Annotated in this window: 53 protein-coding genes and 1 other annotated feature (2 of these 54 running past the window's edge); of the genes, 4 read left to right on the top strand and 49 right to left on the bottom strand. The window is 32.6% G+C overall.

Going from position 1 to position 57,671, the window contains the following annotated elements:
• The 39 genes from flhA to murA all read right to left on the bottom strand — a co-directional run.
• Positions 1–1,559, bottom strand: the 5' portion of a protein-coding gene (flhA, locus tag EHE19_RS08370) for a flagellar biosynthesis protein FlhA (protein WP_137696369.1). The gene continues 466 nt to the left of window position 1, outside the view; only the first 1,559 of its 2,025 coding nucleotides appear in the window; its start codon is at positions 1,557–1,559; its stop codon lies beyond the left edge, outside the window.
• 44 nt (positions 1,560–1,603) lie between these two features.
• Positions 1,604–2,740: a flagellar biosynthesis protein FlhB gene (gene flhB, locus EHE19_RS08365; protein ID WP_137696370.1), complete on the bottom strand. Its 1,137-nt coding sequence runs from the start codon at positions 2,738–2,740 to the stop codon at positions 1,604–1,606.
• 43 nt (positions 2,741–2,783) lie between these two features.
• Complete coding sequence (fliR, locus tag EHE19_RS08360) at positions 2,784–3,572, bottom strand: flagellar biosynthetic protein FliR (RefSeq protein ID WP_137696371.1); 789 nt, start codon at positions 3,570–3,572, stop codon at positions 2,784–2,786.
• 132 nt (positions 3,573–3,704) lie between these two features.
• Positions 3,705–3,974, bottom strand: a complete 270-nt coding sequence (gene fliQ / locus EHE19_RS08355) for a flagellar biosynthesis protein FliQ (protein ID WP_137696372.1) — start codon at positions 3,972–3,974, stop codon at positions 3,705–3,707.
• 118 nt (positions 3,975–4,092) lie between these two features.
• The gene (gene fliP, locus EHE19_RS08350; protein WP_137696373.1) at positions 4,093–4,896 is read right to left on the bottom strand and encodes a flagellar type III secretion system pore protein FliP; all 804 of its coding nucleotides are present in this window, start codon (positions 4,894–4,896) and stop codon (positions 4,093–4,095) included.
• Positions 4,874–5,377: a flagellar biosynthetic protein FliO gene (locus EHE19_RS08345; protein WP_137696374.1), complete on the bottom strand. Its 504-nt coding sequence runs from the start codon at positions 5,375–5,377 to the stop codon at positions 4,874–4,876. Before EHE19_RS08345 ends, fliP begins: the two co-directional genes overlap by 23 nt.
• A gap of 180 nt (positions 5,378–5,557) precedes the next feature.
• On the bottom strand, positions 5,558–5,920 hold the full coding sequence (locus EHE19_RS08340) for a response regulator (protein ID WP_004621994.1): 363 nt from the start codon (positions 5,918–5,920) through the stop codon (positions 5,558–5,560).
• A 33-nt stretch (positions 5,921–5,953) separates the two neighbouring features.
• On the bottom strand, positions 5,954–7,204 hold the full coding sequence (gene fliY / locus EHE19_RS08335) for a flagellar motor switch phosphatase FliY (RefSeq protein ID WP_137696375.1): 1,251 nt from the start codon (positions 7,202–7,204) through the stop codon (positions 5,954–5,956).
• Between the two features lie 2 nt (positions 7,205–7,206).
• Positions 7,207–8,193, bottom strand: coding sequence for a flagellar motor switch protein FliM (gene fliM / locus EHE19_RS08330; RefSeq protein WP_137696376.1), 987 nt, complete (start codon positions 8,191–8,193; stop codon positions 7,207–7,209).
• 11 nt (positions 8,194–8,204) lie between these two features.
• Positions 8,205–8,714, bottom strand: a complete 510-nt coding sequence (locus EHE19_RS08325) for a flagellar basal body-associated FliL family protein (protein ID WP_137696377.1) — start codon at positions 8,712–8,714, stop codon at positions 8,205–8,207.
• An 80-nt stretch (positions 8,715–8,794) separates the two neighbouring features.
• Entirely contained in the window at positions 8,795–9,007 is a 213-nt protein-coding gene (locus EHE19_RS08320) for a flagellar FlbD family protein (RefSeq protein WP_137696378.1), read from the bottom strand.
• Positions 9,008–9,132: 125 nt separating this feature from the next.
• On the bottom strand, positions 9,133–10,434 hold the full coding sequence (locus tag EHE19_RS08315; protein WP_137696379.1) for a flagellar hook protein FlgE: 1,302 nt from the start codon (positions 10,432–10,434) through the stop codon (positions 9,133–9,135).
• 102 nt (positions 10,435–10,536) lie between these two features.
• Entirely contained in the window at positions 10,537–10,938 is a 402-nt protein-coding gene (locus tag EHE19_RS08310; RefSeq protein WP_137696380.1) for a TIGR02530 family flagellar biosynthesis protein, read from the bottom strand.
• 16 nt (positions 10,939–10,954) lie between these two features.
• Positions 10,955–11,794 (bottom strand): flagellar hook capping FlgD N-terminal domain-containing protein, encoded by an 840-nt coding sequence (locus EHE19_RS08305; RefSeq protein ID WP_137696381.1) that lies wholly within the window; start codon positions 11,792–11,794, stop codon positions 10,955–10,957.
• A 15-nt stretch (positions 11,795–11,809) separates the two neighbouring features.
• Positions 11,810–13,381, bottom strand: coding sequence for a flagellar hook-length control protein FliK (locus EHE19_RS08300; protein ID WP_137696382.1), 1,572 nt, complete (start codon positions 13,379–13,381; stop codon positions 11,810–11,812).
• Positions 13,382–13,517: 136 nt separating this feature from the next.
• Positions 13,518–14,420 carry a MotE family protein gene (locus tag EHE19_RS08295; RefSeq protein WP_137696383.1) on the bottom strand — a complete coding sequence of 301 codons (903 nt, stop codon included), beginning with the start codon at positions 14,418–14,420 and terminating at the stop codon, positions 13,518–13,520.
• A 19-nt stretch (positions 14,421–14,439) separates the two neighbouring features.
• Positions 14,440–14,880, bottom strand: a complete 441-nt coding sequence (gene fliJ, locus EHE19_RS08290) for a flagellar export protein FliJ (RefSeq protein ID WP_137696384.1) — start codon at positions 14,878–14,880, stop codon at positions 14,440–14,442.
• 21 nt (positions 14,881–14,901) lie between these two features.
• A complete protein-coding gene (gene fliI / locus EHE19_RS08285) occupies positions 14,902–16,206 on the bottom strand; it encodes a flagellar protein export ATPase FliI (protein WP_190530505.1) in 1,305 nt (434 codons plus the stop codon).
• A 71-nt stretch (positions 16,207–16,277) separates the two neighbouring features.
• The gene (locus EHE19_RS08280; protein ID WP_244648361.1) at positions 16,278–17,048 is read right to left on the bottom strand and encodes a FliH/SctL family protein; all 771 of its coding nucleotides are present in this window, start codon (positions 17,046–17,048) and stop codon (positions 16,278–16,280) included.
• Positions 17,041–18,069, bottom strand: coding sequence for a flagellar motor switch protein FliG (gene fliG, locus EHE19_RS08275; protein ID WP_137696385.1), 1,029 nt, complete (start codon positions 18,067–18,069; stop codon positions 17,041–17,043). Before fliG ends, EHE19_RS08280 begins: the two co-directional genes overlap by 8 nt.
• Positions 18,070–18,121: 52 nt before the next feature.
• Positions 18,122–19,708, bottom strand: a complete 1,587-nt coding sequence (gene fliF / locus EHE19_RS08270) for a flagellar basal-body MS-ring/collar protein FliF (protein WP_244648360.1) — start codon at positions 19,706–19,708, stop codon at positions 18,122–18,124.
• 98 nt (positions 19,709–19,806) lie between these two features.
• Positions 19,807–20,115: a flagellar hook-basal body complex protein FliE gene (gene fliE, locus EHE19_RS08265; RefSeq protein WP_137696387.1), complete on the bottom strand. Its 309-nt coding sequence runs from the start codon at positions 20,113–20,115 to the stop codon at positions 19,807–19,809.
• A 148-nt stretch (positions 20,116–20,263) separates the two neighbouring features.
• Positions 20,264–20,701, bottom strand: a complete 438-nt coding sequence (flgC, locus tag EHE19_RS08260; protein ID WP_137696388.1) for a flagellar basal body rod protein FlgC — start codon at positions 20,699–20,701, stop codon at positions 20,264–20,266.
• A gap of 6 nt (positions 20,702–20,707) precedes the next feature.
• Positions 20,708–21,076: a flagellar basal body rod protein FlgB gene (flgB, locus tag EHE19_RS08255; RefSeq protein ID WP_137696389.1), complete on the bottom strand. Its 369-nt coding sequence runs from the start codon at positions 21,074–21,076 to the stop codon at positions 20,708–20,710.
• Positions 21,077–21,199: 123 nt separating this feature from the next.
• Positions 21,200–22,513 carry a methylenetetrahydrofolate--tRNA-(uracil(54)-C(5))-methyltransferase (FADH(2)-oxidizing) TrmFO gene (trmFO, locus tag EHE19_RS08250; protein ID WP_137696390.1) on the bottom strand — a complete coding sequence of 438 codons (1,314 nt, stop codon included), beginning with the start codon at positions 22,511–22,513 and terminating at the stop codon, positions 21,200–21,202.
• Positions 22,514–22,935: 422 nt separating this feature from the next.
• Positions 22,936–25,284, bottom strand: a complete 2,349-nt coding sequence (gene topA / locus EHE19_RS08245) for a type I DNA topoisomerase (protein WP_137696391.1) — start codon at positions 25,282–25,284, stop codon at positions 22,936–22,938.
• 288 nt (positions 25,285–25,572) lie between these two features.
• A complete protein-coding gene (locus EHE19_RS08240) occupies positions 25,573–26,553 on the bottom strand; it encodes a CBASS cGAMP-activated phospholipase (protein ID WP_137696392.1) in 981 nt (326 codons plus the stop codon).
• 501 nt (positions 26,554–27,054) lie between these two features.
• A complete protein-coding gene (gene dprA / locus EHE19_RS08235; protein ID WP_137696393.1) occupies positions 27,055–28,173 on the bottom strand; it encodes a DNA-processing protein DprA in 1,119 nt (372 codons plus the stop codon).
• 145 nt (positions 28,174–28,318) lie between these two features.
• Positions 28,319–29,848 (bottom strand): YifB family Mg chelatase-like AAA ATPase, encoded by a 1,530-nt coding sequence (locus EHE19_RS08230; protein WP_137696394.1) that lies wholly within the window; start codon positions 29,846–29,848, stop codon positions 28,319–28,321.
• 1,223 nt (positions 29,849–31,071) lie between these two features.
• Positions 31,072–32,598, bottom strand: a complete 1,527-nt coding sequence (locus tag EHE19_RS08225) for a methyl-accepting chemotaxis protein (protein WP_137696395.1) — start codon at positions 32,596–32,598, stop codon at positions 31,072–31,074.
• 201 nt (positions 32,599–32,799) lie between these two features.
• Positions 32,800–33,264: a transcriptional regulator NrdR gene (gene nrdR, locus EHE19_RS08220; RefSeq protein WP_137696396.1), complete on the bottom strand. Its 465-nt coding sequence runs from the start codon at positions 33,262–33,264 to the stop codon at positions 32,800–32,802.
• A gap of 227 nt (positions 33,265–33,491) precedes the next feature.
• Entirely contained in the window at positions 33,492–34,265 is a 774-nt protein-coding gene (gene sigG / locus EHE19_RS08215; RefSeq protein WP_137696397.1) for an RNA polymerase sporulation sigma factor SigG, read from the bottom strand.
• A gap of 134 nt (positions 34,266–34,399) precedes the next feature.
• A complete protein-coding gene (gene sigE / locus EHE19_RS08210) occupies positions 34,400–35,131 on the bottom strand; it encodes an RNA polymerase sporulation sigma factor SigE (protein WP_137696398.1) in 732 nt (243 codons plus the stop codon).
• Between the two features lie 106 nt (positions 35,132–35,237).
• Entirely contained in the window at positions 35,238–36,149 is a 912-nt protein-coding gene (gene spoIIGA, locus EHE19_RS08205; protein ID WP_244648359.1) for a sigma-E processing peptidase SpoIIGA, read from the bottom strand.
• Between the two features lie 1,227 nt (positions 36,150–37,376).
• Complete coding sequence (ftsZ, locus tag EHE19_RS08200; protein ID WP_137696399.1) at positions 37,377–38,495, bottom strand: cell division protein FtsZ; 1,119 nt, start codon at positions 38,493–38,495, stop codon at positions 37,377–37,379.
• A 143-nt stretch (positions 38,496–38,638) separates the two neighbouring features.
• Positions 38,639–39,874 carry a cell division protein FtsA gene (gene ftsA / locus EHE19_RS08195; RefSeq protein WP_137696400.1) on the bottom strand — a complete coding sequence of 412 codons (1,236 nt, stop codon included), beginning with the start codon at positions 39,872–39,874 and terminating at the stop codon, positions 38,639–38,641.
• A gap of 197 nt (positions 39,875–40,071) precedes the next feature.
• Entirely contained in the window at positions 40,072–40,431 is a 360-nt protein-coding gene (locus tag EHE19_RS08190; RefSeq protein WP_137696401.1) for a small basic family protein, read from the bottom strand.
• An 80-nt stretch (positions 40,432–40,511) separates the two neighbouring features.
• Positions 40,512–41,351 carry a cell division protein FtsQ/DivIB gene (locus EHE19_RS08185; RefSeq protein WP_137696402.1) on the bottom strand — a complete coding sequence of 280 codons (840 nt, stop codon included), beginning with the start codon at positions 41,349–41,351 and terminating at the stop codon, positions 40,512–40,514.
• A 6-nt stretch (positions 41,352–41,357) separates the two neighbouring features.
• A complete protein-coding gene (gene murA, locus EHE19_RS08180; protein ID WP_137696403.1) occupies positions 41,358–42,332 on the bottom strand; it encodes a UDP-N-acetylglucosamine 1-carboxyvinyltransferase in 975 nt (324 codons plus the stop codon).
• A 629-nt stretch (positions 42,333–42,961) separates the two neighbouring features.
• Here murA and EHE19_RS08175 point away from each other — a divergent pair.
• From EHE19_RS08175 to aroF, 3 genes are all read left to right on the top strand, one after another.
• On the top strand, positions 42,962–44,365 hold the full coding sequence (locus tag EHE19_RS08175; protein WP_137696404.1) for a Mur ligase family protein: 1,404 nt from the start codon (positions 42,962–42,964) through the stop codon (positions 44,363–44,365).
• Positions 44,365–45,111 (top strand): type 1 glutamine amidotransferase, encoded by a 747-nt coding sequence (locus EHE19_RS08170; RefSeq protein WP_137696405.1) that lies wholly within the window; start codon positions 44,365–44,367, stop codon positions 45,109–45,111. Before EHE19_RS08175 ends, EHE19_RS08170 begins: the two co-directional genes overlap by 1 nt.
• A 135-nt stretch (positions 45,112–45,246) precedes the next feature.
• Positions 45,247–45,500: a binding site (T-box leader), on the top strand.
• A gap of 217 nt (positions 45,501–45,717) precedes the next feature.
• Positions 45,718–46,731 (top strand): 3-deoxy-7-phosphoheptulonate synthase, encoded by a 1,014-nt coding sequence (gene aroF, locus EHE19_RS08165; protein WP_137696406.1) that lies wholly within the window; start codon positions 45,718–45,720, stop codon positions 46,729–46,731.
• 400 nt (positions 46,732–47,131) lie between these two features.
• Here the strand turns inward: aroF and EHE19_RS08160 are convergent, their stop codons facing one another.
• The 6 genes from EHE19_RS08160 to EHE19_RS08135 form a co-directional block, all read right to left on the bottom strand.
• Positions 47,132–47,473, bottom strand: a complete 342-nt coding sequence (locus EHE19_RS08160; protein WP_137696407.1) for a hypothetical protein — start codon at positions 47,471–47,473, stop codon at positions 47,132–47,134.
• 67 nt (positions 47,474–47,540) lie between these two features.
• Positions 47,541–48,119 carry a lytic transglycosylase domain-containing protein gene (locus tag EHE19_RS08155; protein WP_137696408.1) on the bottom strand — a complete coding sequence of 193 codons (579 nt, stop codon included), beginning with the start codon at positions 48,117–48,119 and terminating at the stop codon, positions 47,541–47,543.
• A 66-nt stretch (positions 48,120–48,185) separates the two neighbouring features.
• The gene (gene coaE / locus EHE19_RS08150; protein WP_137696409.1) at positions 48,186–48,812 is read right to left on the bottom strand and encodes a dephospho-CoA kinase; all 627 of its coding nucleotides are present in this window, start codon (positions 48,810–48,812) and stop codon (positions 48,186–48,188) included.
• Positions 48,799–51,468, bottom strand: coding sequence for a DNA polymerase I (polA, locus tag EHE19_RS08145; protein WP_137696667.1), 2,670 nt, complete (start codon positions 51,466–51,468; stop codon positions 48,799–48,801). The genes coaE and polA overlap by 14 nt, the downstream gene beginning before the upstream one ends.
• Positions 51,469–51,565: 97 nt before the next feature.
• On the bottom strand, positions 51,566–52,831 hold the full coding sequence (locus EHE19_RS08140; RefSeq protein WP_137696410.1) for an anti-sigma factor family protein: 1,266 nt from the start codon (positions 52,829–52,831) through the stop codon (positions 51,566–51,568).
• A gap of 20 nt (positions 52,832–52,851) precedes the next feature.
• The gene (locus EHE19_RS08135; RefSeq protein ID WP_137696411.1) at positions 52,852–53,448 is read right to left on the bottom strand and encodes an RNA polymerase sigma factor; all 597 of its coding nucleotides are present in this window, start codon (positions 53,446–53,448) and stop codon (positions 52,852–52,854) included.
• A 758-nt stretch (positions 53,449–54,206) separates the two neighbouring features.
• Between EHE19_RS08135 and EHE19_RS08130 the strand changes: the two genes are divergently transcribed.
• Positions 54,207–54,623, top strand: coding sequence for a response regulator (locus tag EHE19_RS08130; protein WP_137696412.1), 417 nt, complete (start codon positions 54,207–54,209; stop codon positions 54,621–54,623).
• 3 nt (positions 54,624–54,626) lie between these two features.
• On the opposite strand, the gene EHE19_RS08125 is transcribed toward EHE19_RS08130, so the two are convergent.
• From EHE19_RS08125 to tyrS, 4 genes are all read right to left on the bottom strand, one after another.
• The gene (locus EHE19_RS08125; protein ID WP_137696413.1) at positions 54,627–54,986 is read right to left on the bottom strand and encodes a UDP-N-acetylglucosamine 1-carboxyvinyltransferase; all 360 of its coding nucleotides are present in this window, start codon (positions 54,984–54,986) and stop codon (positions 54,627–54,629) included.
• A 1,038-nt stretch (positions 54,987–56,024) separates the two neighbouring features.
• Positions 56,025–56,294, bottom strand: a complete 270-nt coding sequence (locus tag EHE19_RS08120) for a spore coat protein (RefSeq protein WP_137696414.1) — start codon at positions 56,292–56,294, stop codon at positions 56,025–56,027.
• A gap of 18 nt (positions 56,295–56,312) precedes the next feature.
• Positions 56,313–56,507, bottom strand: a complete 195-nt coding sequence (locus EHE19_RS08115) for a hypothetical protein (RefSeq protein WP_137696415.1) — start codon at positions 56,505–56,507, stop codon at positions 56,313–56,315.
• A gap of 325 nt (positions 56,508–56,832) precedes the next feature.
• Positions 56,833–57,671 carry the 3' portion of a tyrosine--tRNA ligase gene (tyrS, locus tag EHE19_RS08110; RefSeq protein ID WP_137696416.1) on the bottom strand. Its footprint extends 391 nt past the window's final position, so only the last 839 of its 1,230 coding nucleotides appear in the window; its start codon lies beyond the right edge, outside the window — the gene reads right to left on this strand; the stop codon is at positions 56,833–56,835.

Genomic DNA, 57,671 nt, shown 5'->3' with positions numbered 1-57,671 from the left:
ACTTTTTGTATTTCGCCTATACTCATTAATTTTGGCACTAACTCATCAACAATAGCAGGATAGCTTTGCTTTAAATTGTCAACAAGTGTTTGAACTTCTTGTCTGCCTAACAATTCATGTGAATACTTTTTGATAACTTCTGTTAAATGAGTAGCAATTATTGATGGAGGATCAACAACTGTATACCCAAGCATCTCTGCCTTATCTCTTTGTGACTCTTGAATCCAAATAGCTGGTAGTCCAAATGCAGGTTCAGTTGTTTTTATACCTTCTAACTCCTCTTCTGCTCCACTAGAATTCATTGCCATAAAGTAATCAAATAACAATTCACCACTTGCTACCTCTGTACCTTTAATCTTTATAATATACTCATTTGGGCCTATCTGAATATTATCTCTTAACCTGATAACAGGAACAAGCATACCTAATTCAAGCGCTAATTGCCTTCTAATTAAAACAACCCTGTCTAATAAATCTCCACCCTGATTTGCATCAGCTAAAGGAATTATTCCATATCCGAACTCTAATTCTATAGGGTCTACCTGTAAAAGGCTTACCACGTTTTCTGGCTTTCTAATTTCATCAACTTCACTTTCCTGTATCTGTACCTCTTCTTCTATAACAGCTTCCTTCTGTAGCTGCTTTTGCTTAGTAGCTATAAAAAACAAGGCTATTGAAAGAATAATAAATGGTATTGGTGTAAAGAAGGGTGCCATAGCTAAACTAATCACTGCTGCAATATATAGAACCTTTGGGTTATAAAATAATTGCTTAACAAAATCAGTACTTAGTTCTGAATCAGCTCCTGCTCTAGTCACAATAAAGCTGGTTGCAACTGACAGCATAAGAGCAGGTATCTGGCTAACAAGACCATCTCCAATTGTTAAAATGGTATAGTTTGAAAGAGCTTCTCCAATAGGTTCGCCCCTCATTACTACACCAATTATCAAACCACCTGCAATATTAATAATAGTAATAATAATTCCAGCAATCGCATCGTTTTTTACGAATTTACTAGCACCATCCATTGAGCCATAAAAATCTGCTTCTCTTTGAACTTTTTTTCTACGTTCCTTAGCTTCGGCCTCACTTATTAATCCAGTATTTAAGTCTGCATCAATTGCCATCTGCTTACCAGGCATAGCATCCAAAGTAAATCTTGCAGCAACTTCTGCAACTCTTTCAGAACCTTTTGTAATTACAAGGAAATTAACAAGCATAATTATAATATATACAACAAAGCCAACAACCAAATTGTTTCTGCCCACCATATATCCAAAGCCTCTGATAACGTCTCCAGCATGTCCTTCCGCTAAAATAAGCTTTGTTGCAGTTACATTTAATGAAAGCCTGTATATTGTTGTAATTACAAGTAGCGTTGGAAAAATTGATAAATCAAGTGCTGTTTTGAGATATATAGTATTCAACATTATAACAGCAGCAAGAACTATATTAAATGCTAACAGTAAGTCTAGCAGAAATGCCGGAATTGGCAAAATAAGATTTAAAATAGAAAGTATTACAACAAGTGGTATAAATAAAGTATTTATTTTCGCCATTTTTCGGCCCCCCTTCATATTAATAATTCACATCTCAAACAGCATTATCTTCCATTTTTGAGTTTATATACAAATGCTAGTATTTCAGCAACTGCCTGATATAATTCAGGTGGTATAGTCTCTCCAATATCAACAGTACTGTATAGTGTTCTAGCCAAAGGCTTATTTTCAACAATCTGCACTTTATTATCAGTTGCAATCTGTTTGATTCTAAGTGCTATATAGTCCTGCCCCTTTGCTACAACATATGGAGCACTTGCTTTTTCTAAATCATATTTAATAGCTACAGCAAAATGTGTAGGATTTGTTATTACCACATCTGCCTTTGGTACATCCTGCATCATTCGCTTCATAGACATTTGACGCTGTTTCTGCTTAATTTTCCCTTTAATTTCAGGATTACCTTCAGTCTGCTTAAATTCATCCTTAACTTCCTGTTTTGTCATTCTTAAACTTTTTTCATAGTCATATTTCTGATAAAGAAAATCTGCAAACCCCAGAATGACCATTGCAAAGGATATTTTTATTCCAACATTAAATGTAGCGTCTCCTATAAAAGCTAATATACCATGTAAATCTACATCCATTAGAGCTATAATTTCATTTGTCTTTGACTTTAAATAAGAATAAGCAACCCAAACAACTATAGCTATTTTAATTATAGCTTTCAGTAATTCTACTAATGAACGTACTGAAAATATTCTCTTAAAACCACTTAATGGATTTATCCTATTACCTTTAATCTTTAATGTCTCAAAAGTAAACAGATAACCAACCTGAGCATACCCAACTATTACAGCTGATAATGCAGCTACTAAAAGTAAAGGTAGTACTGTTTTAGCTAAAACTATTAATGCCTCTATATAAAGCCTCATTACCAAGTTAAGATCAAATTGACCAGTTAATTTTACATATTCAGAAAAAGCACCTTTCATATACAAAGTAATCTGACTATATAAATTTGATCCTAAAGCTTTCAATGTAACAATCATTACAATTAGAATGAGTGCGGCAGACATTTCTCTGCTTTGAAATACCTGTCCTTTTTTTCTGGCATCACTCTTTTTTTTAGGAGTTGCTTTTTCTGTTTTGTCATCTCCTCCTGCTGCAAAGAGTTGATAATTTAGCTGTAGTTCACTATAATCCTTTTTCAACAGACTTTCATCAATGGTTCTTCTCATCCCAACCTCCAAATTAGCATCTCATTTGTCCATTGAGCGTCCTTTAAGGATTACTACCCATGTCCTTCAAAAATTTGAATATCCCAATATTCATTTTATCTGATATCATAGTTACGATATATATAAAAGCTGGTATTGTAATCATTATTAAAATTAATCCAACAAGTATTTTCAATGGCATACCTAAAACAAATACATTCATTTGTGGTATAGTTTTTGAAATTATACCTAATACTACATCTGCAATCAAAATAGCAGCTAGAATTGGAGCAGCTATTTTAAATCCTATTGAAAACATTTGCTGAAAAACTTCCAAAACATTATCCTTCATATTAGGTCCAATACCTGCACTTGTAATTGGTACCAGTTTAAAACTCTGATAAAGTGCTTTAATTAATATGTGATGACCATTTGTTGCTAGAAATATAAGCATAGCTACCATATAATAAAGATTAGCAGTTATTGGAACCTGAATGTTAGTAATAGGGTCAAAAACGTTAACCATACCAAATCCAATCTGCATATCAATTATCTGTCCAGCAACATAAATACTTGTAAAAAGTGCATAAGCAACAAAACCAATCACAACGCCAACGATAAATTCTTTAATTATATAAAATGCATAAAGCAGATATCCATTTATCTCAACAACATGATCTACCTTTACAACACTTGCCATTAAAATAGATGTACCCAAGGCAATTCCAATTTTAACATAAGTAGGCATATTACGGCCAAAAATTGGAGCAATAACAAATAGACCTGTCATTCTAACAAATATAAGGAGAAAAAGCTCCACGCTATTCAGCAACATACCTAATGGTATCTGCACAATCTCAACTCCTAAATTATATTTAAATCAAAATATATACTTATTTATTAAATAATTTTTGTAGTATTCTAACCAACAATTAATCATATTTGCTATGAAACATCAATTACAGCTATGTTTGCTGAACATATATTACTTAATAAACTGATTTATATTAATCAATATATTTTGCATATACTCCATTAACGTTCTTAACATCCATGAACCAAAAATAGCAATAGCGGCAACTACAGAAAGTATTTTGGGAACAAAGGATAATGTTTGTTCCTGAATTTGAGTAGTAGCCTGAAAAATACTTACTATTAAGCCAACAGCCATACTAATAATCAATATCGGGGCAGCTACATATAATAATACTTTCAAAGCATCCTGCGCAATATATATAATGCCACTTTCATCCACTAAATGTTCACCCCCATACACTATAAAGCTACTGTTATTTTATATCTTTTTATGACATTACTTCAATTATAAATAATGGTAATAATGGCGATATTAAACTGAAAAAAATAAAATATTGTCACCCTGAAAAACTAATAATTATAGATTGTGTTATCATACCCCACCCATCTACTAAAATAAACAATAATACCTTAAACGGTAGTGATATCATTGATGGTGGAAGCATCATCATACCCATAGACATTAGAGTACTAGAGACAACCATATCAATAATTAAAAATGGTAGAAATATTAAGAAACCAAATTTGAACGCAACTGTAAGCTCGCTAATTAAAAAGGCAGGAACTACAATTGTAAGCGAGAGGTTTGGTGCTTCCTCTACTTTAATTGGTTCTGTTTGCCCAGCGAGCGTCATAAACAATGCTAAATCTTTTTCTCTACCATTACTAAATATTTGCTTTACCATCCATGTCTTAATAGTCTTAGAGCTACTATCAATTGCTTGTTTTTGAGTTATAGTTCCATTAGTATAAGGTTGGAATGCATTTTCATTTATATCAGTTAAAACAGGACTCATTACAAAGAAAGTTATAAAAAGCGCTAAACCAATCATGACTTGATTTGGTGGCATTTGTTGTGTTCCAAGAGCATTTCTTAGAAAAGACAAAATAATAATTATTCTTGTAAAGCCTGTCATCATTATCAAGATTGAAGGCGCAATTGCTAAAACCGTTAATAATATCAATATCTGTATACTAGAAGATACATCCTCCGGGTTATCTGATGTACCGATATTTATTCCGTCAGTTGTTACAGATATATTTGGCGCTGCTAATACGCTTTTAACTCCTATAAAACAAAAGACCAGAATTAATATGCTTACTATTAACATTATTCTTTTAATGTTCTTTTTTTTGCTCATCTTCGCTCCGTTGTCCATTAATAGTATTTGTTAAGTTTTTTAATTTCTTTAAGTTATTTTTGAATATTAAGTCACTTTCTTGATTTTCTCCAGAACTTCTGATATCCTGCTTAAAAATATCCTGTGACTCATTTTCCTTTTTGGAACTAAAGTTAAAATTAGTATATTTTTTTAGTACAGATTTAAAATCAGCAATCTCTGTAATAGGATTTTTTATCTCCTCTTCCTTAAAAGCACCAATATTTACCTTAGTAAGAAACTCAACATTTTTATTTGTAGCTGAAATAAGAAAAAACTCATTATCTATTTTTATCAAATGAAGTCTATTATTCACACCGAGGCTTAATGATTCTATAACTTGCATATATTTCCCATTAAGTACTTTTTTTGATTTATACGATAAAAATCTTGTTGAAAAAATAAGCAATCCAAAAACAATTATAAATGCAAAAATTGCATAAATATAATCTAAAATACCCATCCTTTACCTCAATGTCCAAAATATAATGTCTTAATACAATAATACTAAAAATAACACTTAAAAAAGCTTACTACAAAATATCCTGCTGTTATCTAACCAAATTAATATGATGCTCTAAAAAAGAACCATATAAATTCATAGCAACCAGCAGGATATCATAGTGAGTAGATAATTTCAAAATCATCCAATAACCTTTTTTACGGCTTCCACTACACGGTCTGCCTGAAATGGCTTTACAATAAAATCTCTAGCACCTGCTTGGATTGATTCAATAACCATAGCCTGTTGTCCCATAGCAGAACACATTATTATCTTTGCATCACTATGAATTTTCTTAATCTCTCTAACAGCTGTAACTCCATCCATTTCTGGCATTGTAATATCCATTATAACCAAGTCAGGAGTAAGTTCCTTATATTTTTCTATTGCTTTTAACCCGTTGTCAACATCAGCTGCAATTTCATAACCGTTTTTTGATAATATATCCTTAATCATCATTCTCATAAATGCTGCATCATCAACAATTAAAATACTTTTACCCATAACTTTCTCTCTCCTTAATTATTCGTTGATTTTCTATAGTCGTTTTGATGGATGTATTATATCGGTGATTCTAACACCAAAACTTTCATCAATAACAACAACTTCTCCTTTAGCAATAGCTTTTCCATTAACCAGAATATCAACTGGTTCACCTGCAAGCTTATCTAATTCAATTACTGAGCCTGACCCAAATTCTAAAATATCTTTAATAAGTTTTTGGGTTCTTCCCAATTCTACTGTAACTTGCAGAGGTAAATCCATTATAAGTCCAATATTCTTTTTCTCAGAAGCAGATAGCCCATCATCAAAAGCTTGGAACTGTGCAGGTTGAACACTGACAGGATTTCTTCCCATATGAGGTTCTTGATATCCTCCATTAAATCCATACCCTTGCATTGGCTGTTGCATCACTGGCTGTTGCATCATAGGTTGTTGCATTACTGGCTGCTGCATCACTGGTTGTTGCATCATAGGCTGCTGAACAGGTTGCTGCTGCACTGGAGGCGGCTGCATAACTGGTTGTTCAACCGGTGGCTGCAATTGTGGTTCAGGTTCCTTTTTAGCGCTTGCATTATTTGATGAATTATACAATTGACTAACCAAATCCTTAGCAAATTTCATAGGAAGCAATTGCATTATTTCACTGTCTATTATATCACCAACCACCATCTTAAATGCAACCCTAACTAATTGCTCACCAACTTCAAAATCACCATAGGGATCGCCACTTTCAAAACTAACCATGTATGCTTTTGGAGGTGATATATCTATTCTTTTAGCAAACATTGAGGACATCGAGGTGGCTGACGAACCAATCATTTGATTCATGGCCTCACTTATTGCACTCAAGTGAAGATCAGTTAATTCACCTTCAGCTATTGTACCTTCTCCACCCATCATCAAATCAGTAATTATTTTAACATCATCTTGTTTAAGTATTAATAAGTTGCTTCCAATTAATCCATCAGTGTATTCTACTTTAACAGCTACATATTGTGAAGAATAGCTCTTTGACAGTTCCTCCCAAGTTGTTACAGTAACATTTGGTGTTGTAATTGTTACCTTCTGTGATAAAAGAGTAAACAATGTTGTTGCAGAAGTACCCATGCTTATATTACCAATTTCGCCTAATGCATCAATTTCCTGTGATGATAACCCACCTCCAGAACTATGACTTTTTCCCATTTCATCAGAAGCTATATCATTAACATCGTTCTCATCATCTGAAGAGGAAGTGCCATTCAGCAACGCATCAATCTCTGCTTGTGTAAGCATATCTCCCATTTCTAATCTTCCTCCCTTCCTATCACATCAATTATTTTAACTGCAATTTTGTTTTTCTTAACTCCTGGCTTAGCATGAAATTTAGGTATATTACCTACCATTACCTCTAAGCTTGCATTTATATTAGTTTCAAGTGGTACAACATCACCAACTTGTAAATCTAAAAATTCACTAATATTGATTGTAGTATTCCCTAAAATTGCTCTAACAGGCACTAAAGTATTTTCTATCCTCAACTCTATATCTTGTTGGTGATTTTCAACTTTTTCAGATTCATTGCTTGTAAACCAGAGTTTAGTACTCAGTTTTGGCATTATAGGTTCTACAACCATATGAGGTATACATATATTAATCATACCCTTCACATCACCCACTACAACATTCAATGTAATCAGAGCAACCATTTCATTTGGATGAATAAGCTGAGCAAATTGAGCGTTGGTTTCTATTTTTTCCAATCTTGGCTTTATAGAAACTATACTCTCCCATGGTTCGCGCATGAGATTCAGTATTTGAACAATAATTCTTTCTAATATCGCCAACTCAATCTCAGTAAATGATCTGACTCTATCCATTGCAGATCCTCTTCCTCCAAGGATTCTATCAATAAGAGCATATGCAATGCTTGGATCCATTTCAAATATTATTGATCCACTTAATGGACTAAAATCAACAACTGCAAGCACTACAGGATTTGCTAATGAATTACTGAATTCACTGTACTGCAGAGCATCTACTGATAGAACATCAACTTGTACCAAGGTTCGCAAATACCCAGATAAAAATGATTGAATCAATCTAGCATAGTTTTCATAAATGAATTGAAGTGTACGCTTATGATCATTTGCAAATTTAGGTGGTTTCTTAAAATCATGAAGTTTTATTTTCTTTTCTGTTTTAGTGGTCTGAATCTGCTGTACATCTATATCTCCGGTAGTAAGAGCTTTTAGCAGTTCATCAATCTCATTCTGAGATAATATATCTCCCACAAGCCCACCTCCTATTGATAAAACCAGTAGTCAAAAGTTATTGAATAAACTAGAGGACTTGCCTTTTTATCATTTTTGGTTAATATTTCATTTATTATATTCTTTAAGTCTTCTTCTGCTTTAGTCCTGGTACTTTTCTTAGCAACATCTTCTAGTGTTAAGTCCTGAAAATATGAACCGATAGCAGAATTTATTTCTGTACTATAAAAATCAATTTTTGCAGTAACTTCTTCTTCTTTTTTTAATTCTTCTACAGTCTTAAAATGCTTCATACTTGCACTAAGTGAAATAACTGCAATTTGTTTAGAATCAGTCTTCTTCAAATTAAAATTCTTGTTCTGAAAAATAACTTTGTTTGAAAGTTCATCTTCTCCTGGAATTACTTCACTAATTACAATGACTTCTTTTTCCGTGCTTGAACCACTGGCAAAAAAGAAATAGCCAATTGCAAGGAAAGCAAGTGTAATTGATAAACATGCTACTATAACAAGTAAGACAAAATAGCTGCTTTTTCCCTCCAAAGCCTTTTCCTCCTCATAGTTAAATATCTAGCTAAATAAAACTCAAACAAAAGCATTAATAACAAATCTATACAATAAACTCATTCTTCACTTGTCAAATCATTATATTTGTTAGCGAATATTCGTTTTTTGTATTCTATTACCCTTTCTACAACTTCATCAACACTTTCAGCAACAACATATTTTTTACCGTTGTTTAATGTTATTACCGTATCAGGGGTACTCTCTATTGTCTCTATTAACTCACAATTAATTACAAAGAATGAGTTGTTTAATTTAGTTAATCTTATCATAATATTATTACTCCAAAAAAACAATAGATAATTTAAAACAATTTACAAAAACAGGTTAATTTCGAGTTATACTACCAAAGACACAGAAAATAATGTCTTTGGTAGTAATTATATTCTACTTAAGTTTATCGCTTAAGATTAACTAACTCTTGAAGCATTTCATCTGAAGTAGTAATAATTCTGCTATTAGCTTGGAAGCCTCTTTGAGTAATTATCATATTTGTAAATTCACTTGAAAGGTCAACATTTGACATTTCTAATGTACCTGGAGTTAATGTCCCGGTTCCACCTGTTCCAGCTGCCAATCCCTTAGTGAAATTTCCTGAATTTGTTGTAGGAATAAATAAATTATCTCCAACCTTCTGAAGACCTGCCGGATTAGAGAAATTAGCCAAAGCTACACAGCCTAATGCTTGCTGTTCACCATTGCTATATATACCAGTAATAATTCCATCAGAACCTATGCTAAAGGTTGTAAGAGTACCTGTGGAATATCCGTTTATATCTGAAGGAATAACTGAACTGTCTGCAGCAAACATTGTCAAATTAGCAAAATTCAAGTTTATAGGAAAATCAGCTGCTCCAGTAGTTGTTTCATCTAAATCAACAGTAAAAGTATCTGTAATTCCGCTTATGATTCTTCCTTCTGTATTAAATTTAACCGTTCCAGTGTGATAGGTATCAGGTGTGGCTGTACCATTGTCATGAGTAATTGTATATTCCCAATTTGTCCCGTCTACATCTATTGTACTTTTTCTGAAATTAACAGAAAGTTCATAGCTGTTTCCTAATGCATCATATACAGTAAATGGAACTGCAAACTGAACATCAGTTGCACCAGCTCCAAGTGCTGGCCTAGCAGCATCTAAGTTCCCTGAAAAGGTTGCACTTGTAGTTGCTCTAGCTGCAATTATCCTTTTATTACCATTATGAATATCACTATACAGATTTATTGGTTCAACTGGACTCTCTGTATCAAATGTGCCATCGTCATTTCTTTTCTGCCAACCATAGACACAATATCCACTTCCTGAAACAAGATTTCCTAACTTGTCCAAACCAAAGTTACCAGCTCTGGTAAATTTGAACGTATCGGCACTTGAGCCTCTTACTATGAAGAAACCGTCACCTGAAATTGACAAGTCTGTTGCATTATCAGTTCTCTCTGAACTGCCTGTACTCATAAGTGTATCTATAGAGCCTACACTTGTACCAAGACCTACCTGCATAGGGTTAGTACCTCCTCTGCTTGTTGCAGAATCAGGAGCTGAAGCACCACTAAGTGTCTGATTAAAAACTTCTTGGAAGGTTACTCTACTTGACTTAAAACCGACTGTATTTACGTTTGCAACATTATTACCTATAACATCCATTCTTTGCTGGTGTGCTCTTAATCCAGAAACACCAGAAAACATTGATCTCATCATAACTTTTTTGACCCCCTCAATTATTATAAGGTATTTTTTCGTTCCATCCGTCGTTCAGGAACGTTATTCAGCCTCCCAATAGGGTCCAGCTGACTTTCACAACTATGCAAATATTGCACCGTCAATGTTTGTAAAAACATTATCCTTTAACTCATTGTTGTTAACTGCAGTAATTACTGTCTTACTATTTATATTTACAACAAAAGCCATATCATCCAGAATAACCAAAGAGTCCTTTACGCCCTTTTTTTGAGCCATAGAAACTGCATTGTTAATCTTATCCTTCTGAGTCTGGGTTAAATCAATATTTCGTGCCTGCATCCTTAATTCTGCATGCTTTGAAAATTTGACTTCAGTGTTCTTATCTATTGCTTGTTGAAGAAAATTTTCAAATCCAACTCCTGCAGGAGCATTATTAGCACTTCTGACATTATTGGTTCTGACTTTCCCAGTATTTAAAGGCGAATTTATTATTCTGTTTGAATAATTATTATTTATAACCATAACTCACCTTCTCTCATTATTCAGTTGTTGTTTGCGGTGACGCTTTCTGAATATTTGCTACACTGTCAACAGATACATATACATCATCAAGTATACCAGTTATATTGCCTTTATCATCGATGTTATAACTCTGTAATGTAGCAATAACAGGAACCTTCTTTCCATTTTTATCCTTTATTGTTACTTTGACTTCTTTACCAACATTTTCTTCTAAATACTTTGTAGTATAATCAGCACTTGTGCTTTTAGAGCCTGTTATCTCTGCAATATTGACGCTTACATTATTCAGTACTGCATAGTCCTCAGTAGCTCCTTTTTGAATCTGTGTTACATCACCATTTAAATAAATCAAGTTACCATTAGATGAATCATATACAGCGCCCTTAACCCTATACCCTATTAAATTAGCATAATCAGATATATTTGAATTAGCAAAGCGAATATCAACAACCTCAGTTACACTGTCAATATTAACATCATGACCGTCTACCTCTAAGAACACCTTGCCATTCATCATTTTAACTGTAGATACTTGTCCTAGAATAGTTTTAACTTCTAAAGTACTTTCATCAGTGGTATTTGCTGTTACATATTTGCCAATTAAACTGAAGGCTTGTGAATTAGTTAAAACCTTATTCATATTCTGCATTTGCTCCAAGGAACTAAACTGTGCCATTTGAGCAATAAATTCCTTGTCATCAGTAGGCTCTAATGGATCCTGATATCTTAGCTGTGTCACTAAAAGATTTAGAAAATCATCCTTACCTAAGTCACCGCCATTTTTTCTTGTTTTAGCACTTGTTTGTGTCCTTGCAATAATTTCATCAATTGAACCGGTTACTCCACTTGTTGCCATATCTTTCACCTCCTGTTAAGCTATAAAATTAACGGTATTTGTCTCATTGCCATATTGTGCAAGTCTTTCAGGCAAAGTTTCTAAAACATTGTATCCAACTTTGTCAGTATTTAATTCACTACCTCCAAATTTGATACCGTTATTCTTATTATTGCTTTGGTGCGCATTTTGCTGATTGTAATTACTTTGCTTCTCTTGTCCAACTTGAACGCTTACATTGTCAATAGCCAATCCCTGTTTTTCCAGAGAATCCTTTAGTAATTGCATATTTGTTTCGATAATTTCTTTAACCTGATGGCTCTCTGCAATAAACTTAGCTGCAACTATGCCTTGCTCTGTCACAACTTTCAATTCAAGTTTACCTAAGTGATCTGGCTTTAGATGAATAATCATCTCTGATTTATCCTGACCAATAATAACCTTTGCCTGTTCCACAACCTGATTTATTACCTCAGAAGTTCTAACTGGCTGTGACATTACAAATTCTGCTTTATGAACCTGAGTTTGGTTGTTAACAGCGTTAATCTTAATATCAGCAAAAGCTTGTAAGTTTTGCTCATTTTGTTGCTGATTTTGGGTATTACTTGCAGCTACTTGATTATTTACAATCTTTGTATCTGCCACTGCTTTATTAGACTCTGCATTTTCAGATTTTTCTTTTGACTTTGAATTATCTGCTTTAGCTGAATCTTCTTTTGCCTTATTAGCAACAAGCTCTTCTAAACTCTCTTCTGTTACCGATTTAACATCAGTAGAAGTATCTGTCTTTAAAGCTTCTTGTTCCACACTGACAACACCCTTAGTTTGGGCTCTCATAGCTTCAACCACTTTTGATATCTCAGAAGTAATTGATTCTTGGCTTATCTCAGCATTCTGAATCAATTTATCCATCTTTGCCTTAATATCTTCTGCTATCTCTGAAAGGTTAATAGTTTTTATATTATTAATGGAATTAGTTTTAACTTCATTGTCATCAGATGTAGCAGCCTCAAGGCTTGATACGGAATCTTTACTATTTTCTGAGCCAAGCTGCTTTGATATTTCCATAGCTAACATATTCATCATTGCTTTCTGTGAAGCATTAAGTTCTAGAACACTGGAAAGCTTATCCATAAACAGCGGCAGCTTATCTGCATTTGTTAAATCTTCTGCACTAAAGCCGAGTTCATTCGCAAGCTTTACTAATTCAGCTGGTTGTATTCCAAGCATTTGTGCCAATAAATTAATTGTTTCATCATTTGCCTTAGAATTTTTTTGTAACTCTTCAGCTTTTGAATCAACATTCTGTACTTTAGCATTGTCATTAGCATTTTCAACTGAACTTTCCTTTGAGTTAATGGTTGTATCCCTCTCTATATCTTTATAAGACTTATACTTTATCTTTGACTCAGCATTTTGGGATGCATTATTATCTCTTCTAGATACACTCCTATCATTTGCAACTCTTGAATTACCGTTAACAGTGTTTTCAAAAACAGTTTTAAATGCTGTATCAGCAGTTCTTTGAGAAGACCTAGATTTTGTATTCACAGCATTATTCTGACCTTGAAAAAATAGTAATTTTGAAGTATTACTGTAAGATATCATTTTTTCACCTCCTATCGAACATAATAATTAATTTATTGTAATGCAGCACACTTAATGTAATGCCGCTAATTACCTATTAAAAATATTAAAAATATTAAACTACTAAAATAATAAACTTCTTAAAAATGTTAAACTTCTATTTCTTTTCACTTTTTGCAGCTTCTAAATTATAAACCTTTGCAAGCTGCTCTGATACATTAGCTGCAAATGCAGGCGTCATTTCAGATATAATTTCTGCTGTTTTATCTTTTTTTAGGTTTTTCAGTATTTCAACAATTAAGGTCATCTTACCAGTGCCCATCTCTTCCATAATTGCGGCTACATTACCCGCATCCATCTCTTCATATATTGCGCAGTATTTTTTAACATCAGCACTGATTTTTTCGTCTTGTAAAATTTCTGCATACAATTTAGCCGCTGTCTCAGGATCTATTTTTTCATAATAAGCTTTAAATGCAGCAGTATCTCCCTTTGCAATAGCATTGGTAACTCCTTGAAAATCTTTTTGTAATTTATCATTATCTGATATAAGCTTTAACTTTTCTTTTTCAAGAGCATCCATTTGCTGTTGTAGCAGCGATGAATTTGTATCCTTTGCAGATATTTGTTTATTTATCTGTTCTAATTGACTATTTAAGTCTGTAATCTGTTTTTCTAATTCTAATTTTTCAGTTCTTAGCTTTCTATATTTTGCCCTAACTTCTTCTTCAGTCATATTCTTTTCATCTTCTATATCTGGCTTTTCAGGCAACGCCAATCTTAATATGGGTATATTCTGAATGGTATCATCCATTCTATCTGCTATCCCATTCACATTGTTCTTAATAGCAAAGAAAAATACACCACCAATGATTAAAACCACCAATAAAATTGCAGATAGAATAGAAACTATATAAAACAATGCGCTATTTTTGGTCTCACCTTTTTCAGAGTCTTTACCCTTGCCTTTATTGCCATTGGGGCTTTTGCTAAGATTTTTTAATGTTTCGTTAATATCTATATTAGAATTTTCAATATTATCATTTTTTGTCTCAGCCATTTTGTTCTCCTAATCGTCACTAGATGTCTTTGAATTTAAAACTATTTAATTCATCTATTCCAACTTGTTCTGCTTTGTTTTGATCTTTTAGGTATTCATCATATTTTTTATCTTTTAATTTTTCTAATACCTTGCGTTCTTGCATTGCTTTAATCAACGCTTCTCTATTTGTATCGACATTGTGTTCTGCTATATTTACATTTTCTTTTTGGTTAACAATTTTTTCTTTCATTAATGATAAATAATTATTATATAATCTTACTCTATATACAGGTATTCCCTCATAAACCTCTTCTGTTAAGCTATTAATTGATGCATCATTTTCATTCATAAGTTCTTCAAGATAAAACTTCTGGGTTTCAAGCTCCTTTGTGGCTCGAGCCAGATTATTCTTAGCGTTATCCTCCAATTGCTCCTTTAGTTTTAAAACAGACTGTAATCTGAATGAAAATTTTTGCATTAACTCTTAGCCTCCTAAAAGTTATTTGAGTAAGTTTAAAACATTTTCTCTCACTTCATCAAACGATACTTTTTGTCCTGTTTCTTGCTGTAAGAAATCAGTTATTGCATCATTATATTTAATAGCATAATCAATTTTTTCACTGCTGCCCTTTGTATATGCACCAATATTAATCATATCCTCTGATTCCTTGTATATTGCCATGGTTTTTTTAATGTCTGATGCACACTTTTTTTGTTCTTTATCTATAATGTCACCCATTACCCTACTAACGCTCGCTAATACGTCTATTGCAGGATAATGATTCTTATTGGCTAATGCTCTGGACAAAACAATATGTCCGTCTAATATACCTCTTGCGGTGTCTGTAACAGGCTCTGTCAAGTCATCACCATCTACCAAAACAGTATACAATCCTGTAATTGAACCATTTTCATCTGTACCCGCTCTTTCCAATAGCTTAGGGAATACCGAAAATACTGACGGAGTATATCCACGGGATACAGGAGGTTCTCCAATAGAAAGTCCAACTTCCCTTTGTGCCATTGCATATCTAGTAAGGGAATCCATCAAAAGTAAAACATCCTTCCCACTATCTCTGAAATACTCGGCGATAGCAGTTGCAACTAAAGCACCTTTTAGTCTTACAAGTGCAGGCTGGTCTGATGTTGCAACAACAACTACTGATCTAGCTAAACCTTCCTCTGATAAATCTTTCTCAATAAATTCTCGAACCTCTCTGCCACGCTCACCTATAAGAGCAATTACATTTATATCAGCTTTTGTATTTCGAGCAATCATTCCCATTAAAGTACTCTTACCAACACCACTACCAGCAAATATACCAACTCTTTGTCCCTTACCCACTGTTAGCAATCCATCGATGGCCTTCACTCCAAGAGGAAGGGGTTCAGAAATCCTTTTTCTTGTCATAGGATTTGGTGGTTTATTCATTGTTGGATAGCTAATTTTAGTGTTTATGGGACCTTTCCCATCCATAGGTCTTCCTAAGCCATCAAGTACCCTTCCAACCAATTCTGGTCCAACAGCTACAGAAAGAATCTCTCCATTTGATGAAACTATACTGCCAGGAGAAATGCCTGTCATTTCACCTAATGGCATAAGCAAAACCTTATCATCCTTAAAGCCTACAACTTCTGCCTTTATTGGCTCACCTTTTAAAACTTGTATATTACATAAATCTCCAATACTTGCTTGTGGACCATCAGATTCTATAGTTAATCCTACAACCTTAGATACCTTGCCAATATACTCTATATAATCTTTTGATTGTAATTTATATTGATACTTATTAAGGTCAATCATTATAATCCGACCTCCTGCACTACTGATGCAATGAATATTTATAAAACATAAGGTACACATATAAGCGTACCTTAATCTATTTTCTCACCTAAAATACTTCTAAAATCATTCTCAATCTTTTCAAATTTAGTGTCAGCACTAGCATCAATACTTCCAAGTGAAGTATCAATTATGCAGCCACCTTCTTTTAAAGACAAATCTTTCTTTATTTCTGTTTCCTCAGATCTTTCCAGCATTGAAAAAAGTTCTTCTTTATTTTCATTTACATAATTATAATCCTGCTCATTAAGTCTTAAAACAGCCTTACGATCTTTTGAGCACTTTTCAAAAGCATCTTTAACTAAAAGTAAGATGTTTTGCTTACACTCTAACTCTTTGCTAATAACTTTTTTTGCAATTTCTAGAATAGTATTTACAGCATCAGATTCCAAAGAATCAAGGACATTTTTATATTCCACACTTGCCTGTTCTTTAATACTTTGGGCTTCTTCAATCAATTGCTCATACTCCTGCTTTGCTTGAGCAATACCTTGATTATATCCTTCTTCTCTTGCCTCATTAGTTACTTTATTTACTAGTTCTTCTATCTCAAGGTTTGCTTTAGAAATAATATCCTTTGCCTCAAGAAGTGCTTCTTTAACAATAAGATCTGCTTCTTCCTTTGCTTTATTAACTATTTCCTCTCCAATAGCCTTATAATCAATCTCTTCTACCTCTTCAGGCTGTTCTTGGTCTAAATTCTTTATTTTAACAACCGGTGGTTGATATGTTACTGGATTTAATATTTGAAAAGGCATACCAACACTAACTTGATGATTTTTGAATATTCTATTACTAGACAATTATTTCATCTCCTCCGCCTCTGGAAATAACTATCTCACCAGCATCCTCCAGTTTACGTATTATGTTAACAATCTTCTGTTGAGCTTCTTCAACATCCTTAAGTCTAACAGGTCCCATAAATTCCAGATCCTCTTTAATCATTTCACTTAAGCGCTTAGACATATTTGAGAAAATAAGTCTCTGAACATCGTCTGTTGCGCCCTTAAGAGCAACTGCGAGCTGATTATTATCAACTTCTCTAAGGAATCTCTGAATAGACCTTCCGTCAAGAGTAAGAATATCTTCAAATACGAACATACGTCTCTTAATTTCTTCAGCTAAATCTGTATCTTCTATTTCTAATGTTTCCATAATAAACTTTTCTGTACCTCTGTCAACGGAGTTAAGGATATCTACAATTGCCTGAACTCCTCCAGCAGCAGTATAATCCTCTGTAACTAATGAAGAAAGCTTCTTTTCCAAAATACGCTCTACTTCTTTAATTACATCAGGAGATGTTCTATCCATAGTTGCAATTCTTCTTGCAACATCTGCTTGCTTATCTTGTGGTAAAGCTGAAAGTACTACAGATGCTTGATGCGGTTTTAAATAAGATAAAATTAATGCAATTGTCTGTGGATGTTCACCTTGAATAAAGTTTAACAGCTGAGTAGGGTCTGTTTTTCGAACAAAGTCAAAAGGTCTAACTTGTAATGAAACAGTCAGCTTATTAATAATATCAATCGCCTTTTGCGAGCCAAGCGCTTTTTCTAGAATATCCTTTGCATATCCTATACCACCTTCAGCAATATATTCCTGAGCAAGACAAATTTGATAGAATTCATCAAGAACCCTTTCTTTCTCCTCTGGACTAACTGACCTAATATTAGCTATCTCAAGAGTTAATTGTTCTATTTCCTCTTCTTTTAAATGTTTAAAAATTTCAGCTGACTTATCAGGGCCTAATGAAATAAGCAACATTGCTGCTTTCTCTCTTCCGCTGTATTCAGTCTTCGAACTAGCTCTAGTCAAGTTCTTCACCCCACAAAAATATTATGTCTACTTTTAAGATGCCTTTACCCATAAAATCATCTTATTCATAATCATCTGTTAACCAATTTCTAAGCAATTGAGCAACCGCATCTGGTTTTTGCTTTACAAACTTCTCTAACTGTTTCTTTACTTCTGATCTTTCTTCTATATCTATTTCAGGAACTGGTTCTTGTCTCAAATCATTAATATTATATTTTGGTGAAACAACCTCATCAACACCAGCTAAAACTGGCTCTGGTACAACTTGTTTGCTTCTTCTCGGAATTGCAATAATAACTAATGCAATAAGCATTAACAGTAACAATGCTAATAAGCCATACTCTGAAAGCAAACCTTTTACTACTTCAGCTGTCGTTGGGATTTCTTCAACTTTTGGCTGAATCTTTAATTTTGTAACAGCAATATTTTCAACAGGTATACCTGTCGCTTTACTTGCAATCTCCTGTACCTGTGCTATTAACTCATCTGTTAATTTTGAATCATCCGTAACCCTGTTTCCATACAGCAAAGTAACAGCAGCAGTGGTTTTTTCTGGAACAACTTCTCCCAATGACTTTTCACTCTGCTTTTCTAACTGATTATAGGTATAAGTCTCTTTAATATCTGACTTTTTATAGGATTCTGCATCAGTAGAACCATTCGGATAGGATGGTACTGTTCCAGGATTTGCATCCATACCAATTGTTCCTCCCGAAGTCCCATTAGTAAGTTCCTCCTTGAGTACATCCTTTGTCAAGACTGCTCCGGAGTCCATACCATTTGGATTTGAGAATTCTTTTGACGATTGAGTCAACGTGTCAAAATCAAGTATCGGGTTTACAACAACTTTAGCTGTATCAAAGCTGTCAAATTGTTGACCGTTGAGCACATTTCTAAGATTTTTTTCAAGATCTGTTTTTACTTTTAGCTTCATTTCGTATTTTGTAGATGTTTTATCCATAGTGCTATCTGTTTCTGGATTTAAAGGATTACCTTCTTCATCTATAACAGTAACATTTGAAGGATCTAATCCTTCTACACTGCTGGCAACTACTTTTATAATACTTTCAGCCTGTTTTGGAGTAATCTCTCCATTTCGGGTAATAACTACAGACGCTTTTGCATCTTTATTACTTGTAGAATCTATAAATAAAGTATCTTCTGGTACAGTTATAGTAACACTAGCATCCTTAACATTTTGAATTAATTTAAGCTGTCTGGCAATATCAGATTCATCAAGTTCTTGCCATATGTGCTTCTTATCACTCTCAGTTGTATTTATTTTTATATTGCCGAGAGCATCTGCAAATGTTAACCCGTTCTTAGGGTAACCAGCAGTTGCTAATTCTAAGTGAGCAGTATCGCTGTCTTTAACATCAACAATTATGCCTGATTTATTGTCTGTCAATTTATATGGAATACCTTTGTCTTTTAATATCTTCTGCATTTCAGCAATATCTGTTGAATTAGCATTTTCAATTACTGTAGTATAAGTTGGTCTTGTTAGTAAATATAATCCTAAACCTACAGCGACTGTAACAATTCCTGCTGTTATATATATTCTGACTTTTTGAGATTTCTCTAAACCCTTCCAAAAGTCAATTATAGGTTTAAGTATATTTGATAAGAATTCTGGCAAAACTACCACCCCAATATTGTATTAATTTATCTTTAGTACAGCATTTAACCCCTTTGTAAAACAAAATACTGTATTAAAAAAGTCAATCGCGAAAGCTCTGCTTTTTGCTATATCTGCATTCTCATGATTTCTGTATATGCTTCCATTATTTTATTTCTTATTGACATAGTGAATTGCAAAGCTATATTTGCTTTCTCACCTGCAATTAATACCTCAGGAATATTATCTGTTTTTCCTAATGCAAAATCTTCTTTTAATTGAGCTGCATGATTTTCCAAGTCAGTAACCTTCATAAGAGCTGAGTTTAAATATTCACCAAAACTAACCCCAGCTGAATTATCTTTGTTAACAGCTCCACTTATTCCGATGTTATCTGGTATTAGCTGCTTTATCTGTGAAATGCTATCAATTGCCATAATACCCTCCCACGCATTTTTTAAGCATTAAATTAATAAAACTATAAGTGTAGAGCCCTCTGCTATTCAGAGCTTAAAACCACTCTCTTGAAAGCTACTCAATAATATTACCTTTATAAAAGGGCTAATTATATCAAATTCCTATTATTTACTTACCTATTTCTAATGCTTTCATTGCCATAGATTTTGTAGCATTTATTGATGTAACATTAGCTTCATATGACCTTGATGCTGATATCATATTTACCATTTCTGTAACAACATCTACATTAGGCATATTTACATAACCATCTTCATCAGCGTCAGGATGTCCAGGATCATATACTTTTTTAAATTCTGAAGTGTCTTCGACAATTTTTGTCACTCGAACACCTTGACCGTTTGATAATTTATCACTAGCGGCTGCCAATACATCAGAAAAAGAACCTGTGCGCTCCTCAAATAATACATCTTTTCTTCTGTAAGGAGTTCCATCCTCTGTTCTAGTTGTGTTTACATTTGCAATATTTTGAGAAATAATATCCATTCTTACTCTTTGGGCAGTTAAACCTGATGCCCCAATGTCAAGTGAACTAAAGAAACCCATTATTTATCATTTCCCTTCTCTAATAACATTTTTTATTCTACTGAAGTTACTATTTATTAATTGTACCAATGCATTATACTTAATTGTGTTTTTCGCCAAATAAGACATTTCACTGTCAATATCAACATTGTTTCCGTCAATACGCATTTTGTTATCTGATTTGTCTTCTATAATAGTAGGCTGAATATCGTCCACATCATTCATATTTGCTCTATTTAAAGAATCAGCAAAATACTGTTCAAATGCAACATCTTTTCTCTTATAGTTTGGAGTGTCAACATTTGCTATGTTTTGTGAAATAGCATCATTTCTAGCTATAGAAGCATTAAGTGCCTTCTCCATTATATTACTCTTTCCATATAACCCCTGAATCAAAATAATCACGCTCCTACAAGATGTAAATGTGCAACCACATATTATTAGATAAATTTTAGCATACTAAAAATAAAAAAACAACAAATTAAGTTGATTATAGGCGATAATAGGACTAATTACTCACTATTTTTCATAATTATTGTAAATATATTCCACTATCTCGAGAGATTTTTGTGCTATTTGAGAGTTTCTTTTCCTTTTATCTCTAATACTGGTATCTACGCCGTTAAATAATCCAAAATTTACGTTCATAGGTTGGAAATTTTTCACGCTAGAATCAGAAATATAGTGGCTTAAAGCACCAATAGAAGTATTAGCTGGGAAAACTATATTTTCCTTATTAAGGCATTTAGCACAAGCGTTTATTCCTGCGACAAAACCTGAAGCTGTCGATTCAATATAACCCTCTACTCCTGTAATTTGACCAGCGAAATAAATATTATCTCTGCTTTTTAATTTATATGTGTTATCTAATAGTTTAGGTGAATTTATATAAGTATTTCTATGCATTACGCCATATCTTACAAATTCAGCATTTTCCAAACCAGGAATTAATCTAAATACTCTTTTTTGCTCAGGCCATTTCAAATGCGTTTGAAATCCTACTATATTATATAGTGTTCCATTTTTATTATCTTGTCTAAGTTGAACTACTGCATAGGGTTTTACATCTGTTCTTGGGTCCATTAGTCCTACAGGTTTTAGCGGACCATATCTCATAGTATCCTTCCCTCTGCTTGCCATGCTTTCTATAGGCATACACCCCTCAAAAACCATATTCTTTTCAAATTCCTTTACCTCTGCCAGTTCAGCACTAATTAAAGCATTGTAGAATATTTCATACTCTTCTTTATTCATTGGACAATTAATATAATCTTCTGATCCTTTTCCATATCTAGCTGCCTTAAATGCCTTGTCCATATTAATAGAATCAAACGTAACAATGGGAGCAGCAGCATCAAAAAAGTGAAGGTAATCTTCTCCAATTAGCTCTCTTATATGATTAAACATAGCTTCAGAGGTTAATGGACCAGTTGCAACAATAGTTATATTATCATCGGGAATTCTCTCTTGTTCTCCATAGATAATTTCTATATTTTCCATATTCTTTATAGCATTAGTAATATATTCTGAGAAGCCTTCTCTATCAACCGCTAATGCTCCACCTGCCGGAACTCTTGTCGCATCTGCCGCCTTTAATATTAAGGAATCCATTAATCGCAACTCTTCTTTTAATAAACCTACTGCATTTTCCAATTGATCTGATCTTAGTGAATTACTGCAAACCAATTCTGCAAAGTTTTCAGAATGATGTGCAGGAGAATATTTATGAGGTTTCATTTCAAATAACTTAACCTTTACTCCTCTTTTGGCAATTTGGTACGCTGCCTCACATCCCGCTAGTCCTGCTCCAATTACATTTATTGTTTTACTCATATAAACCTCCAAGTTATTAAGATTTTGTAAAAACGTTTTTAAAGAACCTATGCAGACATTACCCTATAAATTGTAAGCTGCAATGAAAGCTTGTACAACAAAGGTCTTCGTTTTTACAAAGCTGTACTTCCATGAAAAACCATAACTATATTATAGTAAATTACTTGCTGAAATTAAAAAGAATGCAACTTTCAAAAACCATAAATCATAGATTTTATTCTGTACCGATAGAAAATACATGTGAAAAAGTTGATTGAGAAGTACTTCATTTTAACAAAATTAAACCGAAAGCCAATTGTACTTCCGGTTTTAATCTTATCTGTTTAAATTACTTCACTTTTCTTCTATTAATAATTGTTCACATAAATATTACTTTGCTAAGTACTGCATAGCATAATTACTATTCAATTCATATACTATACTTATGCTTTTTTACTAGTTGAAGCTTTCTTTTTTGCAGTTGATTTTTTCTTTGCTGCGGCTTCTTTTTTTACTTCTATTTCCTTTTCTTCTTCAGCTGCTTTTTTTACTGCTGTTTTTTTCTTTACAGTGGTTTCTTTTTTATCTGCTGATTTCTTTTTTGTTGAAGCTTCTTTTTTGGCTGCTGTTTTTTTCTTTGCAGCAGAACTTTTTTTCGTTGCTGCTTTCTTCTTTGTTGTTGGTTCTTTATCTGAAACCACTTCATTTTTTATTGCAGAATCAGCATTACTACTGCAATTCTCATTACTGCAATACAATGTCACTTTTTTACCAGAAGTTTTTTGAAGCATAAATGCTCCACAGACAGGGCAAATTTCATTACTAGGCATATCCCAACTCATGAAAGTGCATTCTGGATTTCTCTCACAGCCTATATATTTTCTGCCCTTTCTTGTCTTCTTTATAAGTACCTTTCCCTGACATTTTGGGCATAACACACCGGCCTCTTCAACAATGGCTTTTGTGTTTCTGCACTCCGGAAATCCTGGACAAGCCAAGAATTTACCAAATCTCCCCTGCTTAACAACCATAAATCTTCCGCACTTTTCACACTGTATGTCAGAAACCTCTACAGGCAGTTCTACATTTCCAATACTTTCTTCAGCTTCACTTAACACTGTCTTAAAAGGTGTATAAAACTCTTCTAATACATCTTTCCATGCCTTTTCTCCCTCTGCAACAGCATCAAGCTTATCCTCCATCTGTGCAGTAAATTCCGCATTAACAATGTCTTTAAAGTGTTTTACCATTATTTCATTGACAATCTTACCTAATTCAGTAGGTACCAAGCATTTTTTATCTTTAATTACATATCCCCTAGATAAAATAGTAGATATTGTAGGAGCATAAGTACTAGGTCTGCCAATGCCTCTTTCCTCAAGTGATTTTACTAATGTTGCCTCTGTATAACGAGGAGGCGGTTGAGTAAAGTGCTGTTTTGGCAAGTTGCCTTTCAGTATAAGTTCATCACCTTCAAATAACTGCGGAAGGGTATTAGTTTCATCATCAGACTCATCATCCTTGCCCTCAATATATAAGACCATAAAACCAGGGAATTTTATTTTTGAACCATTGGCTTTGAATAAATACTCACCAACAGAAATGTCTGCATTAACAGTGTCATAAACCGCAGATGACATTTGGCTGGCAATAAACCTGCTCCAAATTAGTTTATAAACTTTATATTGCTCAGATGATAAAGAATCCTTTATATCGTCTGGAGTCAAATCTATATAAGATGGACGTATAGCCTCGTGTGCGTCCTGAGATGCCGATTTGTTTTTATATATCTTAGGAACCTCTGGAATGTACTCTTTTCCATATTTTGCGTTTATATAATTTCTAGCTTCATTTTGCGCTTCCTCTGATATTCTGGTTGAATCAGTTCTCATATATGTTATAAGTCCGACTGAACCACGACCTTTTATTTCCACACCTTCATACAGCTGCTGTGCAACCATCATTGTTCTTTTTGTTGTAAATCCCAATTTTCTTGATGCTTCTTGCTGCAAGGTACTAGTGATGAAAGGTGCTGCTGCAGCCCTTTTCTTTTCCTGCTCTTTAACCTTTTGCACTATATATTTGCTTTGGGCTATTTCTTCTAAGATAGCATTAACCTGTTCACCATTTGTCAACTCAATTTTTTCTTTTTTGGTTCCATAAAACTTAGCCTCAAAAGCCGGACTTGTTTTGGGTTTTTCTAAATTAGAAACTATTGTCCAATATTCCTCTGGTGTAAATTCCTCAATTTCTTTCTCTCTATCACAAATCATTTTTGTTGCAACAGATTGAACTCTGCCGGCACTTAATCCCTTTTTCACTTTTTTCCAAAGCAAAGGACTTATTTTATAACCAACTATTCTATCTAAAACACGTCTTGCTTGCTGTGCATCAACAAGATTTGTATCTATTTCTCTTGGCTGCTTTAATGCATTTTTTACAGCATTTTGTGTAATTTCATTAAATGTAACCCTGCATTTCTCTCCTTCATCTATGTTTAAAATATGGGCTAAATGCCAAGATATCGCCTCTCCCTCTCGATCTGGGTCAGTTGCAAGATAAATTTTCTTTGCAGCCTTTGCTTCCTTCTTAAGTTTTGAAATAACATCACCTTTACCCCGAATAGTGATATATTTAGGTTCAAAATTATTTTCAATATCCACACCAATCTGACTTTTAGGTAAATCTCTAATATGTCCGATTGATGCTTCAACCTTATACCCTTTGCCTAAAAACTTTCCAATTGATTTTACTTTTCCAGGAGACTCCACAATAACCAGGTTATCAGCCATCTTTTTCCTCCGTGTATACTCGTATTAATATAATAAAAAATATTATTAAATATATATTTAAATACTTATTTATTATTTTTGTTAAACAACTACTAATTTAAACTGGATTTTATAATCTGTCAACCTTACATTTATAATTCTATATAAAAAATAGTAAATTATTCTATATTCTTACTTTTTTGGTAAATATATCAACCTGCTAAAACATATCATATACCTTTTACTTTCCCAATATTTATATCCATTAATAATTTATTTTGCGAATTTAACTTTATGTATTTAAATTTACTAAATAAGTTTGTAACATAATCTATCTAGATAACCATTTCTTTGCCAATCTTCTATTAAACTTTTTCCCAACAATATTAATTCATGTATATTTTTATCACTAGCATCATCAATTTCGTCTTTTCCCAATTGTTCAAGACTAGCTTGAATGCGGTAATAATTATTTGGTTTTAACAATTGCCTCAACTGATAATTAACAGTGTCACTTTCCCCGTCAAATATTGTATCCAATATTGGTTTAGCCCACTTTGCCAATCCCCAGTCTTTTGCTTTATCATGCGGTATACTTTTAGTAAACTCTCCAGTGCCTAAAGAAACAATCAAAATATCTTCTATATTTTTATATATTACTTTTGCATCTGCAAATGCGCACATAGCTGGGTTATTTGCAAATACTCCACCGTCAATAAAGCTATAATACTCATTGGTATCTTTATCTATTTCTAGCTTAAAAGGCTCAAAATATGTTGGCGCAGCAGAAGTAGCTCTTGCTACCTGCCACATATAAAAATTATGCTTTTTATCATTTTTGCTTTTCGCAAGCCAACTCTTAAAAAAGAATGGTCTTCTAAGTTCAATTTCATAAGAAGGTATCAAAACACGAGTTAAGCATTCTGATAATTTTGATGTGCCTAAATACTTCTTTAAAAGTGACTCGATACCATCAGAACTGTATTTTTCATCAAATAAGCCATTAAAGGAAATTATCCTGTGCAATATATCTGACGAAAAAATCTTCTTACCATTTTCTACATACAAATTTACAATATCCTGTGCGCTATACTCAGGTAAATCTTGATTATTATTTGATGGCTTAGTTAGACAAAGAGTTATTATACCACCTGTTGATGTACCAGAAATAAAGTCAAATAATTTACATATAGGTTTTGATGTCATTTTCTCTATTTCAGCCAGTACCATTGCAGGAATAATTCCTCTGATACCCCCACCATCAATTGATAAAATTTTCGCTTTATTCACAATGTACCTCTTAATAAGATAATTTTGTCATTAATTTTACCATTAATGACAATAATAAGAAAGATATTTTTTAAAATTATTCTGATTTTTTTACAAAAATCCGCAATTAAACCCATTACTGAGTAAAACAATTAATTAACAGCTCAGTAGTTCCGATTTTTTATCGGTATTATTATCTAATTTCAATATATGACGTCTCATTTATAAAGTTGTATCTAATTTTTATAGGTAAAATATGTAATTGATATGAAATTTATTTCCTTATCATTCAATTGTCAAGATTGCTTTTGTTTCGGATAAGGAAAAAATTCAAATAACTTGATGAACGTATAAGGATAACAATTCAACTTTCTCAGTTTAAATTATAGTTGCAGGATATTTATAAAATGAAAAGTAAATAATTACTTAACAAATTAGTTTACTGCTGCCAAAATATTAATAAACTTTAGAGTGACACTTAATTATGGATTAGTATGAATAAACTTTTCAATATAAATCTTGCTATAAACACATTTCAAACATCTTACCCGGCAGTTGTGTAATAATCCCTTTCATTTCTAACATAAATAAAATATTGTTTACTTCTTTAGCTGATATATTGCTTCTTTCAATTATTTCATCAATATGGTGAATTCCATTGGATATAATTTTAACAATAAGGATTTCTTGGGTATTAAGCCCTTTGAAAATACTATAATTTTTAATTGCCCTAGAAGAATTATTTGGGGTAATACTATTATTTGATATTTCACCATATTGAAACTCTTCCAGTATATCTTCAACATTTATTACCATTTTTGCTCCATCTTTAATCAATTGATTTGTTCCATTGCTATACGCAGAATCTATATTTCCAGGTACTGCAAAAACCTCTCTTCCTTGTTCCAATGCATAACTGACTGTTATTAATGAACCACTTCTTCTAGCGGCTTCTACAACTAATACTCCAGATGACAGACCACTTATTATTCTGTTTCTTGCTGGGAAATTATATTGAAGTGGAGGCATACCTGGTGGATATTCAGATATGATTAGTCCATCACATTTTAGTATATTTTCAAAAAGGCCTTTATTCTCTGGAGGATATATGCTATCAAGCCCGCAGCCCAAAACAGCTATTGTTTTGCCATTAGCATCTAGACATCCTTCGTGGGCAATTCTATCTATCCCCCTTGCTAAACCGCTGACAATTTGAACACCCCGCAGTGCCAAATGATATGATAGAGTTTTTGCTGAATACGCACCATAATTTGTCGTTCTTCTTGAGCCTACAATTGCAATAGTAAAGTCATTGATTTGGAATTTGCCCTTGTAATACAAAACAATTGGCGGATCATATATTTGTTTGAGATTATTTGGATATCTATCATCAAATATATTTATTAATTTTATATCATGCTTAACCATTAAACTATAAATTGCGGCTACTCGTTCTCTTTTTCCAACATCTAATATCTCTTTAACATTTTTATCCGTTAAAAAATTTATCTCACTTAACTCCTGTTCTGTCATAAAATATATGGTTCTTGGTGCTTTATAAATTTGAAGTAGTGCCATTGCCTTAACAGCACCTAGCCCCTGTAATGAGGATATCCATATCCAATATTCTATTTCTTTCATGTTGACCTCCTACTCACTATCTTGGGTAAAAACTAAAACTTTTAAAGGTATATTTTTACTACACAATTTTTATATGTAAACCAACACTAGCAAAAACCAGCTTGCGCATTTTTGGTGCTCGAAAATACATTGTGCATTTTCGAGCTTATATCTTTATTCTGTCAAAGCTTCTATACTGTATTGCCTCGGCAATATGTTCAGATTTTATTGTTTCAGATTCATCCATGTCTGCAATTGTTCTTGCAACCTTCAGTATCCTGTTATGAGCCCGTGCACTTAACCCAAGCTTGTCATATGCCTTTTTTAATAAATTTGAGGTGTATCTGTCCAATTCACAGTATTTTTTTATTAACGAAGGAGACAATTCTGAATTTGAATAAATCCCCATGCCTTTGTATCTGTCAAGTTGTATATTCCTTGCTTTATTTACTCTTTCGCGAATTACTGCAGAGGATTCTTCTGGTTCTTTTTTCGAGAGATCATCATATTTTACAGGATGCACCTCTGCATGAATATCAATCCTATCTAAAAGAGGCTGACTAAGCTTGCCAAAGTACTGTTGAACCATTTTGGGTGTACAATTACATTTTTTAGAAGACTCTAGATAATAGCCGCATTTACATGGATTGGCAGCACAAATCAATGTTGTTTTTGTAGGAAATGTAATGCTGCTATTTACCCTTGATATGCAGATTTCACCATCCTCTAAAGGCTGACGCAATACTTCTATAGCCTCCTTGCTAAACTCAGGAAACTCATCTAGAAATAAAACTCCATAGTGTGCCAGCGTAACCTCTCCTGGCTTAATATGCTTCCCGCCTCCTACTAATGAAACATCTGATATAGTATGATGGGGACTTCTAAAGGGTCTCGTTGTAATCAAAGAGGTCTTTTGCGGAAGTAGCCCTGAGACACTGTATATTTTTGTTATTTCAATTGCCTCTTCAAAGGTCATCTTAGGCAGTATTGTAGGAAGCCTCTTCGCCAGCATAGTTTTTCCGCTACCTGGAGAGCCGATCATAAGCATATTATGTGCTCCGCAAGCTGCAACTTCCATTGCTCTCTTTACACTGGCTTGTCCTTTAACATCACTAAAATCTATGGAATAATTAATACTATTTATAAAAAGGCTGTCAATATCCACAGTATATGGTGTTATAAGTTCTTCACCGTTAAGATGCAAAATAATTGACATAAGTGTTTTAACAGGTAAAATATTCACATCTTTAATTACAGCTGCTTCATCTGCATTTGATTCAGGAACAAATATGTTTTTTATTCCATTTGCAGCAGCACAGCTTGCCATTGAAAGTATCCCTGTAACGGCTTTAATACCTCCATCTAAAGAAAGTTCTCCCAAAAACATATAGCTATCCAACTGATTATTAACTATTATCTCAGATGCGGTCAAAATACCTATAGCTATTGACACATCATAAACTGACCCCTCCTTTCTAAGATTTGCAGGTGCTAAATTAATTGTTATTCGCCTTATTGGAAATTCAATTCCACTGTTTTTAATGGCAGCACGTACTCTTTCCCGCGATTCTCTGACAGCAGTATCACCTAAGCCTACAATATCAAAAGCTGGTATGCCATTACTAATATCTGTTTCTACTGAAACTATTCGTCCGTCAATTCCCATTAACGCACAACTGTTAATTTTTGAAACCATTTAAGATCCTCTTTTCTTTTTTAATAGTGAATTATTTAATATTGAATTTTAATAATATTGAATTTTTTTATAGTGAATTATTAATAGTGAATTTTCATAATAAAAGTACAGCTATTTGCTATATTTTTAAGTTACGTGAAATAAATATTTAGATATGAATATAAATTGCTTGGATTAACTTATCCAGCTATAAATTCTTGGTATTAGCAAGTTTAAACTCAATTGGCAGAAAACGAGTAAGCACAGGCTCTTGAACCCAGTATAAAGTATAGCTAACTTAACCCATTTGGCTGAAAATTAAGATTCCCCACATACAATTTAGTCCGACAGATTATTGATTAATTCAAGATATGCTGGCATCATAGAGTTTTTATCTTAGAAATTATAAATTTATTCAGGAAGCTGACAAAGTTTATATAACTTTGAAAAGATTATTACTAAATTTCCAAAAATCATATTATATTTAGAGGAAATATATTATGTATATGCTTTTTGAGAATTTTAGCAATATTTTATATTGCATATTTATAACATTACAAATGTTTAAATCAACTTATAGAAAAGCCGTATTTTCTATTATGTTACCTTGTATTTATATTTTTAAAAGGAATGTAATAATTACGGAAACTTGTATATAAAAATATACTTAAGATTTTACATATTGATTTGCTTAAATCTTTAAACAACTTTAAGACTCTTTTTGAATTCTTCTGACAGATGAAGTAAATAGAAATGATGCCTGAAATTATTTAAAAAATTAATCTTTTAACACAATATGGATTATATCATATAAATAAATAAAAATCATCTTTTTTTACATAAATTCAATTACATATAAATTTTATTATAATTGCCTTCTCATTTTCCGTCCAATTCCATATCTTTCTCTAGATAAATCCTCTCAAAAAGATGTATTTCTTTTCCTTTTTCGAGGATATATAAACCTTTCATTTCCCTAAGAAGCCTATCTCATTTCAAAAATTGATTTATTAAAATAACGTTCTTCCACCAATGCTATCGCCCACGTTTTACCTATATTTATAATTTTATCAAATAATTGTAATTGATACAATCAAAACAGAAAACACATAGTAATTAAAAAAGCACGTAAAAAATGCAACTAAAAAATATAGTTGCATTTTTTATTAACTCAGTTGTTATCCACTTTTATTTGATGCTTATATGCTTTTCGAAGTAGAAATTACAACTATCTACATAAGAAATTATATAATATCATTGCTGTTACTCAGTTTTAATAGTTGGTCTGCAATATTATCAATTACAGCAAATGAAGACAATATCTCCTGCATTAACGCTGTCTGAGTCGATGTAGCTGAAGCAATTGCTCTTATTTCATCAAGTGACTTAGATGTAATTGATTTTGTATTGGAAATAACTTCAGCAATTTCATGTCCATATTCTGAAGTTTGTTTACTATTTTGAGCAATTTCTTGAATCTCTTGATCGGATACAGCCTGTAAACTCTTCAATTTTTCGAAAGAATCACCTGCATTTTTAACCAATTCAATTCCCACCTTAATAGTTGCGTAACTCTGGTCTATAGAATATACCGCTTTTTCGGTATCGTTTTGTATCTGATTTATTATGTTTGAAATATCTTTCGCTGCATTTGCAGATTGTTCTGCAAGCTTCCTAATTTCATCAGAGACTACAGCAAACCCTTTACCATGTTCACCAGCTCTTGCTGATTCTATTGCAGCATTTAATGCAAGAAGGTTGGTTTGCTCTGCAATGCTAGTAATCATTTCTATTATTCTGCCAACTTCCTTGGATCTTTCTCCTAAACTATTTATAATGTCTTTGTTCTGTACAGTGGATAGTTCAACTTCCTCCATATTGCTTATGGCATTAAAAATTACCTTTTCACTCTCCTCTGCTGCTAAAGAAGTATTTTGAGATACTTCGGATAACTTCTGGGTTTTGGATGAAATTAACTTAAGAGTATCTGAAATATTCGCAACAGTAGTATTTGTGCTTTCAATATATTGTAAATTCTTTTCACAGCCTTTAGAAGCACTATCAGCGTTGAAGTTAATATTTTCATTTGAGGCTGTAGTTTGTTCTATTGCCGATAAAAGTTCTTTTACAGAAGTTGATAGTGTTTCTGAGGCGTTTTGAGAACTACTCATAATACCTTTCAATTTATCAATAAAAACCAAAGACTGTTCTTCCGAATCAGACAAGCTATTAAGAAGATTCTTTGTTCTATTTGCAATCCAAATAAATATTACAGATAGTATTAAAAGTTCCAAAACATACTCTGCTGTGTGATAAATGTAATTTCCAAATGGATTTTCAGAATATAAAGGGTCTGACATAAATCTAAAGTAGTTTGTGCTAATAATATTTATAAGTTCTAGAACTAGAGCTGTTAGTGTAAGTCTTCTTTCAAAATAAATGCAAGTTAGTGCAATAGGCAACATAAACATTAAACGAATTCCAATCTGATAGTTAAGATTAAGTACACCTATAACAACGGCAGACATTGTTATAGTATAGTATTTTAAGAAAGTATTGTTTACTCTAATTTTTCGTAATAAATAAGGCGACACTGTGCATATAGAACCAATTAAGCAGTACACATATAGTTTTGCCATATCAAAATTCCAAAATTTTAGCAAGCCCAAAATAATTATAGCAGGAAAGGCTAAAGTTGCTCCAAATAATATATTAGTTGTAGCTTGATTTGCTTTTTTTTCATTTTCGATTATGAAAACTTTCTGCTCCATTTGTAATACCCCCAAGTATTATTAATATTATTCGTCATTTTTCGACATTATCCAATTTCTTTATCGGTAACTTTAGAAAAATATTTAGTTCAAATTTATTGATGAATTTTACAGCTTAGGAAGAATATTATGAAACATAAAAAAGCCCATCCAACTATTAATTGGGTGAGCTATAAAGCCTTATATATAAATTTAAAATAACTATTCCTTTTTATCGTCCCTTAACAGATTTTTTAATTCGTCCATAAAGGTATTAATGTCTTTAAATTGCCTATAAACTGAAGCAAACCTCACATACGCTACTTCGTCCATGGTCTTAAGCTTTGACATAACCATTTCGCCAATGTATTCAGTAGTTACTTCTCTTTGAAGAGAGTTATGTAACTGAGTCTCAATACCTTCTACCATTTTTTCTAAATCATTTATAGATATAGGTCTTTTTTCACATGCCCTTAATAACCCATTCATAAGTTTCTCTCTATCAAAAGGCTGTCTTGACCTATCTTTTTTTATTACCATTAATGGCAAACTCTCAACCTTTTCATATGTAGTAAATCTTTTAGAACATCTTGTACACTCTCTTCTTCTTCGAATAGCAGAACCTTCATCTGTAGGTCTTGAATCTATAACCTTGTCCTCAATAAAACCACAAAATGGACACTTCATTTTTAACCTCCGCATTTTCCCGAGCCATCAAATTTGAATGGAAACAGGATAATTTATCATAAACTCATTTTACCTCATATATGAAGCTTTGTACACCTTCATTTACACATAATTTTAAAAAATGGAATATGCTCCTTTTGCAACAATCGTGGCATTAGCACGAACTATCTATTGCATAAAGGAGCATACTATTTTTAAACACATATATTCTTATTTATGTTTTTATGTTATATATATTTCTTCATATGCATTAATGCTGTTTTTTCCAATCTTGATACCTGTGCTTGAGAAATACCAATTTCATCTGCAACCTCCATCTGAGTTCGTCCATCGAAAAACCTAAGATTTAATATCAGCTTTTCTCTGTCGTTTAACTTTCTCATTGCTTCTTTTAAGGTTATAGTCTCAAGCCAGTTTTCGTCGATGTTTTTCTCATCCTTAACCTGATCCATTACAAAAATGGCATCCCCACCATCATGGTATACAGATTCAAAAAGTGATATTGGGTCTTGAATGGCATCTAGAGCAAATACTACATCCTCCTTCGGCAACTGGAGTTCCTCTGCCAGTTGAGCAATTGTAGGCTCCTTTGAGTTTTTGTTTGTAAGTCTTTCTTTAGCCTGTAAAGCTTTATAGGCAATATCTCTAAGTGAACGGCTTACTCTGATGGAGTTATTGTCTCTTAGATATCTGCGAATTTCTCCAATTATCATGGGAACTGCATAAGTAGAGAATTTAACATTGTGTGATACATCGAAGTTATCTATTGCCTTAATTAACCCAATACATCCCACTTGAAATAAATCATCTACATACTCTCCTCTGTTATTAAATCTCTGAATTACGCTTAATACAAGGCGAAGATTTCCCTTTATAAACTCATCTCTTGCCGAATTATCGCCCTTATGCATTCTTTCAAAAAGTACTTTTTTCTGTTCATTTGTCAAAACAGGAAGTTTTGAAGTATTAACACCACATATTTCAACTTTATTGATAAGCATATAAAAACCTCCCGAGCTATAATAACTATGTAATATCATTATTGCCCTAGAGGTTAATTTTATACTGTTAAATCAATTAAATATTTTTCTCAAACACCTTGACAAACCTGCATTTTAAGCCTAAGCCCAGATATTTAAGTCATTCTGCTGATTTCCTTTTTTAATCTGCTTATTATCCTTTTTTCTAATCTTGATATGTAAGATTGAGATATTCCCAGCATATCTGCAACCTCTTTCTGAGTCTTTTCCGCTTCATTAGAAAGACCAAATCTCAACTCCATTATTCTCTTTTCTCTTGATGACAATTTTTTCATTGCCATATTCAGTAATTCTTTATCAACTTCTTCTTCAAGGCTTCTATGAATAAGGTCATTATCAGTCCCCAAAATATCTGACAAAAGCAATTCATTTCCATCCCAGTCAATATTTAAAGGCTCGTCAATTGAAATTTCAGACTTAACTCTATTATTTCTCCTCAAGTACATTAGTATTTCATTTTCAATACATCTTGATGCATAAGTAGCAAGTTTAATATTTTTTGAAGGATTAAAGGTATTAATGGCTTTAATTAAACCAATTGTTCCAATAGATACTAAATCCTCAACACCTACACCTGTATTTTCGAATTTTCTTGCAATATATACTACTAATCTTAGGTTTCTTTCTATAAGTATACTTTTAACACCATAATCACTCTGTTCAAGCTTTTGAAGCAAGTAGTTTTCTTCATCCAAAGTCAATGGAGGTGGTAATGCCTCACTTCCTCCTATATAGTGAACCGGAAAAAAACCTCCTAGTCTAAATCTCCTCAATATATTCTCATACTTAATAAGAATAAACATCTTTATTTTAACTAAAATTTTCATTTCCTGTTCCCCCTCCTAATTTTGACTTACTTATTAGTATTCTGTTTAATAAATCCTCCATTGTATAATCTTATGTATAATCTTACTGCCACAAAATTATTATTTGTCATGCAACAAGTTCTGGACCAAGCAAAGCCTTATATTTTTCATTTCTTGACAATGACCTGTTGTATATACCTACAATAACATTTTTTATACCTCTTTTATCGTCCTCGCCACCTATCTCAATAAAATCTGGTTTGAAACCTATTAGCATACCATTTTCTTTTCCCAATGAGCAAAAAGGAATCAGCCTGAATCGTGAAAACCATTTTGACTTAGAAATTATTGTTGTTACATAATTTAGATCTTCCTCTTGAGCACAATCAAATATACTCTTAATCTCTTGCGGTAAAAGTTCTTTTAACGCTTTAAATTCAACTACCATAACAGGTATATTAGTAAGAGGATCCCTTAATGAATTTCCAGTATCTATTAATGCTGATAAATCAATTGCTCTATTATCAAAGGATATTTTAACAGGCACTAACAAATTTTCCTTTGTTAGTCGGCTCTGAATAACCTCCAAAAATATCTTTACAATAATTCCAACTGTAATCAGAGAAAATACAAGCATACTCCATTGCGATTGTCCAAAAACGCATACAATCCCATTTCTAACAAAGCCACCCTGATGACTGAAAAACAGAAAAGCAAACGCAGCTCCTGCAAAAATAAATGTTGAAATGTAGAATATAGCTAAAGTTCTGATAAACTGCAACACTTTACGCGGCGAAAAAGTAACAGCTACTATAAACATAGAGAGCAATATTTTAGCAATAGCCGTGTAGTATACTTTTAAGTCAGGCTGAATAATTATAAACCCAACATATAGAGCCCCTATAATAGCCCCAGCTAATAAACGTAAGGTGCTCACCCTCAACCTTGAAAGTTTTGCAGTCACCAATAATATAAGAAAATTAATAACAAAATTCTCTAAAACAAGAACATCCCAATAAACTTCCAAATAAGTCCCCACTGTACATACCCCGCAAATTGTTAAAATAGATTGTACAAAACTTTTACTATATTACTAATATTCAAATTCTTCTTATTTTATGCTTAACCTTGTCTTTGTTCTTCTATTTCTTCAGGCTATAATTGAATTTTGTATGAAACATATAATATTTATTGAGCGCATTTTATGTATTCATTCATCTATTTATTCATCATGCTTTTCAGAAACTAATTCATACAATTATTACCATCAAATATTACCAGCCAAATTTCCCAATGAAAAGTCTATTGATTTATAAAGTTGATGACCATATGCCCCCTTAGTGTATTAAGAAAATTAACTTCTCATCTAATAAGTTTTACTGCCTCAAATGATAAAGCTAAAATATATGCTTTTATCCAGTATTCCCGTATGGCATAAATGATACATTTCTCAGATATATGTGAGACATTTGTTGTACACATTAGATTATACTTAGGGTGTTAACAGAAGTTTGTCAAAATGAAATGTAGAAAAAGAAATATCGTATGACAAAATAGCATTGCATGTGACTAAACAGTGCAAATTGGCTAACTATTAGCATATTGATATAGGAACTTTGATAATTTCAGACTTAGAATTCTAAATACTTTACAAATAAGCAAAAAGCCTATCACCTTTTAGGCAAATGGCTCATATAAAGTTCAGTGTACTGCTACAGCCCAACTATTGTCATAGAACCAAAATAGTTCAGCAGTTATAAACTGCTACGCAATATCTAGCTCATTGTGGTTAACATCACAATTGACTAATAATTATAATTTTAGTTTACAGTTCTAGCCTAAATTCTCACTGAAATTATAACACTAAATGGAACATCAATTTAAAATATAGCCTTTTTGAATTGGCTCAAAACTTTGTGTCTATGATAAATATAAAAGTTAAAATATTATTGTAACACCCACATACTAAGCAAATTTAATAGGCTGAATAAAAACATATAATTTCGGTTTACAGTTCCACCTCAACTATTGACATAGACCTAATTCATTGAGATTTAGGTTACCCTCACTATTAAAATAGAAGCAATAAAATAGGAACTTATCAAAATTAAATTCTGTATAAGTTCCATATCCTCTATATAATATTATTTAAATTGAAAATATATCTACTTTTTATGGCCAATAGTTATTGCCTTTGTAAATAACTTAAATCCTTAACTTTTTACCTACATAATCTAAATAATTCTTAAATCTGAATAAAATGCAATTATTTAAATCTATTACGTCTTAAAAAAGTAGGAATGTCAAGCTCATTATCAGGTGAAACAACATTTGAATTACTCTTTTCAACAGTACTTCCAGAATAACTGTTTTCAGGTGTTGAAGCTTGTTTTGGCTTTTCAGCAGGCTTATCAAACTTCTTCAATACTGGTCCGCTTTCGAATCCAGTTGCTATAACAGTTATCATTAATTCATCTGTCATAGTTTCATCAATAACTGCACCAAATATAATATTTGCCTCAGGATCAGCTGACTTTTGCACTAATTCAGCAGCAGTATTAACCTCAAATAACCCCATATCGGGTCCACCTGTAATATTAACTAAAACTCTTCTTGCACCTTCTATTGATGTTTCTAAAAGAGGACTAGAAATAGCTAGCTTAGCTGCATCTTCAGCTCTGTTTTCTCCAGAAGCTCTGCCCACTCCCATATGTGCCAAACCAGAACTGAGCATTATTGTCTTCACGTCAGCAAAGTCCAAATTTACCAAACCGGGAACAGCTATTAGGTCAGAAATACCTTGTACACCTTGACGTAATACATCATCTGCCATTTTAAATGCCTCTACCATTGTAGTACGCTTTTCTACAACTTGCAGCAATCTGTCATTAGGAATAGTAACTAAGGAATCAACAGTATTCTTGAGGTTTTCAATACCTCTCTCTGCATGCTGCATACGGGTTCTGCTTTCAAAAATAAATGGTTTTGTAACTACAGCAACTGTCAAAATTCCCATTTCTCTAGCGATCTGTGCAACCACTGGAGCTGCTCCTGTTCCTGTTCCACCACCCATACCAGCAGTAACAAACACCATATCTGCACCCTTTATGGCTTGAGTGATTTCATCTCTGCTTTCATTAGCAGCTTTTTCCCCGATTTCGGGATTAGCACCTGCACCAAGACCCTTAGTAAGCTTATCTCCTATTTGAATCTTTGTATTGGCTTTCGATAAAAATAAAGCCTGTTTATCTGTATTTATAGCAATGAAATCAACACCCCTTAGTCCGGCATCAATCATGCGGTTAACGGCGTTGTTTCCTCCACCACCACAACCAACAACCTTTATTTGGGCAAAATGATCCATATCAATTTCAAAATCTAGCAAAGTAAATCCCCCTTTAGCTTTGGTAATAAAACTTTATTATAAACGCTGTAAATTATCCTTTTCATATAAATCTAAAAAATATAAAAATACATATTAATAATATATATTATAAATTTAAATTAGGCAAGTTTTGATTTTATTGCCTAATAAAATAATTCTTTGAGTGAAATAAGTAATTTTTTGAAAAAACTATTATTTTTAGTCTTCTTATTGGTCTCTGTAATATTTTTTTTACTAATAGTGCTAGCTTCCTTTTCTTGTTTTGCAATAAACTTAACTATTCCTGCTGCAGTACAATATTCCAAAGAAGTAATATCTTTAAGCTTTGGTGATGCAACTCTTACAGGTAATTGAAAAATCTCATTTGCAAGCTGAGATGCACCATCTAATGCAGCAATACCATTACCAGACAATACGACACCCGCTCCATAGCTTCCTGGACATTTTTTCTCAACCATATCGTGACAAAGACTAAAAATTTCTGAAACTCTTGCTTCTATTACTTCTATGGCATCAGATACCATTATATTTTTCTTGAAACTCTCACTTATATCATTTACAGATATCTCTTGATCATTTTTTATTAGTCTTGTTGAGGCCAACTGATACTGTTTCTTTATTCTATCAGACTCTGCATAAGACATTTTTAAGGCTATGGACAGGTCATTAGAAATATGATCGCCCCCTACAGCAAAACAGTGATTCATTACCAACTTTTCGTTTTTGAATACACTTACTTCTGTAGTTCCACCACCTATATCAACCAAAATAACTCCCATGTCCTTTTCATCTGGCATCAAAATACATTCCCCAGCTGCAAAGCCTTCAGCTACAAGCCCATCAACTTTAATCCCCGCTTTTTCAACACTTCTGATTATATTTTGAACGGATATTATTTTCCCAACTACTACATCAAAGTCGCCTTCTAATATAGAGCCTTTCATACCAACAGGATCAATTATTCCATCATATCCATCCACAATAAATTGACTTGGTACAACATCAATAACTTCACAGTCTTCAGCTATAGATATTGTTCCAGCAGAATAAATGAGTTTCTGAACATCCTCTTTTGTAATTTCTTTATTACTGCTAACAATATTAGTAAAATTTCTATGCTTGATTATATTAGTATGCAGACCTGAAATATTTATATATGCTGAAATAACCTTAACTTCAGATTGAGCTTCAGCAATTCTGACAGAATTCCGAATGGAATCAGACGTAGCATCAATGTCAATAATTATTCCCTTCTTTACTCCAGTACAAGAGGCTATGCCCCTACCTAAAATTTCAACTTCTAGTGCTCTGTCAACCTTACCGATAACAGTACTTACTTTTGAAGTACCTATATCTATTCCTACAATGATATCAGACACAAAACTGACCCCCTAATATTCTTACCAAATACCCTTCAAAAGTACTTATAATACCTAGCATCAATATGAAATTTTCAGTTTTTAGAAAATCTCATTTGATTCAGCGGTATTTCAACAAGGCTGTAGATATTTCACCGTGTAAAACTAAAGCTGTATCCGCCACTTATAGAAGTAGAGGAAATCTTCTTTTTGCCTCATTATTCTTCATTAACTATATTATCTTTTTTGAAGAACTTATTCAATACAAATCTTCTAATTAATGCAAAGTTTAAAAACAATCTATTACCAAATGCAAATATAGCTGCAAGGTAAATCTGAAGTCCTAATTTGTCGCCAATATAAGCCAGAGTAGCAGCTAATAGAGCATTCCCAAAAAAACCTGACAGAAAAATTCTCATATCAAACTTTTTATTTATAGTTGCTATCAAACCACCAAAAACAGAGTCTAAGGCTGCAAGTATTGCAACTGCAACGTATGTAAAATACTCTGATGGAATAGTTATTGGTATAAACATCCCTATTAAAATTCCTGCAATTAATCCTAAAATGGGTATCATAATATCTTCCTTTCATATTGTATCTTATATAGTATCATCTTTTGTAAACCAATATATTTAATTCTATTTTAATCCTCTTTCTAATCCTTAGGCACAAAATATGGGTGCTCGCTGCCAGTTGAAAAAACTAATGTACCTTTCTGATTTTTAGTAATATTGTTTGTAAATATTTGTTTAAACACTTTCAAATCATATTCAAGGTTATCTAAGTCTCCAAATTCCCCATCTATTCTTCCTTCAAAATTAGCAGTTACACTACTTATATCCGAAACTTTAATAGAAGTAAATTTATCATATAACTTAATATCTGAATTTTTATCACTTTTTAATAGTGTATCACAAAATAATATTACTAACTGTAATGGAGATTCCCCTTTAAATTTTACCTCTTGTCCCAAATTATAGCTATCCACCAATGTACCTATTATTTTAAAATACTTCTTTTTTATGTCAGGATTTTTAATGGTTTCTAAAGCATATCCTTCCTTATCAATCAATATGCTTGTCCCATTATATTCTAGAATTGCAAAAGGAGTTCTCTCTTGAATTTTAATTCTTATTGCTTTAGGTAACATAGGTCTAACACTTACAGATTTGACATATGGCATGGACTCATAAACATTTTGTTCCCTATCTTTAAATCTAAAGGATATTAAATTCTTTGGTTTTTCTCCTAACATTTTAAATACATTTTGTCCTGTTATAAGCCCAGTATTAAATATTATATCGTTAGACGAATACTTCTTGTTGCCTGTTACTTTAATTTCATCTACTATAAAAAAAGATGAGCGCGCAAAAATAATAGCAGCAGTTACAATAATAATTGTAAGCAATAACCTTCTGATCCTTTTTGCTCTCGCACGCTTTCTTTTTAAATTTATTGATTTTTTGTAATCGGCATTATTTGAAGTATTTTTCATTTGTATCTATATCCTTATTATCTCTGCCCCTAATTCAGACAGTTTCTCTTCAACCTTATAATAGCCTCTGTCAATATGTTCAAGACCAGTAATAGTAGTTTCACCATGCGCAGCCAAACCAGCCAAAATCAGTGCCGCACCTCCACGCAAATCCCTTGCTACTACCTGTGCACCATTAAGTCGGTTAACACCTTTTATAACAGCCATACGTCCATCTATTCTGATATTAGCTCCCATTTTCAGCAACTCATCCACATGCTTATATCTGCTTTCAAATATAGTTTCAATAATAATGCTTGTGCCTTTGCATAAAGTTAATAATGCCATCATCTGAGCCTGCATATCAGTTGGAAATCCAGGGTATGGCAAGGTTCGGATTACTTCTATTGCATCTAACTTAGTTCCAGAAATTACTTGGATATCATTTCTCTTAATATTAATCTGACACCCAATATCCCTTAATACCGATGCAATTGAAATAATGTGCTCAGGAATAATGTCCTTAATAGTTACATTACCACCTGTTATAGCAGATGCCACCATATATGTTCCAGATATAATTCTATCTGGAATAACAGTATGTTCTACCTTAGTTAATTTTTTCTCGTATCCCTTTATCCTAATAACGCTTGAGCCAGCTCCGGTAACTTTTGCACCTATTTTTTGAAGGAAATTCTGTAAGTCTATTATTTCCGGCTCTTTTGCTGCATTTCTGATAATAGTATCACCTTGAGCATATACTGCAGCTATCATAGCATTTTCAGTTGCTCCTACACTAGGATAATCGAGATATATTTCACAACCTTTTAATCCGTCAGTTTCACAACTTATGTACCCGCCATTAGTATCATTTATTTTGGCGCCTAAACTTCTAAGTGCTTTTAAGTGTAAATCAATAGGTCTTGGGCCTATTTCACACCCACCTGAATGTGTTACTATATTGGCACAAACACTTGTGGGTTTTTCAACTCGAAAAAGCATTATATTCGCACAAAAATCTCTATACTGCAAAAACCATGTGAGGTTATTACCGCTCTAAACAGCACCATGTAAGTATAAATATCTCAACAACTCGAAAAGGCACTATGTTCGCACAAATATCTCTACATTCCAAAAACCACTTGTGGTTTTTGCTGCTCGAAAAAGCACAATGTATGTACAAATTATCTTTTCGAGCTTATTATATCACAATTTAATATTGCCCAGCAAATGTGATATTTTGAATGTAAATGTCAATAATTCCATTTAGATAAGTTTGTACGGGAGTACTAATTAGCCAATATACTAAATTTATCTGAAAAATTCATAAATAAGCTTATTTATATGATATAATGTGTAATTGAAATGTTTAAATATTACCATTTAATGATAATTATATTTATATAATATTAATATGCTTATTACTTTAGTAATTGAAAATACAAGTGTGGGAAAGTTTATTTAAAGTTAAGTAATTGCTTAACAAACTAATTTTCTTGTTAAAAACATTGATAATTTTCCCATACCAAATGGAATTTATATATACGAAAGTAAATTATAACTTAGCACTATGTTTATAACGAAGGAGGACAAATCCATTTTACACGTAAATCTGTGGCATGGATAATACTATGAAAATAAGACAAGTTATCTCTATCATTGCATCCAAACTAACCATTTTTTTATTGCACCTTTTGAAGAGAGGCGGTACTACTCTGCCCGGAAAAGTTGCATTTAAGCTTTACCCAGATATTCTAAAATCAATTGCATCAAATTTTGAGATTATAATGGTTACTGGCACTAATGGCAAAACTACTACAACAAGGATTGTAGAAGAAATTCTGAAGAACAACAATGTAGATTACATAACAAATAAATCTGGCGCTAATCTATTAAGCGGAATAACAACTTTATTCATCCAAGCAGTTTCCATTAGTGGAAAACCTAAACACAAGGTTGCCCTCATTGAAAGCGATGAAGCCGCCTTCAATCAAGTAACAAAGCATCTTACACCAAAGGCAGTTATTGTTACAAACTTTTTTAGAGATCAATTAGATAGATACGGTGAACTTTATTCTACACTAAATGCAGTTAAGTCAGGTCTTGAAAGAATTGGTGATAATACTGCTTTAATTTTGAATGCAGATGACTCAATGTGTGCCTCCCTGGGAATAGCTACTGCAAAACCAGTAATTTACTATGGAATTAATCAACAAGCATATCAGGCTACTTCAGAAAATATGAATTCCGATGCTATGTTCTGTATCCAATGCAAAAATAAATATGAATACTCAAATCGTATTTATGGACATCTAGGAGGCTTTTACTGTACTAATTGCGGATACAAAAGGCCAGATGCTCATTTAGAATGTATTGAAATACAAGAAGCTGGCAGCAGCTATTCTACTATAAAATGCAAATGCTCCTCCACTTTGCTGCAAGAAAATAATGAGTTTGTTACTCGAATTAATCTGCCTGGTTTATACAACATTTACAATGCAATGGCAGCTGCTGCTTGCGGACTTGCTTTAGGTTATAAGGTTGAAACTATTTCAAATGCACTGCAATCCTTTGAATCTGGTTTTGGCAGAATGGAATCAATAAATGTTATGGACAAGACTATTAAGCTAATACTTGTTAAAAATCCTACGGGTTTTAATCAGGTTCTCAGCTTTTTAGCCCTTGAAAATCAATCGTTAAATACTGCCTTTTTAATTAATGACAACTTAGCTGATGGAACTGATATTTCATGGCTGTGGGATGTTGATTTTGAACAGTTGAATAATGTATCCGATAAAATTGACGGACTGATTACATCAGGTGTAAGAGGAGAAGATATGGCTGTACGCCTCAAATACAGTGGTCTTGACACCTCGAAGATTAGAATAATAAAAGATTATCACATGCTAATTGAAGAAGGCTTGAAAAAAACACCGCCGGGAGGTTGTTTCTATATTCTTCCCACTTACACTGCAATGCTTGATATTCGAAGTATATTAAAGAAAAAGTTTAATTTAAAGGAGTTCTGGAAATAATGTTTGATTTAAATATTTGTCATTTATACCCTGATCTTCTGAATACTTATGGAGACAGAGGAAATATATTAGCACTTCAAAAACGTGCTCAGTGGCATGGCATTAATACAACTGTGCAAAATGTAACAATTGGAGATAATTTTGACGCTTCTGATTATGATATTATTTTTTTAGGCGGCGGACAAGATTATGAGCAAGAAATTATCCAAAAAGATGTTCTGGAGCAAAAAAACACTGAAATAAAAAATGCAATTGAAAATATGAAGGTTTTTCTATGTATTTGCGGCGGCTATCAGCTTATGGGTAAATACTACAAGACCTGGGATGGTAAAGAAATAGAGTTTCTTGGAGCACTAGATTTATGGACTGTTGGCGGTAAGGAAAGAATGATAGGAAATATTGTATTTGAAAGCAATTTTATAATGGAAAACGGCAATCCTCTTAAAATTGTTGGATTTGAAAATCATTCAGGCAGAACTTACTTAGGTGAAAATATTCGTCCTTTGGGCAAAGTTCTATTTGGTAATGGAAATAATGGCACTGATGGCTATGAAGGAGCGGTATACAAAAATGTTTACTGTTCCTATTCTCACGGAAGCCTTCTTCCTAAAAATCCTATGCTGACAGATCATTTACTGACTTTAGCATTAAAACAAAAGTATACTGATTTTGATGCCCTTGGGAAGCTGGATGATACCTTTGAAAATGAAGCAAGAAACACTGTTATTCAAAGAATATTAAAATAAATTTCTAGCATCAATTTCAAGCCAAGTCTCGCAATTAGAATATATTACATCTCGTGACTCGTGAACTAATTATAAAAAAGTAGTTGACTTTATTTGTAAAAACATGTTAATATTTATTTAATATTATATTTGTAGTGAAATGTGATGAATGGGAAAAGTAAAATATATGGGTCTTCACAGCGAGCAATGAGATGATGGAAGCATTGCAAGATAGTATATTCGAAGTTCTCCCACGAACAGTTGGCTGAAACTTATATGTAGGTCGTACCGGGTCTTCCCGTTATAGAAGGAGTGTATCGGATAGCTTTTAGTTATTCCTGTACATGGATGAGTGGGTTGTTTTAACCAATTTGGGTGGTAACGCGTGGATGTAAGTCTTCGTCCCTATTTTATTAGGGATGAGGGCTTTTTTTATTTGATAATCTACTGCAAGGTTCATCACAAATCTTTAACAAATATAGCAATGTAATTTAAAGTGATTAAAATTTAATGCGATTAGGGTGGATTTTCCATTTTAATGCATAACACATTATTATTTGCCTAAAGAATTAACTTAACGAAGGAGGTGCAAGTCCATGTCGTTTTTGGCAGGACATGGATATAATTATGATTATAGTAATGAAACAAAATGCAACTGCTCAAGAAATCCAAAATGTTGAAAGCAAGCTAATTGAACTTGGATTTAAAACACACCCAATAATGGGAGATGTAAAAACAGTAATAGGTGCTATAGGCGATAAAAGACTTCTAAATATTCATGCAATTTCACAAATGCAGGGTGTTGAAACATTAGTTCCCATTATGAAGCCTTACAAGCTGGCAAGCAATGAACTTCAGCAAACACCTACAATTATTGATTTAGGAGATGTAAAAATCGGTGGTAATGAAATTGTTGTAATGGCAGGGCCTTGTGCAATTGAAAATGAAAAGGATTTTATCACCACTGCTGTCAGTGTTAAAAACAGCGGAGCCAAAATACTCCGTGGCGGAGCATTTAAGCCGAGAAGTTCCCCATATGCATTTCAAGGTCTTGAGGAGGATGGCCTCAAAATAATGGTAGCAGGTCGTGAAGCCACAGGTCTTAAATTAGTAACAGAAGTAGTTGACACTAGAGATGTAGAACTTGTAAATAAATATACTGATATTTTCCAAATAGGTGCACGAAATATGCAAAACTTCAGGCTGCTAAGCGAAGTAGGTATGACAAATAAACCAGTGCTTCTTAAAAGAGGCTTATCTGCAACAATAGAAGAATGGTTAATGGCAGCTGAATATATTATTGCTGAAGGAAACCAAAATGTAATTCTATGTGAAAGAGGTATACGTACGTATGAAACAATGACAAGAAATACTCTTGATTTAAGTGCAATCCCTGTAATAAAGGAAGTTTCTCATTTACCAATTATAGTAGACCCAAGTCATGCAACAGGTAATTGGAAATATGTTCCTGCACTTGCTAAAGGAGCTATCGCAACAGGTGCTGATGGATTAATAATCGAAGTTCACCTAAATCCGCCAACAGCCCTCTGTGATGGTCCTCAATCACTTAGGCCGGAAAGATTCGGTACACTAATGGATGAATTGAGACTTGTTGCCCAATCAATTAATAGAACTATATAAATGAACTACTTATAAATAAACTTATTTCCAGCTCAAACTTCGCAAATATATTGGTGTAGTGGAATTATCAATGGTATGTTGCCACAGATTTTGTTATTTTATATTACAAAACTGTATCCATAATGCAAGCTTTTTCTCATACAACTCTTTCATACTATTATTTTATCGCTCATTCCATTGATAATGCTGTAACAGGCTATAAGCAAAATTTCCAACTGCGAAGTTTGAGTTTAAGCTTGCAAGATAACCTGACTTTTGTCAACAAAAAAACACCTTACTCCAAATAAATACCAATATTAATGATAGCACTAGAAAATATCTATCATTAATATTGTAGTGTCTTAATAAGGTGTTATACTATGCTGTGTCTTATTCTATAAATAGTTTCTAAAAACAATTCTTAAAACCCTTCATCAAATGGCTCCAATGTGAATTCTTGTACGCCATTATAAACAACCTTTAGATATTTAACATCACCATATTTAGTCTTGTCGGATTCATTTAATAAAATATACACAGATGTGTTCTCATATACTTTAATGTTAATTCTATCAAAAATATCTTTTTGTAATACATCCAAAACTGCGCTTATGTTCTCAACAGCTGAATGGCTAGACTTGCTTTCAACAATTACCGGCATTTTAGAATTATCTGGATTTAGAATTTCAACATGTATAATTCCAGGTTCAATTACATTATCTGTAGGATATAGCAAGTCTCTTTCAAATAGCACTGATTTCATTTTCTTTCCTCCCTATAAAATGAAATAATAAAATGAAATAATCCATATCTATATCTATAAAATATCATTATTTTTGTTCACCGTAAAGCTTTTTATATATATAATTATACCTCTTAATCTTTTTTACATAATTCTCAGTTTCCTTAAATGGTATTCTATCCAATGTTATACCATCACTGCTTATATCAGTATCTTTCAGCCACTTTGCTACATTTCCGCTGCCTGCATTATATGCCGACAGTGCAAGGTCAATATTTTGATCATATTGATTAATTAATTTGGAAATGTACCAGCACCCTATTCTAATGTTAGTCTCTGGCTTTAGTAACATACTGCTATCAAAATCCTTAATTTTAATTTTTTCTGCTGCCCACTCACCAGTACTGTCCATTATTTGCATTAAGCCCTTTGCTTTTCTAGGGGATATTGCATTAGGATTAAACCCGCTTTCTGCTTTGATAATTGAATATACAAGATTTTTATTTAAACCATATTCATCAGAATATTTCTCCACATATTGGGAATATTTAGTTGGGAATATTTGTCGTAAAGCATATCCTGCTAAGTTTACTGAAAAAATAATAAATACTATCAAAAGCAAAAATATATGAAATCCCTTACGCCTATTCCTAGTCTTCTTTTTCAAATAATCACCTCAAAATCAATAAAACTAAGCCTTTATATAACTTATGATATCAGTGAATACAGAGGCTTAGTCACACTTATACTTTTCTAAAATACTGTTAAATTCATTTTGTACTTCCTCTTTTAGTTTTAAATAATCTCCATCATTATAAATAACAGTATTTGCAATGCTAATATACTCTTCATCAGAAATTTGTGATTTAATTCGAGACAATGCTTCGTTATATGTCAAGCCACTTCTTTTAATAATCCTGTCAATACGCAGTTCCATTTGTGCAGATACTGTCCATACTTTATCACATAAATCTAAAAAGCCTGTTTTTATTGGTATTGGTGCATCTATAACAATTATCCTAGATTTTTGCATAGTTAGTTCGTTTACTCTAGCTTGTATTATCCTAGCCACATGTTTATGCATAATGCTATTTAACTTTTGAAGCTTATCCCTATCCTCAAAAACTATTTCAGACAATCTTTTTCTTTTTAGCTGTCCAAAATCATCAACAATATCTTTACCAAATGTATTAATTAGTTCTATCAGTGCATTTTCGCCAGGCATAACAATTTGTCTGCTGATAACATCGGCATCAATAATCTCAGCCCCTAAGTCACTGAGTATCTTGCAGACAGTACTCTTACCGCTTCCAATACCTCCAGTTACTCCTAGGACTATTGAATCCCTATTTTGTCTCATACCACGTTTCTCCATACTTAACATCTACAGTTAACGGAACTCTTAATGACACTGCATTTTCCATACAGTACTTCAAAAGCTTTGAAACCTCATCTAACTCCGTCTTTTCAGTTTCTATTATAAGTTCATCATGTACTTGTAATATCAATCTTGATTTTAACTTCCTTTTTTTAAGTTCATTATAAACCTTTACCATAGATATTTTAATTATGTCTGCTGCAGTACCCTGTATTGGAGTATTCATAGCAACGCGTTCTCCAAATGCACGCATATGGAAGTTGCTGGACTTAAGTTCTGGAAGATATCTTCTTCTGTTAAAAATAGTAGTAACAAAGCCTAGCTCCTTGCCCTTTTCAACTGTATCATGCATATATTCTTTAACACTGGAGTACTTATTCAGGTATTCATCTATATATCTTTTTGCTTCCTTTTTTGTAACACCAATATCCTGTGCCAGACTGAAATCTCCTATTCCATATACAATACCAAAGTTTACAGCCTTTGCTCTAGACCTCATAATTGGAGAAACTTCATTTATAGGGATTCCAAATACCTTTGAGGCAGTAGTGGTATGAATATCTTCATTGTTATTAAATGCCTCAAGCATATTTTTATCACCTGTAATATGGGCCAAAACTCTTAATTCTATCTGAGAATAATCGGCATCAAGCAGTACATAATTTTTGTCAGAGGGAATAAAAACCTTCCTTATTTTTCTGCCAAGTTCCAGCTTTATTGGAATATTCTGAAGATTTGGTTCTGTACTGCTAATTCTTCCTGTTGCTGTAACTGTTTGGTTAAAGCTTGAATGAATTTTACCTGTATTTTTGTCAATGACAGTCAACAATCCATCAGCATAAGTTGATTTTAATTTCATCAACTGCCTATATTCCAGTATTCTATCAATAATCTCATGTTTTTGAGATAGCTTTTCTAAAACCTCTGCACCTGTTGAATATCCCGTTTTTGTTTTCTTAGCTGAAGGCAGCCCTAACTTTTCAAACAAAATAACTCCCAATTGTTTAGGAGAATTTATATTAAAATTCTCACCAGCAAGCATATAAATCTCATCTTCCAAAACAGAGATTTTTCCATCTAACTCCTTTGAAAAATTCTGAAGTCCCTCTACATCCACCTTGAAGCCCCATAGTTCCATATCTGCAAGGACTTCCACAAGTGGCAGTTCAATATTATAAAAGAGCTCCTCCTGCTCATTTTCTTTAATAATGGGAGTAAGTGCCTGAACCAATTCAAAAATAACCTTAGCGCAAGTTGCACAGATTGTATTTGAATCTATTTTAAGATCTTGCAGCTTATTACCGTGTTTATCATACAAATTCTCTGCAGGAGTTATTGTCTTATTCAGAATATCCTCAGATAACTCCGAAATCCTATAGCTGCTTCTGGTAGGCTCTAATATATAAGCCGCAATCATTGTGTCAAAGGCAAGGCCATTTATTTCTATGCCTGAAGCTTTTAAATGCTTAATAAACGCCTTTAGGTCATGACCATATATCTTTATTTCTTGATTCTCAAATATGCCCTTTAGAGCTTTTATTGCTGATTCACTTGAAAAATCCTTTGAGAATATAAAAACTGCTGGTAATGAATCATCCTCACACGCATATATACAAAGATCATCTACAAAACTTCCTGAAATATCCATGCGATAATAAACAGTCATTTTTTTGCTTGATTTAATTGCATTAATATACTGTTCTAAATCAACTATAGAACTTATTTTTATATGTTCCACAGCCATATTATCTAAAGGCTGTAAAGAAGTATTATCTTTTAAACCAAATTTATCTATAAAGGTTTTAAACTCCAACTTCTTAAAAATGTCATAAAGCTTGTCTTTATCAAAATCAACTCTAAGATATTGCTCAATGTTACAAATATTAGGCATTCTTCTCTCAATTGTAGCAAGTCTTTTACATAGGAAAGCTAGATCCTTATTTGCCTCCAGCTTTTCACGAACGCCTTTCTTTTCAACTAATTCTATATTTTCATAAATCCCTTCTATACTGCCAAACTTTTTAATTAAATCAAGGGCAGTTTTTTCTCCAATTCCAGGAACACCTGGAATATTGTCTGAAGAATCTCCCATAAGTCCCTTTACATCAATCAGCTTAATAGGAGCCACTCCATATTTTTCAAAAACTTTCTGAGAATCATACTCATCTGTTTCAGTTTTGTTTCCTCTTGTAACAGGAAGCTTTATTCTTGTAGTTTCTGAAGCAAGCTGCAAAGAGTCTCTATCACCAGTTAATAAAATAGCTTCCATTCCATTTTCTTCTGCGCATAGAGAAATTGAGCCTAATATATCATCTGCTTCATATCCCTCTACCTCAACCCTTTTAATATTCATAGCATCTAAAACCTGCTTGATAATAGGAACCTGCTCTGCTAATTCTGGTGGCATACCCTTTCTTTGGGCCTTGTATTGATCGTACTCCTTGTGCCTAAAGGTAGGTGCTTTTAAGTCAAAAGCCACACATAAATATTTAGGCTCTTCTTCTGCCAAATATTTAGATAAAATATTTATAAATCCAAATACAGCATTTGTGTGTAAACCCTCAGAATTTGTAAGGTTTGCTGTTTTGCTAAGACCATAAAAAGCCCTGTTCAAAATACTATTACCGTCAACAATCATTATCTTTTCCAAAATTAATAAGCCTCCTTGGGCGTTCTTACAAGATTATAGTCAACTGTGAAATTCCATTATTATAATTATTACATAAATATAAATATTAATAGACCAAATATATCCTGAGAACAACTATTTCTTTTTCATTAGTTATTTTATTCAACTCTTCAGTAAGTCTTTCTTTTTCTGCTTGATAAACAGATACATCCTCATTATTTTTTGATGCATTTGTAATCTTATTATCTATTTCCTCTTGCTTTTTATTTATTTCATTATAGATGTGAGTAACATCTTTTTTTATTATATCAGTTTTGGAGTTAAATTCCAGATGATATTTTGCTGCCTTAGCTTCAAGCAAACTATACTGATTTAATGTCAAATAGTAATCAATATATTCTGGGTCTGTAACAAAGGCTTCTGCTATCTCATTTGTTGAAACATTTGAGTTATCTTTATCTGGGCTTCCAGCAAAAATCATATTAGAATCTTCAACAATATTGTTATCTGCAAATATATGTAATTCACTTGCACCAACATCGTTCATTAATAATTTTAATTTTTCAATTTCAGTGCCCTCAGCTGATACCTCCATTTTTATTTCGGAATAATTTGAAATATATTCTTTAGTATCTAAATTATTACCTAATATTGAATATTGTAGTGTGTCATTTTCTAGCAGCACATCTTTACTGCCACTTTCTGTATTCTCTCTATCTTCAAAAGTTCTCATTTTAAAGCTATTGTCTGCAATAGTATCTTCTTTTTTATCTGCTGTTGCTGGTTCACTGAAGGTTATTTTAATTTTTGCATCTTCTGATGGACCCCCTGCAGCTGCTTCTTTGGTATCATTTGTACTTGATATATTATTTTCACCGTTAGCTTTAGCTTGTATGCTTTTTTCCTCTTCACTATTTACAGAAATATCACCTGAATTATCAGTATCTTCTGCCATTTTGCTCATTTCCATTTGTGCAGTTTCACTGTAATTAGCAGTAGATTGGTCCTTAGTAACCATACTTGGCATCAAATTATATGCTAATAATGAAATAACAAGAACTGCTGCAGTTGATAGACTGGCAATTAGCCTTTTGCTTTTTATAATAAATGCTAATTTTTCTCGTGTATTATTTTTATTTGTACTTTCGCTTACCTGTTGTAATCGTATATGTAGTGTTTCTGAAAAATTCTCTGGAAGCGGTATCTCCTGTTCTTCCTTACACAACTCAGCACAAAATAAAGCATCCTCAAATTTAGCTGAGCACTGACTGCATTGTTCCATATGCTCTAAAAAGTCAGACTTTGTCTCGTCATCTAACAGTTCATCTAAATATAACGAAATATATTCATCACAATCTTTGCAGAAATTCATTGTTATCCCTCCCTTCAATATTATTTGACGTAATCAGTAAATAAATGTTCCTTATCTTTGCACAATAAATCTCTTAATTCAGCTCTTGCCCTGCTAATTCTTGATTTAACTGTTCCAACAGGCGCCTGAATAATATCAGCTATTTCTTCATAGCTAAATCCATTTAAATCCCTAAGTACAATTATTAGTCTGTTTTTTTCACTCATTGTAGAAAGTGCATCATTTATAGCTTTCCTTTGAGCATTAATTTCTGCCAATTTTTCAGGTCCTGGGCTTTTTGAAATCAACCTATCTTCTACCTTAAGATCCTCAAAGGTTTTTTGCTCAAGTGAAATATCTTTCTTATATTTATTCTTTCTCAAAAAATCAAGACACACATTAGTTGCTATGCGATATAACCATGTAGAAACAGAGCAATTGCCTTGAAAGTCTTTAATATATCTAAATGCTTTTATAAACGCTTCTTGCGCCTGCTCACTTGCATCCTCAGAATTATTCAACATTCTATAACAAATATTGTATACCTTTATATAATAAGTGCTGGTAAGTTCCTCAAATGCTTGAACATTCCCATCCCGCGCCTTCTTTAAAAGAAGTTTTTCGTTTTCAAGTTTCATAGCTATTTGATCCTACTTTCTAATAATACTATTTTGTATTTAAAATATAGAAACAATATTCTAAAATACTGATTTGAATATTTTTATCACCGCTTGAGCAGTGTGCTGTATATACAGCGATTCATAGCTTGAAAAATGCGAAGTTTACATTACGTGCATTCATCATTCTCTTCTCATATCAAAAAGCTGCTATTAGCTTTTTATGGATTGTTCAAATACTGCGTAACTTCCACAATGGTTTTATTTATGTACCGAAAGTGTGCGTGGAAGATTAGTATTCGGACAACATTTGCGAAGCTTTGCTCCATCCTCACAAATGGGTAATTTTAAATGCAAATTAGTAATAAGAGGTGCTACTCTATGACTTTTATCTTAAGTATTATATCATAATATTTTTCTTATGTAATGTTAAATCAAAATTAATCTTTGTATTAAAGTTGTAGGCCTATAACCATTAGCTAAATCTTCATTAAAAATAAACTTTGTATACTATGTACATATTTTTCTAAAAAATTCTTTAAATTTTTTTAAATAATTAAGAAGGTTCTTGCTACTTTTTATAGAATATTTAAATATAACGAGGTAAGGAAATGTCACCCACTTTTATAAGTGGCGAATACCCGATTAAATTTTAAAGAAGTGAGAATTTTTCTCGCCTCGCTTATGCCCCCAGATTATAACGAAATTTTTCAATATTTTTACATATTGGAAGTTTCAATTTTAATCTAGGTATTATAATATTTTTGAAGGAGTTAAATATGGTTAGTACAATTCTTGTAACTGATGATAACGCTTTGGATAATGCTATTCTCAGAAACTATCTCTATAGAGAGCACGTCAATTTTGTATCTGCACTTAATGGAAAAGAAGCTCTAGATTTGCTTGAAAGCAGAAATATTGATATTATTATTTTAGACTTAGAAATGCCTGTTCTAGATGGATTTGGATTTTTGGAACTGTTTTCTAAAACCGATTTGTACAGAGAAATCCCAATTATTTTAGCTTCAAGTGCTGAAAAAGAGGTTTACGAAAAAGCATTTGCTTATGACATTTTTGATTTTATCAAAAAACCACTTACTCAGACAGATAAACTTGTATTTATTAATAAAATAAGAAAAGCATTAGAATTCAGAAAAATGAAATTAGAATTAAATAAGCTGAAAGCAATTGTTTAGTATTCATACTATAACACATTCACCTGGATAGCTTATAGTTACTTTTCCTTCTCTTGCAAGTAGTGGTCCCATTAAAATTATTGAAGACCTCATTTCTGTTGCAAGATTTTCAGGAACAATAGTAGAAGATATTGTAGTCGAATCTATTATGGCTGTATTATCTTCTACTTTTACTTTACATCCTAACCTTCTTAGAATATCTAAAATAACTTCTACGTCCTTAAACATTGGACAGTTTTTAATAATATTTTCATCCCCATTTAAGATTGTAGCAGCTAATATTGGTAAGACTGAATTTTTTGCCCCTTCAATTCTAATCTCACCTTTTAATTTTTTACCTCCCGTGACTATTATTTTGCTCATATAACACACCTCCGTCACATTGGGACATTTTTAATATGTTTAAATACACGTGATTCCCTCCTTATAGTACTATGATTGTTAAATCATATATAGCCATTAACAGTCATTTACAAATTCCTAATATCTTCATCTGACAGTTCAAATATATGTAAAAAACTATCAGACTATATTTTCTAGAATTTATCATTAAATTACTTGATATATATTCTGGCTTTCAATGCAGTATGGACGTCGTGTGTCAATTGCTAAATAGTCATAAAATAAAAATCATTAGCAGTCTTTTTATTATATAATGAAATTTATTTACGTATCCCTGCAATACTATTTTATGCTTATATTTATAAAGTGTTACTACGCTATAATTTATCAGTAATTAGGAAGAAGTAATATACAAAAGTACAAATCAAATAAATGGGATGCTGGTTTATGATATTTGTTTTAATTAGTTGGTGAAGAATAGTTAGTTCTACTATGGTCTGTTGTAAAACATGTATACTGGTATCTTTTTTGCGAGTGTAATATATATCTAATAGCTAAGCTCGGTTAGAAATTGATGCTAGAAATAATAGGTGAAAAACAAGTATTGTAGCCGATACAGCGGAAGTAAAGTAGCTGTGAGTATTAACCCGAGACAGGATGCCTTGGTAATACGGTCGGCGGAAGTAGTTGTTATTCACCACAATTATTTCAGCGTCAATTTCGTGAGCAAGCAGCACGGGAGTACTATTTAAGCAGTTTGATATATATTACTTATTTAAAGAGTTGTTTTTCAACAGCCCCTCGTTACAATTAAGCATGGATGCTGAATGTGGTAAAGCGGTATAATTAACTATAATGAGCCAAAACAAATTCTACAAATATCTTGGGAGTAGCCTTTTAGATAAGTTTGTACGGAAGTACCAGTAAACCACATTAACCTGCAAGGTGCATGAAAAACCTGTTTATGTTATGTATAATAAAGGCAGTTTGAACGCATACATACAACTTGTCCATTTAAATTGTATGTATATTGTCAAAACTGCCCATTGTATTATTACTTTACAGTATTTGTGATTGGATATTTTTTACCTTTTGCTGTGCCATTGTAATTTCTTGTTGATTAGCATTTTCAACAGGATACCAACCTTTTTGTGACATCATATCAAAAACTTGCTTTTGACCATTAAAGGTCTTTGTCAAAATGCTCTGAACATCATTTCTTAATGTTGGACATGAACTTTCAAGTACCAAAGTTGTTAAAGCAGAAGCAGCTAATTTTTTTTCATTTAAAATTGATGACATTATTTCTTTATCTGATAAATTTGCCAAAATATCGCCTCCTATATATTATTGTCCAGCAGTATTTATATGCTTCATAAGAATTTGTAGATCGTTCTTTTCCTCGCTTGCTAATTGATTGCAGAGACTTTTTACCTGACTGTCAGTTGCAAGCTGAGCACAACCTTGCAAATATTTTATGTTACTTTCACACATGCTAATATTATCTTGTATTAGCATAAGTTCTTTACTTGTAAGTGGCATAATAATCCTCCCCATAATATTAATACTCGAACTAAATATAGTTTTTTATCTATATTTAAATCCAAGTTCTATAATATTGTTTCAAATTGTTTAAATTTTATTCTATAAAACCTTTGAATTAGTAGACAATGAATGGTAGAAAAATTGTGCAGCACTCAACTTTGTATTGACACGATGTTTTTAAGATAATAATCACTAATTTTTCATTTAATTTCAAATAGAACCAAAACGTCAAAATAGAAAATTAAAGGTGCAGGAGATTCTCCCACACCTATAGAACTTACGTTAGATATTTGATTTAAGATACTTAATTTCAATGATTAATTTAACTGTTTATTTTAATTCTTATAAAGTTCTTTTTACCTCTTTGCAGCATCATTTGGTCATCAACCAAATCATCTTTTCCTACAACGTAATCAATGCTATTCACCTTATTTTCATTTAGAGAAACCCCACCCTGCTGTACAGCTCTGCGTGCTTCACTCTTTGAAGGTGTTAAGCCAGCCATTACTAATAAATCAACTATTTTAATTCCTGCTTCAAGTTCTGCTGAACTAATTTCAAATGATGGAATGTTATCTGATTTTCCTTTTCCTCCGAAAATTGCTTCAGCAGCCTCTTTTGCTTTTAATGCCTCTTCTTCACCATGAACAATTTTTGTAACTTCAAAAGCAAGCACAGCTTTTGCTTCATTTATTTGTGCATCCTTAAGCGCACCTAATCTTTTTACCTCTTCCATTGGTAAAAAAGTTAACAAAGCCAAGCATCTTTCAACATCGCTATCACTAACATTTCTCCAGTACTGGTAAAATTCATATGGACTTGTTTTTTGAGGATCAAGCCAAATAGCTCCTCCCTCAGTTTTTCCCATCTTTTTACCCTCACTTGTAGTGAGAAGAGTAAATGTCATACCGTAAACGCTCTTTGATTCACGCTTTCTGACAAGTTCAAGTCCTCCTAGAATATTAGACCATTGATCGTCACCGCCCAATTGCATTTGACAATCGTATTTTTGATTTAATACTAGAAAATCATAGCTTTGCATTAACATGTAATTAAATTCTAAAAATGTTAAACCTCTTTCCATTCTGCTTTTAAAGCATTCAGCAGTAAGCATTCTATTAACAGAAAAATGAACTCCAACATCTCTTAAAAATTCAACAT

The organism is Ruminiclostridium herbifermentans (assembly GCF_005473905.2).
Classification (GTDB): domain Bacteria; phylum Bacillota; class Clostridia; order Acetivibrionales; family DSM-1351; genus Ruminiclostridium; species Ruminiclostridium herbifermentans.
This window is presented reverse-complemented; position numbering and strand designations above follow the sequence as displayed.

What these genes read in the sequence shown, in the direction of transcription:
- flhB (WP_137696370.1), bottom strand. Translation starts at nt 2,740, where the DNA reads ATGAGAAGAACCATTGATGAAAGTCTGTTGAAAAAGGATTATAGTGAA.
- fliP (WP_137696373.1), bottom strand. Translation starts at nt 4,896, where the DNA reads ATGAGCAAAAAAAAGAACATTAAAAGAATAATGTTAATAGTAAGCATA.
- EHE19_RS08345 (WP_137696374.1), bottom strand. Translation starts at nt 5,377, where the DNA reads ATGGGTATTTTAGATTATATTTATGCAATTTTTGCATTTATAATTGTT.
- EHE19_RS08340 (WP_004621994.1), bottom strand. Translation starts at nt 5,920, where the DNA reads ATGGGTAAAAGTATTTTAATTGTTGATGATGCAGCATTTATGAGAATG.
- fliY (WP_137696375.1), bottom strand. Translation starts at nt 7,204, where the DNA reads ATGGGAGATATGCTTACACAAGCAGAGATTGATGCGTTGCTGAATGGC.
- EHE19_RS08320 (WP_137696378.1), bottom strand. Translation starts at nt 9,007, where the DNA reads ATGATAAGATTAACTAAATTAAACAACTCATTCTTTGTAATTAATTGT.
- EHE19_RS08315 (WP_137696379.1), bottom strand. Translation starts at nt 10,434, where the DNA reads ATGATGAGATCAATGTTTTCTGGTGTTTCTGGATTAAGAGCACACCAG.
- EHE19_RS08310 (WP_137696380.1), bottom strand. Translation starts at nt 10,938, where the DNA reads ATGGTTATAAATAATAATTATTCAAACAGAATAATAAATTCGCCTTTA.
- EHE19_RS08305 (WP_137696381.1), bottom strand. Translation starts at nt 11,794, where the DNA reads ATGGCAACAAGTGGAGTAACCGGTTCAATTGATGAAATTATTGCAAGG.
- EHE19_RS08300 (WP_137696382.1), bottom strand. Translation starts at nt 13,381, where the DNA reads ATGATATCTTACAGTAATACTTCAAAATTACTATTTTTTCAAGGTCAG.
- EHE19_RS08295 (WP_137696383.1), bottom strand. Translation starts at nt 14,420, where the DNA reads ATGGCTGAGACAAAAAATGATAATATTGAAAATTCTAATATAGATATT.
- fliJ (WP_137696384.1), bottom strand. Translation starts at nt 14,880, where the DNA reads ATGCAAAAATTTTCATTCAGATTACAGTCTGTTTTAAAACTAAAGGAG.
- fliI (WP_190530505.1), bottom strand. Translation starts at nt 16,206, where the DNA reads ATGATTGACCTTAATAAGTATCAATATAAATTACAATCAAAAGATTAT.
- fliE (WP_137696387.1), bottom strand. Translation starts at nt 20,115, where the DNA reads ATGGCAATTGATAGCATTTCACAGATAAAGCAGCTAATACCAGATAAC.
- flgC (WP_137696388.1), bottom strand. Translation starts at nt 20,701, where the DNA reads ATGGGTTTCTTTAGTTCACTTGACATTGGGGCATCAGGTTTAACTGCC.
- trmFO (WP_137696390.1), bottom strand. Translation starts at nt 22,513, where the DNA reads ATGAGTAAAACAATAAATGTAATTGGAGCAGGACTAGCGGGATGTGAG.
- topA (WP_137696391.1), bottom strand. Translation starts at nt 25,284, where the DNA reads ATGGCTGATAACCTGGTTATTGTGGAGTCTCCTGGAAAAGTAAAATCA.
- dprA (WP_137696393.1), bottom strand. Translation starts at nt 28,173, where the DNA reads ATGAAAGAAATAGAATATTGGATATGGATATCCTCATTACAGGGGCTA.
- EHE19_RS08230 (WP_137696394.1), bottom strand. Translation starts at nt 29,848, where the DNA reads ATGGTTTCAAAAATTAACAGTTGTGCGTTAATGGGAATTGACGGACGA.
- EHE19_RS08225 (WP_137696395.1), bottom strand. Translation starts at nt 32,598, where the DNA reads ATGGAGCAGAAAGTTTTCATAATCGAAAATGAAAAAAAAGCAAATCAA.
- nrdR (WP_137696396.1), bottom strand. Translation starts at nt 33,264, where the DNA reads ATGAAGTGTCCATTTTGTGGTTTTATTGAGGACAAGGTTATAGATTCA.
- sigG (WP_137696397.1), bottom strand. Translation starts at nt 34,265, where the DNA reads ATGCTTATCAATAAAGTTGAAATATGTGGTGTTAATACTTCAAAACTT.
- sigE (WP_137696398.1), bottom strand. Translation starts at nt 35,131, where the DNA reads ATGAAAATTTTAGTTAAAATAAAGATGTTTATTCTTATTAAGTATGAG.
- EHE19_RS08190 (WP_137696401.1), bottom strand. Translation starts at nt 40,431, where the DNA reads ATGATACCCATTTTAGGATTAATTGCAGGAATTTTAATAGGGATGTTT.
- EHE19_RS08185 (WP_137696402.1), bottom strand. Translation starts at nt 41,351, where the DNA reads ATGAAAAATACTTCAAATAATGCCGATTACAAAAAATCAATAAATTTA.
- murA (WP_137696403.1), bottom strand. Translation starts at nt 42,332, where the DNA reads ATGCTTTTTCGAGTTGAAAAACCCACAAGTGTTTGTGCCAATATAGTA.
- EHE19_RS08175 (WP_137696404.1), top strand. Translation starts at nt 42,962, where the DNA reads ATGAAAATAAGACAAGTTATCTCTATCATTGCATCCAAACTAACCATT.
- EHE19_RS08170 (WP_137696405.1), top strand. Translation starts at nt 44,365, where the DNA reads ATGTTTGATTTAAATATTTGTCATTTATACCCTGATCTTCTGAATACT.
- aroF (WP_137696406.1), top strand. Translation starts at nt 45,718, where the DNA reads ATGATTATAGTAATGAAACAAAATGCAACTGCTCAAGAAATCCAAAAT.
- EHE19_RS08160 (WP_137696407.1), bottom strand. Translation starts at nt 47,473, where the DNA reads ATGAAATCAGTGCTATTTGAAAGAGACTTGCTATATCCTACAGATAAT.
- coaE (WP_137696409.1), bottom strand. Translation starts at nt 48,812, where the DNA reads ATGAGACAAAATAGGGATTCAATAGTCCTAGGAGTAACTGGAGGTATT.
- polA (WP_137696667.1), bottom strand. Translation starts at nt 51,468, where the DNA reads ATGATTGTTGACGGTAATAGTATTTTGAACAGGGCTTTTTATGGTCTT.
- EHE19_RS08140 (WP_137696410.1), bottom strand. Translation starts at nt 52,831, where the DNA reads ATGAATTTCTGCAAAGATTGTGATGAATATATTTCGTTATATTTAGAT.
- EHE19_RS08135 (WP_137696411.1), bottom strand. Translation starts at nt 53,448, where the DNA reads ATGAAACTTGAAAACGAAAAACTTCTTTTAAAGAAGGCGCGGGATGGG.
- EHE19_RS08130 (WP_137696412.1), top strand. Translation starts at nt 54,207, where the DNA reads ATGGTTAGTACAATTCTTGTAACTGATGATAACGCTTTGGATAATGCT.
- EHE19_RS08125 (WP_137696413.1), bottom strand. Translation starts at nt 54,986, where the DNA reads ATGAGCAAAATAATAGTCACGGGAGGTAAAAAATTAAAAGGTGAGATT.
- EHE19_RS08115 (WP_137696415.1), bottom strand. Translation starts at nt 56,507, where the DNA reads ATGCCACTTACAAGTAAAGAACTTATGCTAATACAAGATAATATTAGC.